50 protein-coding genes, 1 pseudogene and 1 riboswitch are annotated in these 43,051 nt (G+C 41.3%); of the genes and pseudogenes, 3 read left to right on the forward strand and 48 right to left on the reverse strand.

The genetic code is table 11. From position 1 onward, the window contains the following. Positions 1–84: 84 nt before the first annotated feature. From ACTNC6_RS15015 to ACTNC6_RS15070, 12 genes are all read right to left on the reverse strand, one after another. The gene (locus ACTNC6_RS15015) at positions 85–435 is read right to left on the reverse strand and encodes a (deoxy)nucleoside triphosphate pyrophosphohydrolase (RefSeq protein ID WP_441044477.1); all 351 of its coding nucleotides are present in this window, start codon (positions 433–435) and stop codon (positions 85–87) included. A 1-nt stretch (position 436) separates the two neighbouring features. Next, the gene (locus ACTNC6_RS15020; RefSeq protein ID WP_441044478.1) at positions 437–3,196 is read right to left on the reverse strand and encodes a DUF3427 domain-containing protein; all 2,760 of its coding nucleotides are present in this window, start codon (positions 3,194–3,196) and stop codon (positions 437–439) included. 50 nt (positions 3,197–3,246) lie between these two features. Beyond that, the gene (locus ACTNC6_RS15025; RefSeq protein WP_441044479.1) at positions 3,247–4,425 is read right to left on the reverse strand and encodes an HNH endonuclease domain-containing protein; all 1,179 of its coding nucleotides are present in this window, start codon (positions 4,423–4,425) and stop codon (positions 3,247–3,249) included. After that, positions 4,398–4,982: a class I SAM-dependent methyltransferase gene (locus tag ACTNC6_RS15030; RefSeq protein ID WP_441044480.1), complete on the reverse strand. Its 585-nt coding sequence runs from the start codon at positions 4,980–4,982 to the stop codon at positions 4,398–4,400. The genes ACTNC6_RS15025 and ACTNC6_RS15030 overlap by 28 nt, the downstream gene beginning before the upstream one ends. A 17-nt stretch (positions 4,983–4,999) precedes the next feature. Continuing rightward, entirely contained in the window at positions 5,000–7,018 is a 2,019-nt protein-coding gene (locus ACTNC6_RS15035) for an RNA-directed DNA polymerase (RefSeq protein WP_441044481.1), read from the reverse strand. Positions 7,019–7,179: 161 nt separating this feature from the next. Further along, on the reverse strand, positions 7,180–8,496 hold the full coding sequence (locus ACTNC6_RS15040) for a reverse transcriptase domain-containing protein (RefSeq protein WP_441044482.1): 1,317 nt from the start codon (positions 8,494–8,496) through the stop codon (positions 7,180–7,182). Between the two features lie 259 nt (positions 8,497–8,755). Continuing rightward, the gene (locus tag ACTNC6_RS15045; protein WP_441044483.1) at positions 8,756–8,908 is read right to left on the reverse strand and encodes a BrxA family protein; all 153 of its coding nucleotides are present in this window, start codon (positions 8,906–8,908) and stop codon (positions 8,756–8,758) included. Between the two features lie 11 nt (positions 8,909–8,919). Further along, positions 8,920–9,147, reverse strand: a complete 228-nt coding sequence (locus ACTNC6_RS15050; RefSeq protein ID WP_154433231.1) for a helix-turn-helix domain-containing protein — start codon at positions 9,145–9,147, stop codon at positions 8,920–8,922. A 269-nt stretch (positions 9,148–9,416) separates the two neighbouring features. Continuing rightward, a complete protein-coding gene (locus ACTNC6_RS15055) occupies positions 9,417–10,034 on the reverse strand; it encodes a GNAT family N-acetyltransferase (RefSeq protein ID WP_441044484.1) in 618 nt (205 codons plus the stop codon). Between the two features lie 22 nt (positions 10,035–10,056). Then, positions 10,057–10,308, reverse strand: coding sequence for a hypothetical protein (locus ACTNC6_RS15060; RefSeq protein ID WP_441044485.1), 252 nt, complete (start codon positions 10,306–10,308; stop codon positions 10,057–10,059). A gap of 21 nt (positions 10,309–10,329) precedes the next feature. Further along, positions 10,330–10,764 (reverse strand): single-stranded DNA-binding protein, encoded by a 435-nt coding sequence (locus ACTNC6_RS15065; RefSeq protein WP_441044486.1) that lies wholly within the window; start codon positions 10,762–10,764, stop codon positions 10,330–10,332. After that, positions 10,757–11,101, reverse strand: coding sequence for an HIRAN domain-containing protein (locus ACTNC6_RS15070; protein WP_441044487.1), 345 nt, complete (start codon positions 11,099–11,101; stop codon positions 10,757–10,759). Before ACTNC6_RS15070 ends, ACTNC6_RS15065 begins: the two co-directional genes overlap by 8 nt. A gap of 542 nt (positions 11,102–11,643) precedes the next feature. Here ACTNC6_RS15070 and ACTNC6_RS15075 point away from each other — a divergent pair. Both ACTNC6_RS15075 and ACTNC6_RS15080 read left to right on the forward strand, forming a co-directional pair. Continuing rightward, positions 11,644–11,973, forward strand: a complete 330-nt coding sequence (locus ACTNC6_RS15075; protein WP_441044488.1) for a plasmid mobilization protein — start codon at positions 11,644–11,646, stop codon at positions 11,971–11,973. Beyond that, positions 11,934–13,313, forward strand: a complete 1,380-nt coding sequence (locus ACTNC6_RS15080) for a relaxase/mobilization nuclease domain-containing protein (RefSeq protein WP_441044489.1) — start codon at positions 11,934–11,936, stop codon at positions 13,311–13,313. Before ACTNC6_RS15075 ends, ACTNC6_RS15080 begins: the two co-directional genes overlap by 40 nt. Positions 13,314–13,390: 77 nt before the next feature. Here ACTNC6_RS15080 and ACTNC6_RS15085 read toward each other — a convergent pair whose 3' ends face one another. From ACTNC6_RS15085 to ACTNC6_RS15125, 9 genes and pseudogenes are all read right to left on the reverse strand, one after another. Continuing rightward, positions 13,391–13,984, reverse strand: a complete 594-nt coding sequence (locus tag ACTNC6_RS15085; RefSeq protein WP_441044509.1) for a MerR family transcriptional regulator — start codon at positions 13,982–13,984, stop codon at positions 13,391–13,393. Then, positions 13,985–14,124, reverse strand: a pseudogene (locus tag ACTNC6_RS15090) (MerR family DNA-binding transcriptional regulator); the annotation flags it as partial. Between the two features lie 62 nt (positions 14,125–14,186). Continuing rightward, positions 14,187–14,504, reverse strand: coding sequence for a hypothetical protein (locus ACTNC6_RS15095; protein ID WP_441044490.1), 318 nt, complete (start codon positions 14,502–14,504; stop codon positions 14,187–14,189). 99 nt (positions 14,505–14,603) lie between these two features. Beyond that, positions 14,604–14,688: riboswitch (SAM riboswitch) on the reverse strand. 54 nt (positions 14,689–14,742) lie between these two features. Then, the gene (locus ACTNC6_RS15100) at positions 14,743–15,426 is read right to left on the reverse strand and encodes a flavodoxin (RefSeq protein ID WP_441044491.1); all 684 of its coding nucleotides are present in this window, start codon (positions 15,424–15,426) and stop codon (positions 14,743–14,745) included. Positions 15,427–15,441: 15 nt separating this feature from the next. After that, complete coding sequence (locus ACTNC6_RS15105) at positions 15,442–15,912, reverse strand: flavodoxin (protein ID WP_441044492.1); 471 nt, start codon at positions 15,910–15,912, stop codon at positions 15,442–15,444. A 9-nt stretch (positions 15,913–15,921) separates the two neighbouring features. Then, positions 15,922–16,251, reverse strand: coding sequence for an antibiotic biosynthesis monooxygenase family protein (locus ACTNC6_RS15110; RefSeq protein ID WP_235249073.1), 330 nt, complete (start codon positions 16,249–16,251; stop codon positions 15,922–15,924). An 18-nt stretch (positions 16,252–16,269) separates the two neighbouring features. After that, complete coding sequence (locus ACTNC6_RS15115) at positions 16,270–17,037, reverse strand: carboxymuconolactone decarboxylase family protein (RefSeq protein WP_441044493.1); 768 nt, start codon at positions 17,035–17,037, stop codon at positions 16,270–16,272. A 197-nt stretch (positions 17,038–17,234) separates the two neighbouring features. Beyond that, a complete protein-coding gene (locus ACTNC6_RS15120; protein ID WP_441044494.1) occupies positions 17,235–17,777 on the reverse strand; it encodes a flavodoxin family protein in 543 nt (180 codons plus the stop codon). 1 nt (position 17,778) lies between these two features. Further along, positions 17,779–18,777, reverse strand: coding sequence for an alpha/beta hydrolase (locus tag ACTNC6_RS15125; protein WP_441044495.1), 999 nt, complete (start codon positions 18,775–18,777; stop codon positions 17,779–17,781). Between the two features lie 121 nt (positions 18,778–18,898). Between ACTNC6_RS15125 and ACTNC6_RS15130 the strand changes: the two genes are divergently transcribed. Next, on the forward strand, positions 18,899–19,336 hold the full coding sequence (locus ACTNC6_RS15130; RefSeq protein ID WP_235249069.1) for a MerR family transcriptional regulator: 438 nt from the start codon (positions 18,899–18,901) through the stop codon (positions 19,334–19,336). Positions 19,337–19,405: 69 nt separating this feature from the next. Here ACTNC6_RS15130 and ACTNC6_RS15135 read toward each other — a convergent pair whose 3' ends face one another. From ACTNC6_RS15135 to ACTNC6_RS15265, 27 genes are all read right to left on the reverse strand, one after another. Continuing rightward, positions 19,406–19,657: a hypothetical protein gene (locus ACTNC6_RS15135; RefSeq protein WP_441044496.1), complete on the reverse strand. Its 252-nt coding sequence runs from the start codon at positions 19,655–19,657 to the stop codon at positions 19,406–19,408. Further along, positions 19,651–22,881 (reverse strand): YodL domain-containing protein, encoded by a 3,231-nt coding sequence (locus ACTNC6_RS15140; protein WP_441044497.1) that lies wholly within the window; start codon positions 22,879–22,881, stop codon positions 19,651–19,653. The genes ACTNC6_RS15135 and ACTNC6_RS15140 overlap by 7 nt, the downstream gene beginning before the upstream one ends. 23 nt (positions 22,882–22,904) lie before the next feature. Further along, complete coding sequence (locus tag ACTNC6_RS15145) at positions 22,905–23,558, reverse strand: JAB domain-containing protein (protein ID WP_441044498.1); 654 nt, start codon at positions 23,556–23,558, stop codon at positions 22,905–22,907. After that, the gene (locus ACTNC6_RS15150; RefSeq protein WP_441044499.1) at positions 23,536–23,685 is read right to left on the reverse strand and encodes a hypothetical protein; all 150 of its coding nucleotides are present in this window, start codon (positions 23,683–23,685) and stop codon (positions 23,536–23,538) included. Before ACTNC6_RS15150 ends, ACTNC6_RS15145 begins: the two co-directional genes overlap by 23 nt. Further along, positions 23,660–24,454: a class B sortase gene (gene srtB / locus ACTNC6_RS15155; RefSeq protein WP_441044500.1), complete on the reverse strand. Its 795-nt coding sequence runs from the start codon at positions 24,452–24,454 to the stop codon at positions 23,660–23,662. Before srtB ends, ACTNC6_RS15150 begins: the two co-directional genes overlap by 26 nt. An 80-nt stretch (positions 24,455–24,534) precedes the next feature. Beyond that, positions 24,535–26,820, reverse strand: a complete 2,286-nt coding sequence (locus ACTNC6_RS15160; RefSeq protein ID WP_441044501.1) for a S8 family peptidase — start codon at positions 26,818–26,820, stop codon at positions 24,535–24,537. Between the two features lie 4 nt (positions 26,821–26,824). Next, positions 26,825–27,910, reverse strand: coding sequence for an AAA family ATPase (locus ACTNC6_RS15165; RefSeq protein WP_154432992.1), 1,086 nt, complete (start codon positions 27,908–27,910; stop codon positions 26,825–26,827). Between the two features lie 273 nt (positions 27,911–28,183). Beyond that, positions 28,184–29,266, reverse strand: coding sequence for a DUF5688 family protein (locus ACTNC6_RS15170; RefSeq protein ID WP_441044502.1), 1,083 nt, complete (start codon positions 29,264–29,266; stop codon positions 28,184–28,186). Positions 29,267–29,272: 6 nt separating this feature from the next. Beyond that, the gene (locus ACTNC6_RS15175) at positions 29,273–29,419 is read right to left on the reverse strand and encodes a hypothetical protein (RefSeq protein ID WP_441044503.1); all 147 of its coding nucleotides are present in this window, start codon (positions 29,417–29,419) and stop codon (positions 29,273–29,275) included. Positions 29,420–29,570: 151 nt separating this feature from the next. Further along, positions 29,571–30,011 carry a prealbumin-like fold domain-containing protein gene (locus ACTNC6_RS15180; protein ID WP_441044504.1) on the reverse strand — a complete coding sequence of 147 codons (441 nt, stop codon included), beginning with the start codon at positions 30,009–30,011 and terminating at the stop codon, positions 29,571–29,573. Further along, positions 30,008–30,319, reverse strand: a complete 312-nt coding sequence (locus ACTNC6_RS15185; RefSeq protein ID WP_441035955.1) for a hypothetical protein — start codon at positions 30,317–30,319, stop codon at positions 30,008–30,010. Before ACTNC6_RS15185 ends, ACTNC6_RS15180 begins: the two co-directional genes overlap by 4 nt. 4 nt (positions 30,320–30,323) lie before the next feature. Beyond that, positions 30,324–30,638, reverse strand: a complete 315-nt coding sequence (locus ACTNC6_RS15190; RefSeq protein ID WP_441035956.1) for a hypothetical protein — start codon at positions 30,636–30,638, stop codon at positions 30,324–30,326. A gap of 11 nt (positions 30,639–30,649) precedes the next feature. After that, the gene (locus ACTNC6_RS15195; RefSeq protein ID WP_441044505.1) at positions 30,650–31,639 is read right to left on the reverse strand and encodes a DUF6017 domain-containing protein; all 990 of its coding nucleotides are present in this window, start codon (positions 31,637–31,639) and stop codon (positions 30,650–30,652) included. 1 nt (position 31,640) lies between these two features. Further along, positions 31,641–32,387: a ParB/RepB/Spo0J family partition protein gene (locus ACTNC6_RS15200; protein ID WP_441035960.1), complete on the reverse strand. Its 747-nt coding sequence runs from the start codon at positions 32,385–32,387 to the stop codon at positions 31,641–31,643. Next, positions 32,377–33,162: a ParA family protein gene (locus ACTNC6_RS15205; RefSeq protein WP_441035962.1), complete on the reverse strand. Its 786-nt coding sequence runs from the start codon at positions 33,160–33,162 to the stop codon at positions 32,377–32,379. The genes ACTNC6_RS15200 and ACTNC6_RS15205 overlap by 11 nt, the downstream gene beginning before the upstream one ends. Further along, positions 33,155–34,090: a ParB/RepB/Spo0J family partition protein gene (locus tag ACTNC6_RS15210; protein ID WP_441044506.1), complete on the reverse strand. Its 936-nt coding sequence runs from the start codon at positions 34,088–34,090 to the stop codon at positions 33,155–33,157. Before ACTNC6_RS15210 ends, ACTNC6_RS15205 begins: the two co-directional genes overlap by 8 nt. A gap of 813 nt (positions 34,091–34,903) precedes the next feature. Beyond that, positions 34,904–35,209, reverse strand: a complete 306-nt coding sequence (locus ACTNC6_RS15215; protein ID WP_287935033.1) for a hypothetical protein — start codon at positions 35,207–35,209, stop codon at positions 34,904–34,906. Positions 35,210–35,290: 81 nt separating this feature from the next. After that, complete coding sequence (locus ACTNC6_RS15220; RefSeq protein WP_287935032.1) at positions 35,291–36,664, reverse strand: site-specific integrase; 1,374 nt, start codon at positions 36,662–36,664, stop codon at positions 35,291–35,293. A gap of 4 nt (positions 36,665–36,668) precedes the next feature. Then, entirely contained in the window at positions 36,669–37,295 is a 627-nt protein-coding gene (locus ACTNC6_RS15225; protein ID WP_287935031.1) for a helix-turn-helix domain-containing protein, read from the reverse strand. Positions 37,296–37,412: 117 nt separating this feature from the next. Further along, complete coding sequence (locus tag ACTNC6_RS15230) at positions 37,413–37,649, reverse strand: helix-turn-helix domain-containing protein (protein WP_287935030.1); 237 nt, start codon at positions 37,647–37,649, stop codon at positions 37,413–37,415. Between the two features lie 6 nt (positions 37,650–37,655). Then, positions 37,656–38,063, reverse strand: a complete 408-nt coding sequence (locus tag ACTNC6_RS15235) for a type II toxin-antitoxin system PemK/MazF family toxin (protein WP_287935029.1) — start codon at positions 38,061–38,063, stop codon at positions 37,656–37,658. Between the two features lie 528 nt (positions 38,064–38,591). After that, a complete protein-coding gene (locus ACTNC6_RS15240) occupies positions 38,592–38,879 on the reverse strand; it encodes a helix-turn-helix domain-containing protein (protein ID WP_173904716.1) in 288 nt (95 codons plus the stop codon). A gap of 324 nt (positions 38,880–39,203) precedes the next feature. Then, on the reverse strand, positions 39,204–40,580 hold the full coding sequence (locus tag ACTNC6_RS15245) for a BTAD domain-containing putative transcriptional regulator (RefSeq protein WP_164811726.1): 1,377 nt from the start codon (positions 40,578–40,580) through the stop codon (positions 39,204–39,206). A 274-nt stretch (positions 40,581–40,854) separates the two neighbouring features. Beyond that, positions 40,855–41,220, reverse strand: coding sequence for a helix-turn-helix domain-containing protein (locus ACTNC6_RS15250; protein WP_287935027.1), 366 nt, complete (start codon positions 41,218–41,220; stop codon positions 40,855–40,857). Between the two features lie 210 nt (positions 41,221–41,430). Then, the gene (locus ACTNC6_RS15255) at positions 41,431–41,802 is read right to left on the reverse strand and encodes a hypothetical protein (protein ID WP_441044507.1); all 372 of its coding nucleotides are present in this window, start codon (positions 41,800–41,802) and stop codon (positions 41,431–41,433) included. Between the two features lie 133 nt (positions 41,803–41,935). Beyond that, positions 41,936–42,544, reverse strand: coding sequence for a DUF1349 domain-containing protein (locus ACTNC6_RS15260; protein ID WP_164811724.1), 609 nt, complete (start codon positions 42,542–42,544; stop codon positions 41,936–41,938). 34 nt (positions 42,545–42,578) lie between these two features. After that, positions 42,579–43,051 (reverse strand): phosphotransferase-like protein (locus ACTNC6_RS15265; RefSeq protein WP_441044508.1); only part of this gene is annotated, 473 nt, incomplete at its 5' end.

Raw genomic sequence — 43,051 nt, forward strand, 5'->3', positions numbered from 1 at the left:
CTCTGCAAGAAAAACCGCAGAAATACGGGCTATTTTTACTTCTAATTCACCCAATTTTGTTCGAGGTAGAAAAATCGCTGGAAGCTAACAAACACTCTCCAGCTGATCTTTTGTAAGCCATTTCGCCGCCTCAGCCTCTTTGAGTTCCAATTGACCTGTGATAACTTCAGCCCAAAAACAATCCATAGAAAGATGGAATGTCGGATAATCATATTCTATCGTATCAATTAATTCTCCAACTTTGATTTCCGTGCTAAGTTCTTCCATGATTTCTCTTTTCAGTGCCTGCTGCGGAGTTTCACCTGGCTCTACCTTTCCACCGGGAAACTCCCATCCGCCTTTCAGGTCCCCATATCCCCTGGCGGTTGCAAAAATCTTATTCTTTCGCTCCATATCGTTACAAATAATGGCTGCGACTACTTTCATTGTCTTCATATTATTCCTTCGTCAATCCAAAATCATATTGCAGATACTCTGGCAATTCATTCTCCATATGAATATCAAACAGGTATGTTCCATTATCCCCGTCTGTCTTGCGAGGATTCGACATCTTTCCTTTTCCTACATAAGTAAAGGGAAGAACCAAACCATTCTCTGTGGTCATCTTACGGATAAATACATGTGCAAATGTGCTCTTCATCAGTTTTTCGAGATGTGACTGTGGGAGATTTGTCATAGACTCCCACTGAAACAAATCCGGCTGCAGGAATTTATCCTTATAATTCAGCTTATCTGCTTCCTCCAGATCTTTCTTCAATGATGCGAAAATTACTACATAGTCATCATAATAATAAGTTCCTACCATAATATTTCCCGGGTTCTTCAGGAGCTTTAATTGAACCTGATCCATTCGGTAATTCAGCCAAAGCTTAAAGCCCGTCTCATTTCCATTGTCGATTTCATAGCGGATTAAACCATACTCGATGAGGTCCTGCACATACTCCAGAAGCTGATCATCCATAGGTACAAACAGTCTCAGAATATCCTTGTCTTTTTCAACAAACTGCAGATATGTCAGCGCATGCTCCAGCTCTGCCGGAACGAATCCTTGAACTGTTTCTGTCAGGTACATTACTATCTCCCGATATGTTTTCGGTCCGTCGATCAGTAACTTCACGATCTGATACTCATGTACACGCACAAGTGGAAGCAACCCAGACAGATAATTGATAAAATCTATCTGTTTCTCCGTGAAGACCGGCAGGTTCTCCTCGCCGATACCTCTGAGGAAATTATAATAGCTGCAGTTCTTCTTTCCCCTCGTCTTAATGCTCATAAAACGAATCAGATCCGGAGCACAGTCATTGTTGATATAATCTACATGACGAGGATAAAATTCTGATCCGATGTATTTTTTGAAATTGAAATAATCCTGCTTAAGATACTTCAGAGCGTTGAAATTCTCTTTATCAATGTATTCCAGGATCTCTTCCTTGCTCAAATCATCAATATGAATCTCTACACCGTAATCAGCCAAACCAAGAGCTGTAAAATCATCCTTCACTAATGATGCAAGCAATCTTTTCTCCATAACAAAGTTCTCAGATAAAGACCCCAACGCAAAAGCGATCTGCACACTTCGCTTATAGCTATTGCCGATAAAGTCCAGCACGGTAACATACTCCTTATTGGTATATTTACGCAATCCACGGCCAAGCTGCTGAATAAAGATCGTCGTAGACTCAGTTGGTCTAAGGAACAGCACCATATTCACACCAGGAATGTCGACACCTTCATTCAGGATATCCACCGTAAACAGGATCTCGAGATTATGAGCATCATTTTGCAAATCATTATAAGCTCTGACACGCTCACCGATATCATTGCGGCCAGTCAGATAAGCGGTATGATACCGCTCTCCCAATGCTTCACACATCATTCTGGCATGGGTAACATTTCTACAGAACGCAAGTGCTTTCAGCTTTCCTTGTGGACGATGCTTCTCAATCTGCTCGGCAATAAAATCGCAGTGATCTTCCTTTGCCATCTGTGCAATCATTCTGCGTTCTTCATTTCCGGTCAGCCCATAATCCACCATCTTGTCTCGAATACCAAAATATTTAAACGGAACAACCAGATCATTGGCGATCGCATCACGCAGTCTTAGCTCATAAGGCACATTATGGTCAAACAATTCGAAAACATCCTGGTTGTCCATACGTTCCGGTGTAGCAGTCAAACCAAGTAAGAATTCCGGTTCAAAATAACCGATAATCTTTTTATAAGTCTCTGCTGTGGCATGATGACACTCATCAATAATAATATAATCAAATTCATTCTTTGAGAATAGCTCCAGTGTTTTGCACATGGTAATGTTCGTGGCAAATACAAAATCTGCATCCGATTGTTTACTGGTACCGCTATAGATTCCATAGGATACATTTTTACCGAATACCTCCTGGAAGGTCTCCAGGGATTTTCTCAAAATAGATCCTTCATGTACAATGTAAAGCAATCTCTTCGGGTTGAAATTCAATGCATCAAAAGCTGCCAGATAAGTTTTTCCACTACCTGCCGATGCAATCGTGAGCGCACGGTTAACACCTATGGCACGGTAACGATTCAACTCCTTCAAGGCCTTCTTCTGCATATAATTCGGCTTGATCTTTGACGCCGACAGATCATAATCCATATCCCAGCGCTCAATGGCATAACTTAGTCTCTGGGCATATTTAACGATCAGTTCTGCATTCAGTAATTCCGTTGCGGACCATTTTTCTTCAAATTCTTTCAACGCATCATCATATGCACCGTTTACAAAATAGTCCTTTACCGATACATCCCATTCAATATTTTTAAGAAGCGCATATCGTGTGATATTTGAAGAACCAATCACTAACTCTCTGTGATCATCGAATTCGAAAAGATAACCCTTGGAATGGTAGCCAAGAGTCGAATAATCGGTACCATGAAAGCTCTCATAATCCAAATGGCATTGAAAATTAGAACATCTTCCCATGAGCGCATAGAAACTCTTCAAGGATTCAATATCTGTGAAATTCTGGTAAGTTGAGGTGATGATACGTCCCTTACACCCTCTTTCCACAGCTGCTTCAATATCCTTGAACAACAAAACAAGGCCAGCTTTCTTAATAAAGCTGACAGAGAAATCAAAAGACTTACAATGCCTTAGATTATCTTTGATCTTGTCCAGAAAAGTAATCTCTGTATAATTTGTTAAAAACTGATGTTCCAAGATATTTTTCCTCCTTCAGATACACGGCCAAAACAAGGGGTGTAATACCTCTAACTATAATTCCAGATTTCATATCCCTGCCGTCTGGCCGAATCATAGACCGGCTGCATGTTTTTCTGCAGGATATGATAGAATTCTTCCTTTGAATTTCCCGGTCTGTACAACTCCTGTCCTGCCCAGATAGAATGCAGATTATCCCGATAGCAGGCTTCAAACAGCTTATGAAGGCCTGCTCGCTTGTGGATCAGAGTATACATTCCGTACTGGTTTTCTGCGAACACCGCAAAGAACGGATCCCACTTGGGAAGCTTGTTACTCTTCGACGAATTCAAAGAAGAATCCATCGGCATCAGGTTCCAAAGTTCATCATTCATCACAAAAGACCATGGTATAAAATGATCAACATCATACTGCTTTGTTATAATCGGCTTACCCGTAAAGACATCGCATACTTCTCTTACTTCCAGAATGCCTTCCCAAAGTTTACGTACGTTATTCAGCTTTCGCATCTTTTCATCCATCGGAGCCAGCTTGTAGATCAGGCCCGGAACCTCTGGATTATTATTCTGCAGCCATTTCACTTTTTCGTATTGAATCCATCCCAGAATATTTACCGTATTGTCCTGAATCATGCGCATCCAATCTGGATTGAAATGAACTTCCTTTTTCAGTTTACTGCTATCTCCAAAGGTATAAGGCAGGCGAATTACAGTACTATCGATTCGTCTGATATACTCGGTTAATCTGCGAATACTTCCCCACGGCACTTCTTCTGAGCTTTTTGAGAAAAAACCTGCCAATGCCCGACCGGGAACCATATTGGTCAGCTGTTCCTTAGCAAGTTTCAGGTCGGCATTGTGCTCCCGAATCGCATTTTTGATTTCCACTTTGGATGCATTTGCCGGCAAATCACTGAGTTCTGTCAGTTTAAGAACCGCACGTTCCAGACCGTCTCTGACAAGACCATCTGCCTGCATGCCACTAAGGTGAATATGAAATTCTCTTACGGAATACCATGCATTACAGATCATTTCATCAATAATCGCATCAAAGGTAGTATCCTGAATCCCCTTCGAAATGATATCTACGATTGCTTCCAACCAGTAAAATTTATAACAGTAGGACGGATCCTTCATCATCTGAGAGAAGCCTTCTATATCCAAGGTGTTGTGGTACTCTCCATTGATATGTAAGGAATATCCTATTTGCGGAGTATCAAATTGAGCCACCTCTCATCACCCCTTCCTGGTCTGACATCGTCAGTGATCCAATATTCTTCTATCGTAAGTTCCGGAATCTCTGCTATGAATTCCTTAAAGGAAGCCTCAGTAAAATCTGTAAAATACCGACCATTACGCACACCTTCAAAATCACTGTATTTGAAGGAAGTGTAGATTACACCGGTACTTTTAAGCGCATCACACATTTTTCGAATCACCAAAAACAGCTCATTCTTTGGCAAATGCAAAATAGAGGAGCATGCCCAGATACCATCATATGTATCAATCTCATCCAGTTCCCCAAACATCATTTCTTTTACTTCGATACCTGTAAAATCACTGGCCCATCTACAAAGTTCAGCTGATCCATCGGTCGCTGTAACCTGATAACCCCGATCCAAGAAGTATTTCGTGTCACGGCCAGAACCACAACCGAAATCAAGGATATCGACTCCCTCATTCAACAAATGAAGAAATTTATCCTGGGCCAGATGCATATCAACATTCCGCGTATTCTCTATGAAATTTTCTGCATTGAGATTGTAATAATCAATTGTCTGGTCCATACAAATCTCCTTTTAAGTTACAAACTGCTCCAATATAAAGAGGCTAAATTCTCTTGATAATTCTTGAATATACTTCTTTCTTTGGTCTTGAATGTAATATTTCTTAAAAAGTCTCTTTTTTCCATATCCCATTCAAAAAATTGAATTGGATTATTTCTTAGGTAGTCAACAAATAAATTTCCAATAGTTTCACCAGGTGTATTATTGATACCGATTTTTAATATACTAAGCAAACCATCAATCCTAGCTTGCTCCGCCACTGTGATATGCGGAGACTTATTGAACACAATAACCCACCAAAATTCACGGTAGGTATAAACACTGTCTTTTTGAACAATTCCTTCCAACCGTTCGATTAGTTTATTTCCAATAATGCTTCGTATTTCTGTATAATATCTTTTACTGTATTGGCTATACAATAGATATGATGCCCATAAGATGGGATCATCTTTTTCATGAAGTCTTCTAACAATATTAATTTCTTGTTTATACGGCACAGCAATGTTAGCCTGTCGGCAAAACATAATCAAATTTACAATATCGTTCACATTTGCTTTATCAAACACAAACGCATACCTATTCAATAAATTTTGAAGCTTATCCTGATACGCAAAAATATCAAACTCGTCTCTTACATAACTGATTATAGAAAGTAGTTTCTGCGTATTGTTATAATTCGGGAAAAAAGAATATCCATAAAAAGCTAGATCTAAAAAATTAAAAACAGTATGTTCCGAAACATCCTTCTTGAACAAAGACACCTTATCCTTATTACGAGAGACTTTATTTAGCAGCATTCCTAAAAAATAAGCTGTTATCGTTTTCATTTGAGACTCATATTTACAAATCAATTCATTTAATTGATTCATAATTGTTCTCTTGCTTGTTGCCAATCCACTTCCCTTAATTAAACATGGATTAACTTGTTCCTGTCCATCAGAAACTGCTTCCATGTAGGCTTTTCTTTCTTCACGATTATAGAATAACAATGCCGTCACTCTGTTAGTAAAAATATTAGTCTCATTTAACCAATCATCTAATACAAACGGCACTTTGCTCTTAAAAAGTTTGGCATCATTTAGTCTTAATAAATATTTTCTGGCCGCCTCTGCGTAAAGTTCAACAATATGATTTGCTATCCCCTCGGTCTCAGCAAAAATGAAAATGTCATCTACGTACCGGTACACATTATAGTGTTCTCCAGCATCATAACACTCGTTGAGTAGCATATTATACACATCTTTGTCTATTGCCTGAAGCAAAAGCTCTGCAACCATCCTTGAGTATTCTGGACCTACTACTATTCCATTCGAAGTTCTTGCATTGATATTCATTAATACTCTATCTATAGCTGTGTAGAGACTTCCATTTTTGAATTCTTTGGTATCATTGACATCTTTTCCAATAATCCAGTTGAACGTATGCGTATAAATACTATCAAAGCATGCTTTGTAATCTGTTCTAATAAAGAATTTGTATTTACTATTCAATATGAGCCATTCCTCTGAGGAGGTAAATGCTGCAATTGATTTATAAGGACCTATTTTGAAAAACATGCCCGTCTGTTCTATTATCTCTTTCCCCGTTTCTTCACTTAAATCACTAAAATATTTAATAACTGATCTATTCTTTGATTTATAAATCAAATCATTGTTCTTATTATGGAATCGGAGCGAAAATACTGAATTCTTATCTAATAAGGCCAACAGTTCTTTTTGATACACACTTACAAACAAGAATAATTCCATCGCCGCCATTGGCTGCAATAAACTAATCTCTCTCTCACTATGTAATTGCTTCATAATAGTGTATTTAAGTGGTGCCGTCACCCAATTGCTGCTTCCATTAAAGAGAACTTCCTTACCATTTTTGTTCTTTAATCGTATTAGTTCCCTTACGATATGGTTAATGTCCTTACTTCTATCTATCAAATATTCATAAAAGTATGCATATGTAAATCGGTCTGACAACTCCGTTGGCAGAACATCTGTCAGCATGTAATCCAATTGATTTCTTTTTATATTTGTAAGATCCATTGACTTCACCTCTAATTCGAATTATAATTTCAATGAATGATATATCGTTCAAGTAAAATCTTTGGAACTTTGGTTTCATAGACTTTACACACGTAAGCAGTACAAAGTACTTTCCGTAAGGTTATACGTTGTATAGGAGTAGCATCATCCTTGGGATGATGCTACTCTACTTTTATCAGTGCCAAATAATCAATCACCATTCTATAATAATCTTTGTCTTCGTTGCAGTACTCAGGGTTTAATTTTCGTATCCATTTTAAAAGTGTACTTTCTGACACTCCAATATTCTTCTCAAACATTATAGATCGGTTTCTTTTCATGTTTGATTCCAAATTATAAATGCTCTCTTCAGTTAAAGATTGCTTTAAGAAATACGGCATAACACATCCGTGTTTGCTTAATAACTTCACATATAAATTTTTCAAAAAGTCTTTCGTTTGCGGCTCTAATGCATCCATATGAAATTGTAATTCATTATAATTTGCAACGACACCCTTTATGAGCCAATCATATGAACTGCTACCTATTGTTCTGGCAATCACAACACGCGATGAATAAATTTTCAACCTTTGTCGCAAAAGTTCAATATCTCCATCCTTTTTAAACTGAATAAAAGCTCTTTCAATTATCCCTGTATATTTTTTACGTTTTTTTTCTGCAATTCCGTATTTGAAACATATTGGATTTTTCCCTGTCACTTTTCGTATCTCAAATTCATAACCCAAAAAGTTAAATTTCTGCGATGTCGAAAGATTTCTTCTTGTAATATAAGAAAACTTTCCTGGTGACATATTAATTTTTACCGGAGAATCACCAAATACTTCTTGAATTGTATGCTGTATAACATTACAAAATTGATTTTGCGAAATATATTTATTAGTAATAAGAAGTATATCATCGACATATCGTTCATAAAAAAACATTCCATACTTAGATAAATGGGCTCTTATTCGTGAATCAAATTCCCTGCATACAATCTCTGTCAATCCATTAGACAAACATAACCCCGCATAGCAATACTTAAACTCTTCAATATACTGTTCTAAAATTTCTTTGTCCCATCTAGACATAAGGGATTCTTTGATATACCTGTCATATACATGCCGTGACAAAACACTATCGAAAAAAGATTTAAAATCTGCTCGAATAATCACAAAATCATTCATATCTTTGATGACTGGCAAAACATTAAAGAATACATTCATTATCCGATTTCTTGACGCATAACGAATACGAAAATTTCTATCAATCTGTTTTTTTAGATATTGACACATAACAGCTTCTGTAGATAAATTCGGATAACTATATACAATTCTTTTTTTCCCTTGCTGGGTAAAAATATCTTTTCTATAGAGCGAAAAATCATACAATTGATTGTCAATATTATCTTTGATATTATCAGTCAAAAGATCAATCTCTATTTCTGATTTCGAATAATCCATTTGACGAACAATATTTCTAATTTGATTTTTATCCATTATTTCCACTTCTATTTGCAAGCATTATTTGACGGATAGGGCAAAAGCGCTATACAATCGTCCTATCCCCAATTTGTCACTCAATTCCCAGTGCCTTAAACACCGCATCTTCTGCACTCTGATATGGAATAAGCTGGAATGCGCTCATCAGCTCTGGCGGAACAGTTGCAAAATCAACAAATGAGGGACTTGGAATGCAGTCTTGCTATACATGCCTTACAAATACCTTTTTAATCGTTTTTTCTGTTGGATAATGGAATTAGTTTTCATTAAAAACCTTTTTCATTATCTCTGTATTATTAACTCCTTCTTCTATCAGCTTTGCTGTGGTTCTCATTTCATAAAATAAGAACTGCTCACGAGTCAAAGATGCGGATCCTTTATAAGGACTGTTTAATTGTAAATTGGCCATCCCTGTTCCTCCTACTCTTTTGAAGAAGACTCTTCTGGCTCTTCTATAAATTCGACTATATCGCCTACATCACAATGCAAAGCTTTACAGATTTTCATCAGCACTTCCATGCTGACAGGTTCTCCTTTTGACAATTTCGTCACAGAAGCCCAACTCAAACCAGTCTCGGCCTGTAAATCTTTTTTCATCATGTCTTTATCAATAAGAAGCTTCCATAACTTTTTGTAACTTACATTCATATATTGACACCTCACGCATAATATGACGCATAGTAACACCTCTATTTGAAGTATATCATTGCTTCATCACATTCACAAGACTCATCTTCACAAACGCAAGAATGCATCCATATAAATGTAAAGATAATTCAGATGGGAAGAACCCTGCGGAACCAGGAGCAAAGAATAACAAATTCTATCCTTTTCCCTCAAGCGAGCAAGGAAACATATGTTCTTTATTTTCAAATACAAAGATAGCTGAGATCGAACAAACGATCTCAGCCACCTAATTACTTCAGAAGATATTTGTACTGCACAATATACCTTTCACTTGCAATCTTTTCAGCCTCTGGATTACGAGTCAAAATTTCTTCATACTCCTCTTTTAAACTTTCTTTGAGTTGCGCCAAAGCTTCAGCAAACTCACTTGGTTCTTTACCAATTTGTGTTGCACCAAGTTTCTCAAACAGTTTTTTACTTGGCTCATTATCCGAGTAAATTCTCACCATGAAATACTCTATCGGCATAAGTTCTAATACTCTTTTCGCAAACAGAGGGATGGTTTCATAAGCAATTTTCTGCCTGCGATATTTCAACAAAACATCCATCCCAATTTCGGGTTTATCTGAAGCCAAATGCTGCATAGTAATATTTCTAACATACAAGTTATCGTCCTTCAAGAAAACAGATACATAAATTGCATCGTCTTCTGGAAGTTTCTCCCAAACAAATTCAGCAAACTCATCGTAATCTACATCACTCATCTTTGAAGAAGTTTTTGCCACGATGGAGTTCTCACGATATAACATTAAATAATTTGCTTTATCTTCCTCACACAAAGCCTTCAGAATATATTTATCATTCTGAGCAAACATTCCATCCTTAAAAAAGAAATCTGCTTTCTGCACTCTATCTCCCCTTCCCTATCCACTAAAAATCAAACTCATCTGGATCCAGTCCTGCGTCTTCCAGCACTTCTCTTCTTTCTTCCGGATCCATAAACTCTAACTCATCATAATCAAGCCCTGCCTCAGCAAATACATCTGTTTCGTCATCATCATCAAATGAATCAGATTCTCCGTTCTTCAGCATTTCATCCATGAACTGAAACTGTGCAGCTCTCTCGAATGCATCCAAGTGTCCATCACGATTAAAGTCAAACATCTTATCAAATCCAAACATAATTTATCCTCCCAAATCTCTTTATGAAAATGGCAATTCATCATCGATGCCATCCGGAATGTTCATGAATCCATCTGCATCCGAGGATGCTGCTGATGGTCTGCTGTAATTATTCTGACCGCCATTACCTGCAGCTGCTTTGCTTTCTGCAAACTCCTGCTCCTCTACAACGATATCCATTGTGTATACTTTCTGGCCATCACGATTCGTGTAACTTCCGGTCTGAATTCTTCCGGTCAATACAATCTTTGTTCCCTGGCGCAGATACTTCTCTGCAAATTCTGCGTTACGCCCGAAGGCAACACAGCCGATGAAGTCTGCACTCTGCTCACCGTCTCTTTTGCATCTGTGATCAACTGCGATAGTATATCTTGCAACTGCAGTAGAATTCTCTCCGGCGCCATACCTTACTTCCGGATCTCTGGTCAAGCGTCCCATCAGGATTACTTTATTCATCGACTGCTTCCTCCATCTTCTTATGTTTGTTATCAATCAGACTCTTCTTACTGAGACTGCAGATCGTTCCATGCGGTGTTACCAGGACAACCTTGGCCTTTGCAGTGTTACCGATCTTGTCATAGATGCGTCCGGCACTCATGCTCTCACCGATAACGGTGTGTGCGCTATTTGCCACATGTCCGATTTCGCCAAGTCCTTCCGTCTTTACAACGATGGCCTCTTTATCGAACTTGTTCTCCGGTTCCTTCTTAAGTTTCAGTTTCATTCCCGGCTTCAGGAATTCATTGCCGTGATAGTACTTGGTTCCTGTCAGTGTGAAATAAATCTTACTCATTGCACTTCCTCCTTAGTCTTCCATGAATTCAAAATATTCTTTATCGCTGGCAAATAAAATGTACTTGCCATCTACGTATCCCATGTATCCGTTGCTTGTAACATATCCCTTCATTTGCCGTCCTCCTTGATTCCTTTTCTGATGCTACCAGTTTACAACAAATAGATGTGCAAAAATCCCGACAGCCAAATAGTCTCCGGGCAGGTTTTGTGCCCGAATTTGCACTATCCGGGCAATTTTTCAGAGCAGTTTCAAAAATGTGTCTAAACTTCCCCGGACATTTTTGTATTTAGTAGTTGAGGGATAGAGAATAGCAAGGACAGGAAGTGTCATGACATTCCACTTCCGGGCATTCGCCATAAGACCGGGACCCTACCCAATCTTCACGCAAGCTACGAGCTTTGCGAAGACGGCCTGATTGTACATTGGAAGCTTGCTTACAACTGTACAAGTCAGGATGGCTTCATACGGCGACAGCCGTGACCGAGATGAAGCGCAGCGTAATCGAGGTTGAAAGCTCTATCCTCAGAAAGGAGATTTACATGGCTAACAGAACCAGAGATATCCCAATTCAGTTTTTTGTAACCGCTGAAGAGAAAAAGATGATTCGTAAGAAAATGATTCTGTCCAGGACTGCAAATATGGGAGCCTATCTTCGTAAGATGGCAATTGATGGCATCATCGTAAACACAGATACGACTTACCTTGAGAAACAGTTTTATGAGATGCACAAGATCGGTGTGAACGTAAACCAGCTGGCAAGGCTTGCCAATTCCACTGGTGCTGTCGCACCGGAAGAAATGAAAGAATTGAAAGGGATGATAAAAGAGATATGGCATATATTAAGATCTTCGGCATCAAATCTACAGTAAAGAAAGCCGTCGATTACATCACGAATCCTGATAAGACCGATGACCATAATCTGGTTTCTTCCTATGGTTGTTCACCGGAAACTGCCGATCTGGAATTTGCTATGACTGCAAAGCTTGGAAAAGATAATGTGATGGAGAAGGGAGATAACCTTGCCTGGCACATGATCATTTCCTTCAAGCCTGGTGAGATCACAGATCCCAATGTTGCTCATGAAGTTGCAACAAAGATTGCAGATGCCACCCTGAAAGGAAAACATGAATATGTTCTTTCCACTCACGTTGACAAGGATCATGTCCACTGCCATCTAATTTTCAATGCAACAAATTTTGTAGACTACCATAAGTATGTTTTCAACAAACGGAACTATCACAAGATCTGTAAACTCAGCAATCGCATTTGCCGGGAATATGGTCTGGAAGAGTCCATGCCCACCGGACAGAAAGCAAAATCATATAAAGAAAATATGGAGTACAAACGAGGAAACAGCTGGAAAGCAAAACTCAAATACAACGTGGATCGTGCCATCTGGTCGTCCGTTTCCTTTGATGAATTCCTGATGAAGATGAAAGAAGCAGGATATGAAATCCGGCAGGGAAAATATCTGGCTTTCCGGGCTCCTGATCAGAAACATTTCACCAATGTCAAAACTCTGGGAGCCTATTATACAGAGGACAGTATCCTGAGACGTCTGGCGAAGAATCGTCATAAGGCCCGCATTCCTCAAAATGCATCATTCAAAATAAGGATGTTTGTGGAGATGACTTCCTATGTCGCTGACGGCAATCGCCCCGGCTTCGAACAGTGGGCCATAAAAAATAATCTGAAAGAGGCAGCCAGAACTTTCAGTTATCTTTCACAGCACAATCTATTGAACTATGAAGAATTCCAAAATCACATTTCTGATCTGGAGGCTTCTATTCAAGCTGCGGATGTTCAGATCCTGCAAACACAAAAAGCTATTCAAAATCAGAAGATTATTATGAAGCACTGTGAAGTCTATCGTGCATGTCGTGATGTGGTTCGTGCTGAGAAGGATGCTCCGGACAAAGCACTCTACCGCATACAACATCAGGCAGAATATCAGTTGCATGATGTCACTTTAAAAGAACTGGCTGAGTTTGGTATTCACAAACTTCCGTCTTCCGAAAAGCTGCAGCGACAACAGCTGGAACTGGAAGAAGAACTTGTCTCTGCCAAAAAAGAAAAGCAGGATCTCCTGAAACAACAGAAGACCCTGGGCATTATCGAAAGCAATTATGAAACGATGCTTCGAGGTGCAGGCATCGATGTTCCTGATCGACAGCCTGGAGGCTTAACCAGGGAAGAAGTAATCTCATAAAAGCAAAAAAAGGCACCTCATGGAATGACTGACAACACTTCACTCCACAAGGTGCCTAAACTCTGATTTTTCGATAATTATTTTGTCAGAATATACGCTTCTATCGCTTCGTTAGCAAAGACTGCAGTACCCTCACCTGCGTACTTATCTATATTGGATGTCATATCTCCACCGCCTGCATACATCTGTCCCAGACTTTCCAGAATCTCATCGGTACAGGTATAGTAATGCTCGGTGATATAGTTCTGCAGTTTCTCTACCAGGGCCTGTGCTTCTTCTGATTCCGGTTTCTTATTTCTGATCTTACCGAACCCCGCAAAGATTTCCATCATCTGAACACCAAGTACCTGTTCTTCTTCGCGGCTTCTTCCAGCAGACTTCTTCTCAAACTCTTTATAGGCATCGGTAGTTCCCCAGGATGCTTTTGCCTGGGCTGCATATTCATCAATCTTTCGTGTATCGAAAGCATCAAAACTCATTTTGCTCATTTTCTGAACTCCTATCATCTTTATTCCACGAGCCAGATCGATCAGGTTTTCCAGATGTTCTTTCCGAAGTTCCAAAAGTTTTATCTGTTGTTCCAGTGCTTTGCTTCGATCAAACTCCGGATTATCAAGAATCGTTGTAATCTCTTTTAATGGAAACTGAAGTTCTTTGAATAACAAGATCATCTGCAGTCGCTCCAGGGCCTTATCGTCATAAAGCCTGTAGCTGTAACTTCCGTGGCCGGCAGAAGACCAATCTTGTCGTAATGATGCAGGGATCGTATACTCACCCCTGATAATTTGCTTACTTCATTTACCGTCATCATCAATATCAAACCTTCTTTCCTGTCGTGGTAAGTTCATAATAAGGTATGACATTATGTCAGGGTCAAGCATTATTTTTATTAATCACGAAGTTTTCTTCCCCAAGCAGATATCTCTCATAATCCACACGGATCAGCTCCTGCTCACCGATACGCTTCGCTGATTGAAATGCCATATGGCCAGTCCATCCCACATGGCTGATCGTCCAATCACGATTGACCACATAGAGATTATTTCCCGGTCTGGCTGTTGGCTTTTCTCCATCTCCAAAAGTGAATCCCTCATTCTCTGCATCCTGCAAAAACCTTCTTGCAATCACTTCATCTCTCAGATACACATACACTTTCCCATTCAGTTTTGATAATTCAGTTACATTGCGCATGCTCTCATGCCTCCTCTTCGATCTATGATCCTATGAAGAGCGGCAAAAGGAAAAGGCCCCCATCTTTTCCGACAGGAGCCATAATTCTCAAATACATAACGCCCATCGGTCAAGCTTTAGCACCTTGCAAATGCAGGTTGCTGTGCGGTCATCGAGCTTGTCTCTCGCGCACTCTTTATAGGTCTTTATCATTATAGCTGAGAACGAATATCTTCTCAAGGTGCAGATGTGCCACCTGCTATTCAGCAAGACTGCTGATCCACTCAGTCACATCTTCTTCAGATGCATTGTTAAATCGTTTACCAGTTACAATATGTAAGTCTGGATACAGCGTCTGCAGATCAGAAATACTCTTTTCAATACCACTTCCACCTGAGGTACAGAAGGTATAGATTGTGGCATCTGTCAGGTCATAAGTATCCAGGAAGGTCTGGATGATACGAGGGTTTGTACCCCACCAGATCGGATGTCCGAGATAAATGGTATCGTATTCTTCCACCGCACTCAGATTATTTTCAATCGCAGGTCTTGCATCAGGATCATCTTGTTCCTTATTGGCCCTGCAGTTGTCATCATTATAATTCAGATCTTCGTCTGCATATTTTTCTGCAGGAATGATTTCGAATAAATCACCACCGGTTACATCGGCAATCGTCTCTGCGACAGCCATGGTGTTTCCGGTTCCGGAGAAGCAGACCACTGCAGTTTTAACCTCAAAAACTTCTTCCAGAACAACTTCATCCGATTCATTGGTTCCGTTTATCTCTTCGGTGCTCTCACTATCCTCTGTGGCTTCCGAAGTACTCTCTTTAATAGCCTCTGTAGATTCATTCTCTGAGCTTACAGCCGGAGCACTGTTTCCGCACGCAGTCATAGCAAAGAGAAGTACAAAGCAAAGGAGAACTGCCCATAACTTTTTCATCCGGAGTCGCCTCCCTTACAGCATCTTGATCAGGGCATCGATATCTTTATCTGTCGCACGATTCAGAAGCTTTCCTTCCATGATTTCTGCTCCAGTAGCGGAAGGTTTCAGTTCTTTTACCGTGTTTCCAAAACCGCTGCCGCCGGAGGTTGCGAAGAGAACAATCTTCTTTCCGGCAAAATCATAGCTTTCAAGGAAAGTATTAATGATGGTTGGAGCCACATACCACCAAATCGGGAAGCCAACCAGAATAGTATCGTACTGAGATAAATTCAAATCATCTTTCACAATTTCCGGTCTGAAGGACTTGTTTCCCATCTCTACGCTGCTTCTTGATTTCTTATCCATCCAGTTCAGATCAGCCTTGGTATATGGAACTGCAGGCTTGATCTCATAGATATCTGTCTTTGCTGCAGATGCCAGCTTTTCTGCTGCTTTCTTTGTTACACCACTTGCACTGAAATATGCTACTAATGTTTTTGCCATAATTGTCACCTATTCCTTTATGAATTTCTTGTCCGAATCCGGTATGCCATCTTCTGATACATAACGCTCAACCTTCATATGAAGATTATACTTTTCTCGTAATTTCATGATAGTATTCATCATTGGAGATGCATGATGCATATCAATCGCTTCCTGATTTTCCCAGCTATCGATCAACAATACCGTTTCTTCATCATCTAACGGCGAAAAGTATTCATAGCGGAGATTTCCAGTTTCTTTCCTGATAGCATCCACCGTTCCGCTTTCTGTCATTTCCCTTGCAAATTGTTTTGCTGCAGACCCAGTCCCTTTATAATAAATATTTACAGTTATAGCCATTGCAATTCACCTTTATCATTAATCGAGCTTGCCATATTTCTCATCATCTACTGCTTCCAGCCACTCATTGGAGCCATCCTTGCCAGGCACTTCAATTGCCAGATGGCTGAACCAGGAATCCGGTGCAGCTCCATGCCAGTGCTTTACGCCTACCGGAATATTGATGCAGTCTCCCGGCTTCATTTCTACTGCATCCTTTCCCCATTCCTGATAGTAACCACGGCCTGCCACGCAGACAAGGATCTGTCCGCCGCCCTCTGTTGCATGATGAATGTGCCAGTTATTTCTGCACCCCGGCTCAAAAGTTACATTAAAGATTCCAACCTGATTTGTTGATATAGGTGCAAGAAAGCTTTTACCAGTAAAATATTGTGCAAATCCATCATTTGGTGCTCCGATCGGGAATACCATTTCCTTTGCATGGGCTCTCATAGCTTCGTCTTCGTAAGGAAGATCACCTTCGCCTGTTTCCCATACTTCTTTAGCCAGGTTGAATACGGCCCAGCCCTTTGGCCATCCTGTATAGAATGCCACATGTGTGATCACTGCTGCGATTTCCTTCTGAGTCACACCATGGGCTTTCGCATTCTGCAGATGATACTTCAGAGAAGAATCCGTAATGCCTGAGGACATCAATGCAACTACAGTGATAATGCTTCTTGTCTTTACATCGATATCCTGATTATTCCAGTTCTCTCCAAAGAGAACATCGTCATTATAATGAGCAAACTCCGGTGCGAATTCACCAAGAGCAGCTCTGCCTGCTGTCTGTACTATCTTCTTCATAATTTCCATTCCCTACTTTCTGATTGTTAAGGTGATATATCCATTTGAGAGAAGCGCCTCAAGCGTGTGCTGAGACAGATCCCTCCCAACAGCTACAACGGTTTCCGCTTGAGTCTCTTCCTGTTGACTCTGTTCGTAACCTGATAAAGAACTGATCACGAAAACACTGAGCAGGATTACCCAAATTTTTCTCATTTTTACAGAGCCTTTCCGAGCTCATAGGCCCTCTTCATGGTCTCTTCATGATTCGGAGCGTCATTCGCATCACCGATGCCGCCACCCGTTACGAGACCCTTGAGCTTGGCCTTTTCAAAGCAGTCCACCCAGCCTTGAAGACCGTTGTAGGCTTTTTCAAATGCGCTTTCCTCTTCCTCTGCGGCAGTTGCGATCATATAGATATCGCGGTAAGCATAATCCATCGGATACATCGGGTTCATTCTGTCCAGAAGCGTCTTCATCTGTCCGCTCATCTCGTAATAGTAGATTGGAGTTGCATAGACGATAACCTCGGCAGCCAGCACCTTTTCCATAATCTCTGCCACATCATCTGTAAGTACGCAGCTGCCTTTTGTCTGACAGGTCAAACATCCGATACAAAACTTAATGTCCTTTCCCTTCAGGGAAATGTATTCTACCTCATGTCCGGCCTCTTTTGCTCCCTTTTCACATTCCTTTGCAAGAATGTCGGAATTACTGCCGCCACGAAGGCTTGTCGAAATAATAAGTACTTTCTTTGCCATCTTAACCTACCCCGTTTTCCTTTAAGAACTGCTGCATCTTGTCAAATGGAATGACTTTCAGATTGTCATACAGATCTGTATGCACTGCACCCGGGATGGTAAGAAGTTCTTTGTTCTCTGTATATTTGCTGTCCTTGATCATAGCTTCATAAGCATCCTTGCCAAAGTAATAGCTGTGCGCCTTATCACCGTGCATAATCAATACGGCACTTCTGATCTCATTGCTGTATGTAAGAATAGGCTGATTCATAAAGGACTGGCAGCCAAGACTATTCCAGCCTTCGTTAGAGTTAAGGCTTCTCGCATGGTAGCATCTGCCCTTGTAGTATTCGCTGTAATCCTTTACGAAGAATGGAGCATCTTCCGGTACCGGAAGTGGAAGACATCCGCCGGCTCTTGAGTATTCACCCTTTTTGTATTCCTCTGTTCTGAGGGCATTCATAGCCTGCTTCTTTGCAAATCGTACCTCCTCGCTGGCTTCTGAATCGAAATATCCGTTGGCATTGACTCTTGTCATGTCGTACATGGTAGAAACAACAGTAGCTTTGATTCTGGTATCAAGAGCTGCTGTATTGAGGGCCATGCCGCCCCATCCACAGATACCGATGATACCTATCTTGTCTGCGTCAACATTATCCTGAACGGATAAGAAGTCTACTGCAGCCATGAAATCCTCTGTATTGATATCCGGAGATGCCATATATCTTGGCTGGCCGCCGCTCTCACCTGTAAAGGAAGGATCAAATGCTATTGTCAGGTATCCTCTCTCAGCCATAGTCTGGGCATAGAGTCCCGAACACTGCTCCTTTACGGCACCAAAAGGTCCGGAAACTGCGATTGCAGGAAGCTCGCCTTCTGCATTCTTTGGTGTATACATATCAGCTGCCAGGGTAATTCCGTAACGGTTAATGAATGTCACCTTCTTGTGATCTACCTTGTCGCTTTTTGGAAATGTCTTATCCCATTCAGCAACCAACTTAAGTTCTTCTGTCTTCATCATTATTTTTATCCTCCTTGCGGTCATTTTTCTTGAATATTACTGGAATATATCTTATAATGATCTTATCATACAACCTAAACCTAACTTTAGGTCAAGAACTTTTTTTGAAGGAAGGTGCATCATGTACACGATTGGTCAGGTTTCGGAGATGTACAATCTCCCTATTTCGACTTTAAGATATTATGACAAGGAAGGATTCTTCCCGAATCTGATGAGAAAGGGCAATATCCGTTACTTCAGCGACGATGAACTGGAGGCTATCCGCGTGATTGAGTGCCTCAAACGCTCCGGTCTTGAGATCAAGGATATCAAGCAGTTCTTCCAGTGGGTTATGGAAGGCCCTTCCAGCTATGGGAAGAGAAAAGAGATGTTCGAGACCAGAAAAGCTGCCGTGGAAGACGAGATCAAAGCCCTGGAGAGAACCCTTGCTCTGCTGAAGTTTAAATGCTGGTACTACGAGACCGCGATAAAAGACGGCAATGAAGATGGCATCAATGCCATGCTGCCGGACAAACTCCCGGAAGAGATTCAGGAGCTTTACGATATTTCACATGAATAACCAACAACGAAAAAAGCCCACTGAAAGACCTGCTGTATAAACAGTCCTCCAGTGGGCAAAATTGTCACTTTACATCTCAGCCGGAGTCTCCGACTCCTCTTCCTCCGAATCAAGCTGATGCTCCTTTTTCATCTGGAAAAACTCCTTATTCGTACAGATTTCAAGCTGTTCCATCAGATCTTCAAGAAGTTCCAACATCTCCGGATCTTCACCTGTGCTTCCCAGTTCCTCCATGGAACTGTGCATTTCGCGGATGACTTTTGTCTTGCCACCTTCATAACAGTTCAAAATCATTTTCTGTTCTTCTGTAAGTCTCACCATGCTAACTCAACTCCCTTCTGCGGACTATCTTTTCCCGGCTTTTGTGCAATTTCTTTTTTCTTCTCCTGTAATCTGGCATGGATTGATTTCTTTGGAGATTCATCAATCGGAGCGGCTTTTGCAGGTTTTGTCTGCACCGCAGCTTTACCTTCTTTACCGGAAGGAGTAGCCTTAGTACTTTCTTCTACGATAGCTGTGCTTTCTCTTTCCTCCAGACTGACAAACTGCTGCAGATAAGGAAGGGCATGTTCCTGGGTATCACGAAGCTCTGCTATATAGGACTGGAAGTTATCTGCGCCCTGGCCCTTCTTATAGTCCAGCCAGTCCTGATTGTGCAGATGCTCTTCCACTTCCTGCTGCAGATTTTCAAGAATACCGCCGCGTCCATCACCGATAAATGCCGTACCCGCCACCTTCTTCATCTGATCCTCTTCTGCGTAAATGATCTCATAAGATACAATCAACACTCTGGCTTCTCCTGAATGATCGGCATTGAAATCTGCCTGTCTTTCATCTGCTGCACGGACTCTTTCATCAGCTTTTGCCAGAGGGACCAAGCTTCCTTCTTTGAATTCCGGATCCTGGCTGAACTGAATTTTCACCATCGGTTGAATCTCCTCCGTAAGCTCCGGACTATATTCTTTCAGTTTTCCAAGTAAGGCTTCTGCTTTTGGTGCCATCTCTCTGCTTTCTTCTTTCACATCCTTTAGAAACGCCGCATACTCCTGCATGCCATTTCCAGCCAACAGGTTATACTTAATTTCCATTAATGCATCTTCAGGATTTTCTACCCGATCCATAAATTCATAAGCATCAAATTCTTTTGCAAGATCCATAAGTGCTCCAGCAAGTTCCTCTGTGGTCATATGCTCCGGATAAAAACTCTCTTTGATTTCTGCAGGTGCTACAAATCGATACTCCGGAAATGCTTCCCAGATCATTTCCAAAGCTTCTCTTGCAAGAGGATGAACTGCCAGTGCTTTTACAAAATCCAGGTTTCCACCTTCGATGACAGATCCTTCAACCAACGGAAATGCATAGCCATCGTAATGTTCCAAAGATTCATCGTGAATCTCTACACCCATGGCATTTCCATAATAGGCAAGTCTCGGATCCTGACGAATCTCTTTGTATTTGTCTACGGCTTCCGCGAGGGTAAGTCCCTCATAACAGGCCTGCATGCTGTGAAACTCTTCGCAAACAGCAGCATAAAATGTCATGCTGGCTCCGGTCTGTTCCTGATATCTGGCCGCTTCCACACGGATCATTTCTCGTCGTTCCTTCTCGCCATATCCATTGTTCAGAACGTTATCAACCATGTTGTAATTCTGTTCTTCCATTTCTTCCACCTTTGCAAGTGGTCGATACTGCTGCTGAGGTGAAGCCTCCTGCACCACTCCGGCCATACTCTTAGGATCGACACGATTAAATTCAAGAGTCATCTCATGAAGATGACTAAAGGAAATACGCATCATCCTGCTGTTGCCATCGATATTTCCCTGCACCGGTAATCGGGTATAAGTTCCTGTCTCTGCATTGAAAACAGGTTCTCGTAAATCCTGAACGATGTCCTTTGCAGCTCTCATAAGATCCACATCACTCTCATATCTGCCACCATCAATCAGCTGATAGTGTTCTGAATAAATTGAATAATCATAACCGCCATCTGTTTCATGAATCTCCAGATATCGGTCTTCAATCTGAAATGCTGCTTCGCTGATTTCTTCCGGACGCTCATAAAAGCGGCTCATGAATTCCTCTGTCACATCTGCAAAACCAAAACTGTCTACGAAATATGCCTTAACCTCACCCCCTCTGTTCATGACTACGATATCGCTGACAGAAAGTGAATGTCCCTTGAAATCTTCCGGGCAATCAATATTGAAACGTTCATAGATCGTATCCAAAGTATCTGCCTCCGTCAGTGGAGCCACATATTCCAGACGATAATCCTCTCGATTAAGCTCCATCTCTTCTGACTCCATGAAATCATGACTCAGGAAAATGTATTCTCTTCCATTACCTTCCGGATCAATCTGATAAATACCAAACTGATTCTCAGGCATATAAAGAAGCTGCGTTTCCTCCAGAGTAACCATCTCCTCATGCAGATCCATTTCTGTTCGAAGTTCCACATATACTCTCATCTGATCCTTCGGCATTCGAAGCCAGGAATCATCCGGCATTTCCATAACCTGATCCGCGGTAACTTCTTCAAATCTTCCTTTGCTGACGGATGTATATACCGTCCGCCCCAGGGCAATTGCTTCAAGAGCATCTGCCTTGTCCATATAGGTGAAGCGCATTTCCTCCATCTCTTCACTGATGCCGGTGATGATCTCACCTGCTGTATCTTTGATCACCTGAAGGGATGCTGTAAGCTCCGGAAGTTCTTTATTTCTGGACCAGGATGCTACGTAACCCCAACTGTTAGCACTGGTGTCGATACCAAAGTAAGAACTGACTACGGCAGCAATACTTTCAGCCTCAACCTCCATGGTTCTCTGATCCTTGCCTCTGGCCTTTGCAGATTCCTTCAAGTTATTGGGATCCAATGCATGAAGCTTGGCATGGGCCAATTCATGGATCATAGCAGCCATAGTCTGCGTCTCACTCATATCCTCATTGATTGCGATACGCTTCTCCACCTGATGATAGTAACCATCCTTTCCTTCCATCTCCTCAAATCCCACTGGTACCGGGGAAATGTTCCGGATAGCCTGCACGAAATCCTGATATCTTTCCACATTTCCTTCTAACTCATCCACCAGAGTAGGAAGAGGAGGGCCTCTGGTCTGAGAGATATCAAATACATTTGTTACTCGAAACGACGGTACTGTTACCTCAATGATTTCCTTACGAACAGATCCGTCCGGATTGCGAAGGGGCTGACCGGTTGCCTGATCGATCATGTCCACTTCCTTCTTTCTCTTATAGGTCATCGGTGCAAATATCTTGATTGCCTTTTCACCACGGTTTACCTGACGTCCAAAGTTCTTCTGCCAGGCAGTATAACCGGCAACCATGGAAGCCTGACCGCCGGTCTGCATGGCAATGAGGATGGTGTTATTTACAGAATAATGAGTAAAATGAGACATCACCTTCAAGTACTGTGCATACTTCTCTGACTCAAAGACGGATTTTACGCCATCTTCCAACTGCTGAGTCAGATCCTGAACCTGCTGCTGACGCTGTTCATTGGTTAATGTATATCTATTTGCCATTGTTTGTTCTCCTTTCCGACCGGCTATAATTCTGGTGCTTTTGATTTATTGATACCTGACGTCTTGCGAACATTTTCGTGCGTCAGTTTCTTTTTCTCTGCCAAAGAAACCTTGATGGACTTCTTCGGCTTTGCTGTTTCTATTTTCTTATATCCGTATTTCTCTGCTTCTTTTTCGGCCACCTTCAGATCCACATCGGAAAGATCCGTGGAATAATGGATGTCATCCATAGGAAGGACACTCTTTTCCCGGAAGGAATAATAGAAATTGTTCTGTCCCAGGATGATATGATCCACCACGGGAATGCCTGCCATTGTGCAGAGCTGCTGCATGCGATTAGTGATTGCGATATCCTCTCTGGATGGCTCCAGACTGCCACTTGGATGATTGTGGACCATCATGATCGCGGCAGCATTCGACAAAAAGGCCGCCTTCAACATTTCCCTCGGATGAACGATGGATTGATTAAGGCAGCCCATACTTACGATTGTCATATTGATCGGTACATTATCGCTTCGAAGATGTACCACACCGACCACTTCCCTGTCATAGTCTTTGAATGCATCACCCAGAATGCGAATGGCATCCTGCGGATTTTGAATCTTTTCATCACTATAAAGCGGAGCCTCCCGGATCATACGAACGGAAACCTGATCAAGTCCGTACTTCTCGTTCAACCGTAGTCACCTCTTTTCTAAGGGGAATCTGAAGAATGAATTCCTGATCCTTTATCTCCTGCAGATTCTGTCGAATCACGTTGGAAAACGTCGGTTTTTCGTTATTCCTGTACTCTCTTTTTTCCATCCTTACACCTTCTTTTCGCTAGGACGATCAGTCGTCCATTGGTACTGGAATACTCGCAGGTAGATAAAGAAAGCAGCTCATCATCCTTTGTCACAGTAAATCCTGTGTCATAAAGCTGATAAGCTGCCATCTTGTTCTGCAGGTATTCAATTTGTTCTTCTCTGGTATTTCCGTGAAGGTAATTGTAATAGCCTCCACTCCTTGCAATGTTGGTCACATAGACCGCCACCACATCGTAGCTGTATTTCTGATTACGAAGGTACAAGATTATCTCCGGATGCTCCTTATAGAAGTCCTTATCCTTGTATCCATTCAGCTGCTTGAACATAGATCCGTCCTTCATCTGATGCCCGTAAAGAATGAGATGCTCTCTGGCCAGATCAATGTCATTGCGGTAATCCATGAAGATTGCTCCACAGATTGCTGACTCCTGATTGAAATTACGGTGAAGATAAATACTATTATCTGCCGCCTGCACAACCGGATAATCTATATCTGTTCCATCGATACGGATCCAACCAACACAGTCACTGTTGATGGCCAGTAAAGAATCATAATTGAAGTCACTTGCCTCCATTTCTTGCTCTGTTTCATTTTCGGGATCATCCTCATACTGATTATCTGTGCTGTCCGAGAAGTCAATGTCTATGATGTCTGCATAGGCATTTTTATTTTCCGTAGACTGAGCAAAGTAATCGTATAGGTACTTCCCGCATACACCAATCATGCTGCAACAGAGCATCAGCATGATCAGTTTCCTTGTCTTCATCTTGTATATTACCTTCCCTTCTAATAGGAAAAGAAAAGCAGCGACTCTGAGGAATCACTGCTTAAATCTTTGAATATCAATTATTTATTTGTTGCTTGGAGTCTATTAACATTCTGCACTTTAATAGGTGATAAATTACGATACTTTTGAAGAATGCTATCATACAAACTTCCATCATATTTAGGAACATCAATCGTAATAACAACATTATATCGTACCTTTTCATGAAGTCCTTCATCTCTACCAATAGCATGGAGCGAGATAAACGGGTTTAATAGTGACGATGTTCTCATAGAAACAAATTTTCTAATAATTGTATCCCACTTAAAATCAGAATTACGTAAATCGGCTTCGCGGAAGCTTTTCTTAGCTGGTTTCGATGCAGGCAAATCTGATTTACTGTAACCATCGTCCATTAATCTTTGAACTTCTTCATATTTGCTTTGGTCCATAAGATTAATCTTCTTTGTCGCAGATCCATACTTAGAAAAATTGAAAGTCATTTCATGCGGATAAAAAGTATCCTCTATACAATTATTAGTATATGCATCAGAATCCTTCATGTTTGGATTAACCACGGTGCTTATTGTCCATTTAATCTTTGCTGTTCCTTTATGTTTATTGACTTCTGGCATATATATTGGGAGTTTCACACTGCTACCTGCCATTATTTCTCCAGAATACAGAATGGTAACGGAGTTATCATCACATTCCAATAACGCTTCAACGTCATCAGGACAATATCCAAAGCCTTCTTCATTTGTACCTTCTAATGTTTCCGATTCTGCATGATGAATCAAGATTGTTCTTGCAAGATGTGGAATTATTTTCTCGGACGCAGCCATTAGTTTTCCTATCTTTCCCGCAACAACAGGTGCGGAAAAACTTGTTCCCTGTTCAGCTCCTGTAAGATTTCCTTGATTCATTACCGCAATAAAAAGGCGATTCATAGATCCACCAAACTCTAACAAATCAGGTTTGATTTTTCCACCCTCTCTGCCTGGGCCCACGCAACTATAAGAGGCAACTGTTCGCTCGCCTAATGGCGTATAGCTGTATGAACCAACAGCAATTCCATTAACCATGTCAGCAGGAGCCTGAATACGATTTAACGGTTCTTCAAGATTTCCGTCGTTTCCAGCTGCAGTAACAAAGAGTGGATTTATTTCCCCCTCATCGACATCATAGCTCAAAAGATCACAAACATATGTAAATCGGCTTATTTCATCATCAATAATGGCTCCTCTTGGTCCCATGGAAATATTAAACACCTTTATATCTTTTCTTTCTCGAACCACCTTCTCGATAATATCAATAGTTGTATACATCTGATAATCTTTTTCAGCATCGCCAGTTCTTTTCGCAGGTCTTACACGGAATGATTCAACAGAGACTCTTGGATTTTCAACTTTATCATAGCGTGTTTTCCCATATAAATCTCCATATAAAATTGCTCCAGAAACAGCACATCCATGTTCTAACCCTTTTTCTGTTGGTGGATCATCTACCATATCATAATTGGTAACATATGGAGCTAATAACGGAATATCATTAGGAACTCCACCATCAAATACACCGATTTTTAAATCAGGTTTAATAATTACATCCGGTAACTGTGGAGCCACATCTGTTATCGGACTCATGCGAAAGGGATCATCCCATTCATCCTCAATTGGCTTGATACTACGAAGCGGATTGTAATACATTGCCTTGGTTAACGTTTCAGCATTCATCTTTGTACATACAAAGGTCAATCCATCATCATATGTTCGAACTGCAGCATCACTTGGAGATATTCCAGTTGTATTGAAAAATCCATTAATTGCATCTTGATAATTAATACCTAATGGATGGATAACAACCTCGACATCACCTTCTGTCCACTGCTCGTCAAATCCCAAAGCCTTTTCTTTTGGTTGAAGCAAATCGATGGTTCTAATTGTGCAAATTTGATCCTTCCAACTTTGATTACCATCTTTTCTTGTCGAAGACAGGGTGTTTTTAAACTTTGCCAAATCACCATCTTTTGCTCGGACAAAGTATAGTTTGCCCTTCGTGTCTGAATCAATAACATACTTTCTTCCACCAACAAGACGCATTGATGTATCTGCTACAATGGAGCTGGGCGTATATGATTTTGCCTCATATTTTTCTTCAAGTCTTACACAAAGAATTTTATCTTCAACAAACACTTCTTCAGAAGAAGCAATAGATTGTTGAATTCTATCAATATCATTCCATAACCTAGACTTTGCCTCATAATACTCATGTGGGAATTTATGCGAATTCGGTCTTGGTTTTCTTATCAAAGATTCAATATATGCTTCACCATTTGCAATAATGGGATGTCTCTGACTATTAGCCATTTTCTCACTCCTTTAAATATCTTCCTACAGTTGATAACGGTATACCTGTAATCTCTGAAATTTGTTTTAATGTTGCGCCGCTTTTTCTAATTTCTTTACATGCAGCAATCTTATCATCTTTTGTTTTCAAGCTGACTAACTCACAATACTCTTTAAAAATGTTATACTCAACAGAAATATTGGGATTTAATATAATTCTCCGCTTTATATGCATGCATAGTTTACACATATCAGCTGCTGAAATTCCAGATGTACCATCACATAATAAATCGATTACTGCATCTGAAATTGAAGAGGTTCTCTCTCCTAGCTCGCGCAAAACTAATGCTTTTCTCTCCGCCAGTTCTGGCAAAAAAACTTCAATATTTCTGTCAAATCTTCTCCAGATTGCTTTATCTAACAATTCAGGATGGTTAGTAGCAGCAATTACAACACATGTTGCCGGAAAATCTTCAAGTTCCTTAAGAAGAACATTTACTAACCTTTTTAATTCACCCAAATCACTTGCATCGTCTCGGCGTTTAGCAATAGCATCTATTTCATCTAAGAACAAAATGATATTTTGGCTTCTTGCATATTCAAAAATACTCTTAATATTCTGACCACTCCTGCCCAAATAACTAGAAATGGAATTAGCCAAATCTACTGTAATCAATGGCATATTAAGCATATACGACAGCCATTTTGCTATGTATGTTTTTCCTACACCTGGTGCTCCGTACAGCAAAAGGGAATTAGGTGGAGTAATTCCTTCATTAAGAAAAACATCTATTAGTCTTCGTTCTTTTAAGAACTCAGTCAACTGATTCTTAACAGAATCACACAATATTGGTTCTTCACAATAAAGTGGCTCCTGTAAATTAACCAGTTGATATCTGGTCTCCTGATCAACAGGTATGTGAGACAGATCAATACTCCTATACACATCTGTTCCACCATTTACACAAGAAAGTATCTTCATTATTTCTGCTGATGTTTGTGGATCCTCTTTTTTTATTTTCCTTCCAATATACAAACCAATTGCTTCAATATTTTTTCGATCATTGCTTAATGCAGCACGTAACAATTTGGGTATGTATGAATTATCCATTTTTTCACCCTCTATCACATTATTCCAATATAGCAAATATCATTATACTTTATTTTCTCTTCTTAGTCAATTATATTTCTCACATTTTGCAAATAGTCGCAATATAAGAATCATACATTATCTGTAATTATAAAGTTTTTTATTCTAATATTCTCATATATTATTTTTTATATTTATTTGAGAATGCAATTTACATCTTCTTTCTCTACAAAAAGGAAATGCAATAGTCACTCAAAAATGACTATTGCATTTTCGTATTTCTCATTTACACACTTACAATTCCTGCCCTTTATCCTTCTTCACCGCCTTATTCACAGCCTTCTCTGCTTTCTTCGCAGCACTCTGCTGTTTCTTTTCTCCAAGACGTTCATGAATACTCTTCTTGGCAACCTTTGTTTCTGCCTTCTCTTTCTCCAGACGGGATGCACGTTTCTCCGCATTTTCCATGACCGCTTCCTTGCGATCATAATGCTGGACGTGATCGGATAAGCAATCCTCTCTGGATACTTCTGTCCGGTTAATCTGCTGTACCATGGCAGAAAGTTCTTTCAACTCAATATCCACAGCTTCCGGCACTACAATCACCTCATGACAACTGGAAGGAAGGATATAGAAATCGCCTCCTACGATTTCTCCGATCTGCTGCATAATATTTCCCTGAAGGATTAATCCGGCACCATCGATCTTAACACCATTGGTAAGGCAGTACATCCCCATACCGGCTCCCTGATCAGGATTACCATCTAAAAGGTTCTTCGGTTCTGCACCAAACATCATGCTCTCCATCATACTACCCATGTCACAGAACATCGGATTACGATTCATATCTGCAGCCAAAGCATCCTGATGGAGCTGATCCACGCTGACTCCCCACGTCTTAAGAAGATCCTGAGTGACTGCCATACTGGCCGTTCCCTCTTCTGTTTCCTGAAGATTGACATGATAAGTGGCAGAAAAATCACTGTGCTCTGTGTGCACAAGATTGGAAAGTCTTTCCTGATTCTCCTGTGTATCACAAAGACGAATCTGGAGACTTTCCTTTACAACGTCATAATTCATAAGCTTCTGTGTCACCTCCGGACCAATTCCCGGCGTGTCGTATTCAATACGCATATCTGCGATATCTCCTACAATCTCGTCGATATTTTTTCCGTTCTGGTAATCGTTCCAGAAGTTCTCAATATAAATATTCGGTACCACATGCTCACCAGGCCTTGCAATGGAAATGCCGGTAAGATGTGTATCATTGTTTTTTATCACCTCATTGAAAGTGATTTTCGCATCTGCATAACTCTCAGGCAGAAAATCCTTAATGGTCTCCTGCAGATACTGCTGAAATTCTTTTCTGTTCATCATATGTTACTACCCCCTTCTGATCATGTGACGGTTCGGAAGTTTTCTGGAAATTGCTCTTTCCGCCAGTTTCTGATAAGCCTTCATACGGCTTACTACCTTCATTTCGCTCTCATGCATATTCTTTTTATTCCCATTTTTTCCCATAGCTCTCATAGATTAATCCTCCTCGATTGTTGTATTGATTACGTTCAAAATGTCCTTTCAGACTTTTGATAAAATGTTCGACAGTATCGAATGAATTGAAAAAGGCACCCTCCGGAAAAATTCCAGAGAGCACCTTCATTGATTTAGGATCAGATACTTCTTAGTCCTCTTTCTTATTCAGTTTTTTCTTCTTTCTGCTTCCAAAAAGAATACCGGCTACCATACTACCCGCAGCCAGCATAAGTGCGATTGGAAGCCAGAGATTTGTGTCATCTCCTGTTTTGGGATTACTTCCCGGAGTGCTAGGAGTGCCAGGATTTTCAGGAGTCTTTTCCTTATTGGTCAGGTTCTTTGTCACCTCAATGATCGGTGTGTTCTGATCCACATATTCAAACATGATCTCGTGCTGTGTGGTATCGAGAGTATAACCGTCAAGGGCCTTTGTCTCTACCAGATAATACTTGATCGGATCACCAAATTCACCGTTTTTGTAAGTAGCGATCTCATAGAGGCTGCTTTCTGCATGACCGGCTGCATCTGTCACAAGCTTCTCAAGTACTTTGCCATCACTGTCGCGGAGTTCGAATTCTACACCTTTCATTGGTTCTTCGTTATCTGCATCCGTTTTATTGATGATGACCTTAACCCTACCGCTTCTCGGAATAATTCTGCGATGACAGCCTTCATATTATTTCCGAATTCTTCTATATTTTCCGGATGATCAGGCTTAATTAAAACAGCGTCCACATCACTTTCGCTTATGGAATCATCGCTTAATACTTTATACTGTTCATAAACAAACTGCTGTTCCTTCTCTGGAAGTTTTGTGTATTCCCAAATCATACGAACGACATTTCCATCCAGTTCTTCTGGAATTGGCGGTAACTGAATATATTTTTCTTTTTCCATCTTCTCAACCTCCGATAATAAATCTTCCGACACAGTCTCTTGCTTCCGTCACAAGTACCAGGATAAAAGCTCCTGCAGCCAATACTCCTGCCAGCATGAATTCAGCAACTCCCAAAAGAATATAATTCATGAACTGGGTGCGGTACCAGATGAAGGTACACACAAGCATTGCTCCAAGAAGCAGTCCAACAACACCCTTTGCCACGCAGTAGAGATTAACTACTGCGCTGACACATACTCCGATAAAAGCAAGAATCAGCCATACCGGAATAAGTAAAATTCTTCCAATAAGTTTTAAGATAATTAAAATCACTCTCATAAATTCTCCTTTCAGCCAGCAAACTGTGGCATATCTGCATTTACTTCAGCTCTGTAGTAACCCTCAATAGTCGTCGGTGCATTAAACAAAGTGGCCAGTAAATATTTCTTGATGTTTTTGACTTTCGTCGTGTTTCCTCTCATACAACTGAGTACATAATCAATGTGCATGTAATTCAGCTTCAGGAATTTGCTTTTTACCAAAGCCGCCGGATATTTTTCACTGGCAATCAGAATTGTCTCACTCTGACTTACCACTGTTTCCAGAATCAGTTCGAAAATCCCCTGTATCAGTTCTTCATCAAACTTGTTTGCCTGAAGCAATGCATCGTACTCGATGTTATCCTTGATGATTTTTTCATAAGCTTTGATGATACCTTCCGGGCTCGGATCGCATCTCATCGCATCGCCATCTGCAGATAAGATATGATTCGATTTAGTATGACTTTGATAAATATTATTCGTATTAGTCTTATTATTTAGAGGTGCTGATTCCGGCACCACCAGAGGTGTCGATTTGGTAACCTCAGAGGTATCGGTTTCGGCACCTTTTGAGGTGCATTTTACTCCATCAGAGGTACGAAAATCCGTACTTCTGGAAAGTATCTGTTTTCCTGCAGAAGTTCCGCTTTCGATACTTCTGGAATAATCTTTCCGGATCAGAAAGCTCTTCACATAAATGATACTCGGAAGTCCAAATCCTCTCTTTTTCTTCTGTACCAGCCCGAAGGTTTCAAGTTCTGCCAGATAATCCATGGCTTTTCTCTTGGAAAATCCCAGATCTGACTGAATCTCCGATATCTGATAGATGATATACACTCTGTTCTCTTCATCGAACCATCCATTCTTCATGGATAAGGACATGCGGTCCAGAAGTACCGAATACAGCATCTTGGACTGCAGTGTTAATGAGGAAAATATTCCCTCCGTTAGCAGCATTCTTGGTATCCGTATAAAACTGAACTGGTCAGCTTGGGATCCATAGTAATAATCGAATTCCATATTACTCAGACTCCTTTCCCTGACTCCATTGCTCCAGAAGTTCCACAATAACACTTCTCATATCTTCTTCCGTATAATCGGATGGAAAATACTTTCTCAGCTTCTTCTCTGAAATCAGATTTTTGGTACTTGGAGTTCTGCCCGGCTGGCTATCATTAAGGATAGCTATCAGCTTACCTTCTGTCATGATCCCGGTTTTGCATGCTTCTCTCAGTAATGCAATCTGCTTCGGTTTTACCAGACCATTATCTCTGATGTACTCAAACAGCCACTTCTGGATTTCTTTATCTAAATAGGAAATCTCAACTGCAGAAGTAAATGGAATCCTCTTCAAATCCAGATATTCAAGCAGCTCAGGAATCAATTCTGTCAGACGGATATATCTCTGAATACTACGGGCACTTTCTCCAGTCTGTTCAGCCATAGCTTCATCATCTGTCATCTCTCTGATAATAGAAGGAATTGCAGTAAGTCCTGCCAATTCTGCAGCATGCAGTCTTCTGTGACCGGAGATCATTTCATATGTATCCATGCCTGTTGGCCGGATCAAAACCGGTGATAATACACCGTTTACCTTTATACTTTCCACCAGTTCCTGCATCTTCTCATCGTCAACAACTTTGAAGGGATGACCCTTAAAACCAGAAATCTTATAGATTTCAATATCCATAGCCGCTTCTTCATTTACTACACCGAGCAGTTCCTCCACACTCTTGAAATTTAATCTCTCGCTCATCTTACTTGCCATCGTTCAACACCTCCTTTGTCAATTCTTTATAAGCAGTAGCGACTTTACAATTTACACAGTGCCCATATATGCTGATTCCTTCCGCACTGGCTTCTGCAGCCTTTACCGATATTGGAATCACACTTTCAAAAATTGGAATATTGGTTCCATAGGTTTCTCTAACTTTGGTAGAAACATCCTTCGCATAATTGGTTCTGTAATCTACCATGGTAAGAAGGATTCCTTCAATAATCAGTCGTCTGTTCAATCGTCTCTTTACCATGGAGATGGTTTTGATCAGCTGCTGAAGACCCTTGACCGGAAGGTATGCAGCCTGAACCGGAATCAGCACGGAATCCGAAGCAACCAGAGCATTGATCGTCATAGTTCCAAGGGATGGCATGCAGTCAATAATGATATAGTCGTATTGCTCTCTCTGCATTTCGATGTATTCCCGCATGATCATCTCTCTGCTCATCACATTGGCCAGAGTCAGTTCCATAACGGACAATTCGATATTACCTGGAAGCAGATCCACCCCTTCCTCTTGGTGATAAATACCTTCTTCCGGATCGATATTCTTCTCATTTACGATATTCATAAGAATTGTTGCCAGTGTTGTCTTAATCTCATCCGGCTCCCCGATACCAAGACTGGCACTTAGAGAACCCTGCGGATCCGCGTCAATCAAAAGCACCTTCTTGCCTTCTCTTGCCAATCCAATGCCTAAATTCACTGCTGTGGTAGTCTTGCCGACTCCGCCTTTCTGGTTTGCGATAGAAATAACCTTACACATTTTTCTTTTCCTCCTTCTTTCTCTGGCGTTCTTTGCGTTTATAATCTTTCTCTAAAAGTGCGATAATCTCTTCCTTCATTTGCTCGACACTGTAATACCGTGGGAAGTATTTATACATTTGAGAGTTCTTGAAGATGACTCTGCTCATATCTGACTTCTTGATTTCACTCAGGATCTCATTGATTTTCTGCTGGGTCAGCTTCTTTTCCTGGCTCAAAACCTTGATCCGCTTGGCCTGAGATACAGAAGGAGCTGCCTGTGCGTAATCCATACCGTTCAGTACCCATTTCTGCGCAATTTCAGATAAAAAGGAGAGTTCCACCGCCGGATTAAAGGAGATTTTTCCCTCATCCAGCATATCCAGTAACTCCGGAACCAATAATGTCAGGCGAATATACCTGAGTACCTGCCTTGGACTTTCACCAGTTTCCTTTCCAATCAGCTGAATGGTCTTGGTTCCCTTGATGGATTCCAGCTGTCCTTCCTGGGTTCTTCTTCGTTTTCCTGTCTTACGTTTCATCGCTTCATTCTTCATGTAGTAAGCAAAGGCCTTCTCACTGAACAGGATCTTGTCCCGATGCAGATTGGAGTCCACCATGGAAATGATTGAATCCTCTTCTTTCATGTATCGAATGATCACCGGTACCTGGGTATATCCAAGTTTCTCGGCACAATATTTTCTTCGATGTCCCGAGACGATCTGATAGACGCCTTCTCTCGTCGGCATCACGATCAGCGGATTCATAATTCCATACCGCTCAATACTTTCCATGAGCTGTGCCATGGCTTCATCCTCCTTCACTTTGAATGGATGATTCTCAAATGGCCTTAATCTCTCCAGTCCGATCTCTACGACCTTCTCAACCCCAGGATGAAACAGTTGCTTTTCTTCGCCCGGATTGCTGCTCGCATTCTTTTTGCAATTCATTAGAATTCCCTCCTTTTTTGGCTATTTAAATGCAAATAAAAATGCCCATTCACGAGACCATTTACAGATCTGTGAATGAGCATTTTCATTCGATAACTTATATAGAGTTGTCATTCAATGAATTTTTGCTAAGAAAGTACTGATTTTAACAATACTTAACGCTAACCATACTGGCGAAAACAGCATCGTCGCCATAATTTCTTAGAAGAATTCATTTTCATGTTTTGGAAATAGGTACTTTTTCGTTGGGAAAATTTCTTTGCCCGAGTCCCCATTTCGTTTGCAATTCCGAGGGTAAAATGGAGTGATTTTATACGTTACAAAGACAAATCGGAATGATTTCGCAATTTCTGCTAATCATTCCGATGCCCACCGTCGACAAGAGGATTTGAACCTCCGACCCTTCGCTTAGGAGTAGACCCGATTAGTCATCGGGAAGTGACACCTGATGCTAAAAAATGCTTGGAAATACTGGGTTTTTCACCATTTCCAATCCCATCTGATACTATGCTGTGATAGCTAATTCAGAGGGATTTCACGTCGTCCGATTGGCTCGATTTTAGCAAGCCGTTCGATTTTTGGCGGACGTTGCAAGTACAATCTAATGTCACTATGTATCTGCTCGTTATGCGGAATGACAGGAAATACAGTTCATTCCCTTGTGGAGCCGCTGGTGTCACACGACACCAATTTAAGTCTGTTTAATATATCATTTCAAACCGAATTTTTCAACCAGAATTATCAGAAATTCCATAGAATTTTTCGGAACGAATGATTGTATGTAACCTGTACCTGCCGAAACAGGTACAGTATTTATCGAAGCATAGTTTCTCGATCTTCAGCTCCCAGCATATATGCGCCCTTCGCAAATTCATCTCTTGCCAGAAGTTCTGTTACATATACCCTGTCGAACAACAACCAAAGTTCTTTTTCTTTTGGTGTAAGTTTGCGGTTTCCGCTAAATAAATGCGATAACCCCAATCCCTCAAGCAGAGCCTGCTTTGCAGCTTTGTAATCATCGGCTCTATCGGAATAATCCTCATTCCTCTGGCTTGATAATTCCTCAATATCATCAGCTCGCATTTTATCATAATACTCGTCCATAAATGCTCTATCCATTTTTCACCCCCAAAAACAAAAATAAGGGCAGACCCCTTTACAAGCTATGAAAGCTATGTAAAAGGATCTGCCATTTTAATTCTATAAGGTCTTTGCCAGCGACTTCAAGAGTGCTGCCATTTCGGGGTTTTGCAGGAGCTTCAGGAGCAACTCTTTGTCATCGGTGGAGCTTTCCTGTGCAGCTGTCTGTACGGGTTCCGGTGTAGCCTGTCTGCCAGAGTAAAATGCAGCTTCCAGTCTTTCGGCGTTTAATCTGCGGTCATCGTCGATGATGTGAGAGTAAACATCCGCTACCATCTTGACCTGTGCGTGACCAGAGTCACCCTGAACGGATTTCATATCACCGCCGTTCAGCTTCAGCTTATAGGTGATACTGGAGTGTCGGAGACTGTGAAAAACCACCTTCGGCAGGCCGTTCTCCTCGATCAGCTTATTGAATGCACGATTGATAACCTGCCCCTCAATCGGCTTTCCGTTGGAAGAACAGAACACCAGATTGAAGTCAATGAACTCGTCACCGAAAAGGTCTTTCAGTTCTTCGATTTCTGCCTTGCGCTGAACCAGCATTTCTGCCACAGTTCTCGGCAGAAAGACCTTGCGGACACTGGTTTTCGTTTTCGGGGTCTTGAGAACTAACGCCGTGTGAGTGCTTGCAAAGGTTGGCGGGAACTTGAACATGATGTCCTTACCGTTCAGATCAGCCATCGCTTCACGGTTCACTCTCTGCAACTCCTTTTCTACGAAGATGCTCGCCTGACCAAGTTCTATGCTTGCAGGAGAGATGTCTACGCAGTCCCATGTAAGCCCCAGAAGTTCGCCCATTCGCAGAGAACAGGAGAAAGCAAGGTTGATTGCCAGTCTCAGAATATCGTCATCACAGGCTTCCAGAGCCTTCAGGAGAACCTCTGCTGTCCAGATGTCTCTGGTCTTGTGTTCTTCTTTCGGCAGAGTAGCGTGTTCCACGGGGTTTCTGGTCATCAATTCCCATTTAACTGCCTGATTGAACGCATTACGCAAAACTTTGTGAATCTCTCTGACCGTATGCGGCGTCAGATATTCGTTGCGGGGCTTTACATTCTTCACCACCACGGACTTCACAGAAAGCAGGTCTCTGTAATACTTATCCATGATCCTGGGGGAAATATCCTCCAATTTCATATCACCGATGAGTGGACGAATATAGTTCGCAATCAGGCTCTTTCTGCTTTCGTAGGTAGACATTGCCCAGGTATTCACACCATAGATGGACATATATTCTTCCAGAAGATCGTTTACGGTCTTAGCAGATGGAGGAATAAAGGTTCCTGCTTCCTGCTCGTATTCGACCTGCAGCTTTCTTTTCTTTGCTTCGGCATTGGTGTCAAAGGTTTCCCACTTTTGACGCTTGTTGCCGTTCTCATCGGTGTATGTATAAACTACGGAATACTTCTTTTTTCTCTTAACGATGGATGCCATACGATCATCTCCTTTCTTCTCCATCCTCCGCTACCAGTCTGTAGCGGTTCTGATTCTGATACCATTTTTCAAAACTCTCCTTGGTGGCTCGGTTGTATCTGCCGACCTTGATAAGCTCGAAATTGCCACTTGCGACAATATAGTAGATTGTCTGGCGATGCACCCCAAGCATCCTTGCGATTTCCGGAAGACCATAGGTCGATGCCATGATGTCAGCGTCCAATTCCTGATCTTCCACAGTGCGGTAATCACTCTGGGAAGCGTACCATTTTTCAAAGCTCTCTTTAGTAACTCTGCGTTTACCCAGGGCTTCTACAATCTCGAAATGCCCTTTGGCAACCAGTTCGTAGGCAGTAGCTTCTTTCAATCCAAGACGCTGACCAAGCTCCTCTACTGAATATGTAGTTTTCTTTAGTGCCTCGCCGGGAGGAGTACCATCAACCTTCTGATATTTGAACTGGTTGGCATACCATTCTTCAAAGCTGTCGATCATCACTCTCATGGTGCCGCCGACGGTGATTGTTTTGAAGTAATTCTTCTTGATGAGCCAGTATGACTCTGTTTTTCCGAGACCAAGTAACCTACCCATTTCAGGTACAGACATACTCGTGCGTTTTCTCGCATTTTCCATCTCATAACCTCCTATGTAAAAATGTAGCCATGTGTTTGCTTGTCATGGCTACATTTTATCGAACTCTTGATTTATTTTGAAGTTTGTCGCCGGGTAGCACGACATCCTTGACAAATATCAGATTTGCTGATCCAGCCACTCGTCGAAACTCTTTTTTGAGATTCGGATGCTGCCGCCGATGCGCACACTATGAAAGGCTTTCTTCTTCACGAGGTTATATGCACTTGTTCTGCTGATACCCAGGATGTCCTGAATCTCATCAACGGTATATGTTCTCTTATCGAACTGGCCTGCGGAGGCTACAATGGATTCTTCGGTACGCTGATTCATAGCAGCGATTCTTTCTTCAAACATCTATGTTCACTCCTTTTCTTTCTTCGGTATATGTTTTGTGGAACGCTTTTTCAGCTGTTCCATTGCCAAGCTGATGGATAAGGCTTTCTCAATCGCTACCATTTCACGGGACGTAACCTTACCTAAGTAATTATCAATTCTGCGCTTATCAATGGTACGAATCTGTTCCAGCTGCACCACAGATGCTTCTCTGAACGCAGGATTGTCTTTAATTAAAAGATGGGTCGGCATATTCTCCTTCTTGCGGATTTTTGTTGTAACAGTTGCCACGATCAGCGTAGGAGAGTGCTTATTACCGGTATCGTTCTGGATCACAATCACCGGTCTGACACCACCTTGTTCAGACCCAACTACCGGGTCCAGATCAGCGCAATAAATATCGCCACGGCGATATACCCAATTTTCTTTCATCATGTGCCATGACCTCCTTTCGTTGGGTATGTAACAAACGACTGCCCGAAATGAATCAGGCAGTCATTCCAAAGTCTATGTGTCCCATATTTGCCACGCACCCCTGGGAAAGAGAACAGTCGTCCTCAGGGAATCATCAAACGGCTGATTGCGAATCAGCTCCATAGGAGTCTAACCTCTGCCGGGTTCTCCGCCAGCTCCGTAGAGAAGTATCATTAACCCTGACTGTTTTCATTGCCGTATTGGTAGCAACCCAATATTTACGAGCCGGTATTGATCGCTGGCACCGGATGAGAGACAACTGCGTCTATATAAGAAAAAGTCGTTTTGTTTCTCTTTCCGATACGTCACGGCGTACCGCTGATGTGGCTGATGCTCTCGCACCGACAGCAGGAACGTATTTGATGATTGTCTATTCAGTTTTCAAGGAACAATCAGCCGTTTTTCTTTGGCTGTGTCTAAATTGTACTGGTTTTGGTTGCAGTTTTTTATGACCTCTCACGGTGGATACCCACCGCCATACGGCGGATTTTATAATTTCATCTTCAAAGCAACCAACTGATTTATAACGGAATCCAATTCCTTTGCAGCTTCATAATTGCGAATCTCGCAGCCAATAAGTATGTAGTCAGTTGAAATACCAAAGAAGATACCAATTTCAATCAGCAGATCAATGGAGAATCCCTGAATACCTCTTTCGATTTTTCCAAGGGTACTTGTACTGATGTTTAATTTCTCTGCAAGCTGTTCCTGTGTCAGCCCTTTTTCTTTTCTAAGTGCGGCAATTCTTTTTCCGCTTTCTTTCTGGTCGTAATACATATCGTTTCCTCCGGTTTCTTGAAATTTTGAAAATGAAAATTCCAAGAAGCCGGGAGGAGAATGGTTGCGGGGAATATCCCCTGAAACAAAAGAAGCGCACCCAATCTCACAATTTCTTGCAAGAACAGGTGCGCCATTGCGCTGATTCTGATTCAAAAAAAATACCCCCGCCAGTTACATTTTCTAAGGCAATTTTGCTCTTGCCCTGAAAACATAACTGGCGAGGGTGTTATGACCGGTGTTGCGCCGGTTCGTATCGGTGTTTTGACGGTGTTATGATGGTGTTATGAAAAAAATCGAGTGTTATGATGGTTTTTATTGGTGTTATGCCGGTGTTATGCCATAACACGCACAAAAACCGCTGGCTTTCAGTCTCTCCGAAAGTTCAATACATTCTTCTGCCAGGAGATTTCTTTGCGCCATTCGCAGTTCTCCACGAGCCATTTCTGGATGGTCTAATTTGCACAACGCCAGAATCATCCAGTAGTACGCATCAATGCTATGCGGAGCAATATGAAGTGCCTTCGCCGCATAGTGCTGAACAGAAACGTAGTCGTGTATCTGGTCGAGCATTTTCAGCAGTTCACTCACAGCACCGAGATAACGGTACTCGAAAGCAACCGATGCAGACATAATCCAATGTTCATATCGTGCGGAGGTAAACAACGGCCCCTGATACAGATCAATGGCTTTTTTCAACACTTCAACTTTTTCCTTTGTATCGGTGGACTTCATTGCAACCGCCCACTTTGTTTCAAACAGCTGACAATCAGTAAATACATTGAGCTTTGGGTTGATCTGATACCCACTGGCTGTCGATTCAATCAGGCGGTAATCTGACAATAATTCAAAAGCCTGACGAAAACGATATACAAGACCTTTTATATTTTTAACGGATAACTCAACATCTTCTTCTGGCCATATTGCTGTGGCGATCTCTCGTGGTGAGGAAGCCGTCTTGCGCTTCAGGAGCAAATAGACCAGAAGTCTTGCGATCTTCGGGGACTTCAATTCGTGTTCAGTCAAAACCCCCTTGTTTGTCGTAATCTTTATTTCCCCGAACAGGTTGATATAAACATCAAGGTCGTTTGCGATTCTCGGTGAAATAATCGTCAGTTTTCTTGTTTCCAACAGGTAGTGTTCATTCAGCGACGAAATAACCGCATAATTCAGCATACGCAAAAAGCTGGCATGGGCTCTGTATCTTTTCGCATTGCGCAGAACAAGGAACCCAGTCGGACCTTTCCAAAAAGGAACAGCGATCACCGACTTTGCATCCAGTCTCTGGTACAGCACATATTCCTCTGGATATTCTTCTTTAATTTCCTCAATATCCGGAATAATAACCGGTTCATGATTCTCTAAACAATATATCCAGCGCTTGTATTTTTCTGAGTATTCAAACTCGTTGAACTTTGTTTGCCCCATTTCTCCAAATTCCGTATCATACCACCAAATAGGCGTAAATACACCCACCTCTGTATCAATATCAAGAATCCCGCACCAATCTGCATTGTAGAACTCCGTGGCAACACGCATAATGTGCAATGCTACTTTCTTCGGTTCCAAGCAGTTGGAGATTTCTTTCTGCATTTTATGTAAGGTACGCTCAATTTCAATCGCAAACTGAACATACTCCTTGGTATCTCCAATGTTATACAGGTCAAATTCGATGTTTTCATTCGTTCCGGATTGTGGCATAACAAGTACCTCCTTGCGCTATATATGAAAAAAGCCGCAAAGCACCACTGACCCATTAAGGATCATGACAGCTCTGCGGCTTGCTTAATCTGTTTTGGGGTTTTGGCTGTCATATCAGTTTGATACCGGCAGTCAAGACAACTTGCTACATGAAATGCAATCTGTATTCAGTTATTCCTGATATACTCAATGGGCATTCACAGGAGTTGACCTGTTTGCACAGGTTAGCTGGTGTGTCTTGCTCAGAAGCAGTAATTCCAAGATGCCTTTGTTATTAAGGTGCATAGGTGACTTTTCGATTCTTGCGAATCACAGTCTTTGTTGTATGTATAATCTCCAGCATCGCTTGCAGCTCTGCGGCATCACAGTCTGCCAGTTCCTCTGCAATTTTCTTGTCGTAGACAGGTTTCACCTGTTCCAGACTATCACACAACAATTCATCGACAGAAACAGACAATGTATTAGCAATCTTTACGACAGTCGGTAGAGCCACTTTGGTTTGTCCCGTTTCGATATGGCTCATATGAGAAGTAGTCAGTCCTGCACGAAAAGCAACTTCTGCCTGCTGCCAGCCCAATTTCAATCGAGCTGCTCTGATACGCTGCCCAATCTTGATATAATCCACTTCATTTACGTCCATCGCTCCGATCACCTCCCATCCGAATCTGTGGTTTTTATTCTATGGGCTAATTGCCTAAATGTCGATTTTGTATAAGGCGATAATGCCCATACAGACAAATTCCGGCAGAATAAATTTAATTGTATGGTCACTGATTGTCTCAAAAAAAGAAGTCCACTCACCGATATATCAGACCGGTTTTGTGGACTTCCTTATTAACTGCTTCTCTTCCTATATCATATTTCCATCTAACTGATTGAATAAGTCTCCTTCGATACCAATTATTTCGTCGATTGAGATGTGTGTGCCACTCCGCATAATGACGGTACGTTCATAATAGTCAATTTTTTTGATGATTCCTGTTTCCGTACAATATGCGCCGCCAGACTTTCTTTCATCCGGGACAAAATATGTAATTGAGATTACCGGAGTATCCGACAGCCTTTCCTGCACGATCTGAAGCCGGTCATTAAGAGCCGATTTCTCATACTCATCCAACTCAATTCGATTCTCGGTAAGTCTGGCGGTCTCCTTTACAGCAGTATCGTATCCAGTCAGAGCCGCAAACGGTGAGAATTGAGCCGCACGATCAATCATCGTCATACGTGGCCTTGTGGGCGAAGTATGGTGCGGCAGATTTATTATGTCATCGTATTTGTGTCTGTTGTTTGAATTGCTCATACCGCACCTCCTTATGCTTGGCAACTTCTTTTTTGATCTCAAAAAACTGGAATTTCTATTTTTCATCAGGAGCCTGTCCATCATGTGTCAACCACTTACATTCTGTTAATTCCATATTTGTAAATGTAGCCTTAAATGATGAATTTTCTGGGCTACAAGCATAAATTCCAAACCGTATTTCATCATTAGCTTTATACACATGGCAAATTCTCATCTGCTTGTACTTAATTCCATCTTCAGAACACTCAATACAATAATCATCCTCTCGTCTACTAAATCTATACCACATAGACTTGATTCCTGCATCTATTTCGGTTGTTGCCCAATCTGAATATCCATTATTAGTCACTACACTTCCTAAATGCTGAAATTCTTCGTTCTCATACTCAATTGAACCCTTAAGCCAGTTCTCACTATCAAGGTACATTACAATACCACACTGGTCAAAACGCACCTTGCTCTCAAATTCAGTTTTAACTACGAAGGAAAAGAATTTCTCAGAAGTTTTCATCTGAAGCACAGGAGCATTATCGTTCCTGAAATGATAATAAGTACGCTGCCACAAATCAGTATGCGGATTAGTAATTATCTCAATCTTATCCTCTGATATTGAATACTGTTTAGGTTCTCTTGTCCATTTCCATTGTTCTTTATTTATCTTCATTTTCATTTCCTTTCAATGTAAAAACTGGAATTGTCTAAAATAGTAAGGCCGTACCGCTTACTATTTTTTCTTTTACTGCTGAAACAGTATCTTTGATCGAATGCGTAGTTGTATCTATAACATTTAATTCATAGATTCCTAAATTGGAAAATTGATTCCACATTGTTTCAACTAATTCAATATTTGTTTCTCTGTCTAACTTTGATCGTTCGATAGCTCGCTTCATAGTTTCTTCTTTACTTGCCCTTAAAACGATATAGTGTACTTCATAATGCTCTTGAACAATGTTGAGCCACGGCTCTAAAAACCACGGTCCTACAATGCCATCTACAATTACGTCATATCCACCACGAGCATATCGCTTCGCAGCTTCTAAAAACGCTTCAATGACAATCAAATTTTGCTCATTTGATTCTGGCAAATGCGGTGGTATTGCCCCTTTACTCAAATAATGATAAAAGTCATCTGTGTGCATATGCACAGACTTTTCCAAATCTGATTCTTTTG

It is taken from the genome of Blautia sp. HCP3S3_C4 (assembly GCF_052064095.1).
Taxonomy (GTDB): Bacteria; Bacillota; Clostridia; order Lachnospirales; family Lachnospiraceae; genus Blautia_A.

Excerpts from the sequence above, each read along its gene's own strand:
- ACTNC6_RS15135 (WP_441044496.1), bottom strand. The coding sequence starts at position 19,657 with ATGGTGAGACTTACAGAAGAACAGAAAATGATTTTGAACTGTTATGAA.
- ACTNC6_RS15255 (WP_441044507.1), bottom strand. The coding sequence starts at position 41,802 with ATGACGATGATTGATCGTGCGGCTCAATTCTCACCGTTTGCGGCTCTG.
- ACTNC6_RS15080 (WP_441044489.1), top strand. The coding sequence starts at position 11,934 with ATGGCATATATTAAGATCTTCGGCATCAAATCTACAGTAAAGAAAGCC.
- ACTNC6_RS15085 (WP_441044509.1), bottom strand. The coding sequence starts at position 13,984 with ATGATCTTGTTATTCAAAGAACTTCAGTTTCCATTAAAAGAGATTACA.
- ACTNC6_RS15225 (WP_287935031.1), bottom strand. The coding sequence starts at position 37,295 with ATGGAAAATGCGAGAAAACGCACGAGTATGTCTGTACCTGAAATGGGT.
- ACTNC6_RS15050 (WP_154433231.1), bottom strand. The coding sequence starts at position 9,147 with ATGAATGTAAGTTACAAAAAGTTATGGAAGCTTCTTATTGATAAAGAC.
- ACTNC6_RS15260 (WP_164811724.1), bottom strand. The coding sequence starts at position 42,544 with ATGAAGATAAATAAAGAACAATGGAAATGGACAAGAGAACCTAAACAG.
- ACTNC6_RS15015 (WP_441044477.1), bottom strand. The coding sequence starts at position 435 with ATGAAGACAATGAAAGTAGTCGCAGCCATTATTTGTAACGATATGGAG.
- ACTNC6_RS15200 (WP_441035960.1), bottom strand. The coding sequence starts at position 32,387 with ATGGCAAGTAAGATGAGCGAGAGATTAAATTTCAAGAGTGTGGAGGAA.
- ACTNC6_RS15150 (WP_441044499.1), bottom strand. The coding sequence starts at position 23,685 with ATGGAAAAAAGAGAGTACAGGAATAACGAAAAACCGACGTTTTCCAAC.
- ACTNC6_RS15065 (WP_441044486.1), bottom strand. The coding sequence starts at position 10,764 with ATGAATAAAGTAATCCTGATGGGACGCTTGACCAGAGATCCGGAAGTA.
- ACTNC6_RS15120 (WP_441044494.1), bottom strand. The coding sequence starts at position 17,777 with ATGGCAAAGAAAGTACTTATTATTTCGACAAGCCTTCGTGGCGGCAGT.
- ACTNC6_RS15235 (WP_287935029.1), bottom strand. The coding sequence starts at position 38,063 with ATGATGAAAGAAAATTGGGTATATCGCCGTGGCGATATTTATTGCGCT.
- ACTNC6_RS15190 (WP_441035956.1), bottom strand. The coding sequence starts at position 30,638 with ATGAGAGTGATTTTAATTATCTTAAAACTTATTGGAAGAATTTTACTT.
- ACTNC6_RS15230 (WP_287935030.1), bottom strand. The coding sequence starts at position 37,649 with ATGTTTGAAGAAAGAATCGCTGCTATGAATCAGCGTACCGAAGAATCC.
- ACTNC6_RS15075 (WP_441044488.1), top strand. The coding sequence starts at position 11,644 with ATGGCTAACAGAACCAGAGATATCCCAATTCAGTTTTTTGTAACCGCT.
- ACTNC6_RS15140 (WP_441044497.1), bottom strand. The coding sequence starts at position 22,881 with ATGGCAAATAGATATACATTAACCAATGAACAGCGTCAGCAGCAGGTT.
- ACTNC6_RS15240 (WP_173904716.1), bottom strand. The coding sequence starts at position 38,879 with ATGTATTACGACCAGAAAGAAAGCGGAAAAAGAATTGCCGCACTTAGA.
- ACTNC6_RS15205 (WP_441035962.1), bottom strand. The coding sequence starts at position 33,162 with ATGTGTAAGGTTATTTCTATCGCAAACCAGAAAGGCGGAGTCGGCAAG.
- srtB (WP_441044500.1), bottom strand. The coding sequence starts at position 24,454 with ATGAAGACAAGGAAACTGATCATGCTGATGCTCTGTTGCAGCATGATT.
- ACTNC6_RS15215 (WP_287935033.1), bottom strand. The coding sequence starts at position 35,209 with ATGGATAGAGCATTTATGGACGAGTATTATGATAAAATGCGAGCTGAT.
- ACTNC6_RS15035 (WP_441044481.1), bottom strand. The coding sequence starts at position 7,018 with ATGGATCTTACAAATATAAAAAGAAATCAATTGGATTACATGCTGACA.
- ACTNC6_RS15100 (WP_441044491.1), bottom strand. The coding sequence starts at position 15,426 with ATGAAAAAGTTATGGGCAGTTCTCCTTTGCTTTGTACTTCTCTTTGCT.
- ACTNC6_RS15060 (WP_441044485.1), bottom strand. The coding sequence starts at position 10,308 with ATGTTTGGATTTGATAAGATGTTTGACTTTAATCGTGATGGACACTTG.
- ACTNC6_RS15105 (WP_441044492.1), bottom strand. The coding sequence starts at position 15,912 with ATGGCAAAAACATTAGTAGCATATTTCAGTGCAAGTGGTGTAACAAAG.
- ACTNC6_RS15045 (WP_441044483.1), bottom strand. The coding sequence starts at position 8,908 with ATGGCCAATTTACAATTAAACAGTCCTTATAAAGGATCCGCATCTTTG.
- ACTNC6_RS15245 (WP_164811726.1), bottom strand. The coding sequence starts at position 40,580 with ATGCCACAATCCGGAACGAATGAAAACATCGAATTTGACCTGTATAAC.
- ACTNC6_RS15195 (WP_441044505.1), bottom strand. The coding sequence starts at position 31,639 with ATGGAATTCGATTATTACTATGGATCCCAAGCTGACCAGTTCAGTTTT.
- ACTNC6_RS15175 (WP_441044503.1), bottom strand. The coding sequence starts at position 29,419 with ATGAGAGCTATGGGAAAAAATGGGAATAAAAAGAATATGCATGAGAGC.
- ACTNC6_RS15070 (WP_441044487.1), bottom strand. The coding sequence starts at position 11,101 with ATGAGTAAGATTTATTTCACACTGACAGGAACCAAGTACTATCACGGC.
- ACTNC6_RS15095 (WP_441044490.1), bottom strand. The coding sequence starts at position 14,504 with ATGCGCAATGTAACTGAATTATCAAAACTGAATGGGAAAGTGTATGTG.
- ACTNC6_RS15210 (WP_441044506.1), bottom strand. The coding sequence starts at position 34,090 with ATGAATTGCAAAAAGAATGCGAGCAGCAATCCGGGCGAAGAAAAGCAA.
- ACTNC6_RS15030 (WP_441044480.1), bottom strand. The coding sequence starts at position 4,982 with ATGGACCAGACAATTGATTATTACAATCTCAATGCAGAAAATTTCATA.
- ACTNC6_RS15170 (WP_441044502.1), bottom strand. The coding sequence starts at position 29,266 with ATGATGAACAGAAAAGAATTTCAGCAGTATCTGCAGGAGACCATTAAG.
- ACTNC6_RS15160 (WP_441044501.1), bottom strand. The coding sequence starts at position 26,820 with ATGGCTAATAGTCAGAGACATCCCATTATTGCAAATGGTGAAGCATAT.
- ACTNC6_RS15040 (WP_441044482.1), bottom strand. The coding sequence starts at position 8,496 with ATGGATAAAAATCAAATTAGAAATATTGTTCGTCAAATGGATTATTCG.
- ACTNC6_RS15250 (WP_287935027.1), bottom strand. The coding sequence starts at position 41,220 with ATGGACGTAAATGAAGTGGATTATATCAAGATTGGGCAGCGTATCAGA.
- ACTNC6_RS15180 (WP_441044504.1), bottom strand. The coding sequence starts at position 30,011 with ATGAAAGGTGTAGAATTCGAACTCCGCGACAGTGATGGCAAAGTACTT.
- ACTNC6_RS15130 (WP_235249069.1), top strand. The coding sequence starts at position 18,899 with ATGTACACGATTGGTCAGGTTTCGGAGATGTACAATCTCCCTATTTCG.
- ACTNC6_RS15165 (WP_154432992.1), bottom strand. The coding sequence starts at position 27,910 with ATGGATAATTCATACATACCCAAATTGTTACGTGCTGCATTAAGCAAT.
- ACTNC6_RS15220 (WP_287935032.1), bottom strand. The coding sequence starts at position 36,664 with ATGGCATCCATCGTTAAGAGAAAAAAGAAGTATTCCGTAGTTTATACA.
- ACTNC6_RS15125 (WP_441044495.1), bottom strand. The coding sequence starts at position 18,777 with ATGATGAAGACAGAAGAACTTAAGTTGGTTGCTGAATGGGATAAGACA.
- ACTNC6_RS15115 (WP_441044493.1), bottom strand. The coding sequence starts at position 17,037 with ATGAAGAAGATAGTACAGACAGCAGGCAGAGCTGCTCTTGGTGAATTC.
- ACTNC6_RS15185 (WP_441035955.1), bottom strand. The coding sequence starts at position 30,319 with ATGGAAAAAGAAAAATATATTCAGTTACCGCCAATTCCAGAAGAACTG.
- ACTNC6_RS15110 (WP_235249073.1), bottom strand. The coding sequence starts at position 16,251 with ATGGCTATAACTGTAAATATTTATTATAAAGGGACTGGGTCTGCAGCA.